57 protein-coding genes, 2 tRNA genes, 2 pseudogenes and 1 riboswitch (1 of these 62 running past the window's edge) are annotated in these 56,927 nt (G+C 51.5%); of the genes and pseudogenes, 20 read left to right on the top strand and 41 right to left on the bottom strand.

Features of this window, described 5'->3' with window-relative positions; translation table 11 throughout:
- Positions 1-15: 15 nt before the first annotated feature.
- The 7 genes from ABNV41_RS04455 to ABNV41_RS04425 all read right to left on the bottom strand — a co-directional run bounded on the left by ABNV41_RS04455 (position 16) and on the right by ABNV41_RS04425 (position 11,643).
- On the bottom strand, positions 16-1,098 hold the full coding sequence (locus ABNV41_RS04455) for an AI-2E family transporter (RefSeq protein ID WP_050819885.1): 1,083 nt from the start codon (positions 1,096-1,098) through the stop codon (positions 16-18).
- Positions 1,098-2,972 (bottom strand): AsmA-like C-terminal region-containing protein, encoded by a 1,875-nt coding sequence (locus tag ABNV41_RS04450; protein WP_349935037.1) that lies wholly within the window; start codon positions 2,970-2,972, stop codon positions 1,098-1,100. Before ABNV41_RS04450 ends, ABNV41_RS04455 begins: the two co-directional genes overlap by 1 nt.
- 99 nt (positions 2,973-3,071) lie before the next feature.
- Complete coding sequence (locus ABNV41_RS04445) at positions 3,072-4,274, bottom strand: acetate/propionate family kinase (protein WP_050819887.1); 1,203 nt, start codon at positions 4,272-4,274, stop codon at positions 3,072-3,074.
- 29 nt (positions 4,275-4,303) lie between these two features.
- Entirely contained in the window at positions 4,304-5,320 is a 1,017-nt protein-coding gene (locus tag ABNV41_RS04440; RefSeq protein WP_080986800.1) for a bifunctional enoyl-CoA hydratase/phosphate acetyltransferase, read from the bottom strand.
- Positions 5,321-5,328: 8 nt separating this feature from the next.
- Entirely contained in the window at positions 5,329-6,339 is a 1,011-nt protein-coding gene (locus tag ABNV41_RS04435) for a dihydroorotate dehydrogenase-like protein (RefSeq protein WP_050819888.1), read from the bottom strand.
- A gap of 17 nt (positions 6,340-6,356) precedes the next feature.
- Positions 6,357-9,944 carry a pyruvate:ferredoxin (flavodoxin) oxidoreductase gene (gene nifJ / locus ABNV41_RS04430; RefSeq protein WP_050819889.1) on the bottom strand — a complete coding sequence of 1,196 codons (3,588 nt, stop codon included), beginning with the start codon at positions 9,942-9,944 and terminating at the stop codon, positions 6,357-6,359.
- Between the two features lies 1 nt (position 9,945).
- Positions 9,946-11,643: an NAD(P)-binding protein gene (locus tag ABNV41_RS04425; RefSeq protein WP_050819890.1), complete on the bottom strand. Its 1,698-nt coding sequence runs from the start codon at positions 11,641-11,643 to the stop codon at positions 9,946-9,948.
- A gap of 352 nt (positions 11,644-11,995) precedes the next feature.
- Here ABNV41_RS04425 and ABNV41_RS04420 point away from each other — a divergent pair, with 352 nt between their 5' ends.
- Positions 11,996-12,421 (top strand): EF-hand domain-containing protein, encoded by a 426-nt coding sequence (locus ABNV41_RS04420; RefSeq protein WP_157668601.1) that lies wholly within the window; start codon positions 11,996-11,998, stop codon positions 12,419-12,421.
- 288 nt (positions 12,422-12,709) lie between these two features.
- Positions 12,710-13,294, top strand: coding sequence for a TetR/AcrR family transcriptional regulator (locus ABNV41_RS04415; RefSeq protein WP_230844513.1), 585 nt, complete (start codon positions 12,710-12,712; stop codon positions 13,292-13,294).
- Between the two features lie 9 nt (positions 13,295-13,303).
- On the opposite strand, the gene ABNV41_RS04410 is transcribed toward ABNV41_RS04415, so the two are convergent.
- Complete coding sequence (locus tag ABNV41_RS04410; protein WP_050819892.1) at positions 13,304-13,894, bottom strand: manganese efflux pump MntP family protein; 591 nt, start codon at positions 13,892-13,894, stop codon at positions 13,304-13,306.
- A 4-nt stretch (positions 13,895-13,898) separates the two neighbouring features.
- Positions 13,899-14,082: riboswitch (yybP-ykoY riboswitch) on the bottom strand.
- Between the two features lie 178 nt (positions 14,083-14,260).
- Here ABNV41_RS04410 and ABNV41_RS04405 point away from each other — a divergent pair.
- Positions 14,261-14,872, top strand: a complete 612-nt coding sequence (locus tag ABNV41_RS04405; RefSeq protein WP_050819893.1) for a glutathione S-transferase family protein — start codon at positions 14,261-14,263, stop codon at positions 14,870-14,872.
- Between the two features lie 39 nt (positions 14,873-14,911).
- Here the strand turns inward: ABNV41_RS04405 and fdhD are convergent, their stop codons facing one another.
- Genes fdhD through ABNV41_RS04390 form a run of 3 tightly spaced genes read right to left on the bottom strand, consistent with a single transcriptional unit; the run spans position 14,912 to position 17,399 of the window.
- Complete coding sequence (fdhD, locus tag ABNV41_RS04400) at positions 14,912-15,736, bottom strand: formate dehydrogenase accessory sulfurtransferase FdhD (protein WP_050820415.1); 825 nt, start codon at positions 15,734-15,736, stop codon at positions 14,912-14,914.
- Complete coding sequence (locus ABNV41_RS04395; RefSeq protein ID WP_050819894.1) at positions 15,736-16,365, bottom strand: molybdenum cofactor guanylyltransferase; 630 nt, start codon at positions 16,363-16,365, stop codon at positions 15,736-15,738. The genes fdhD and ABNV41_RS04395 overlap by 1 nt, the downstream gene beginning before the upstream one ends.
- Before the next feature lie 38 nt (positions 16,366-16,403).
- Positions 16,404-17,399, bottom strand: coding sequence for an IS481 family transposase (locus ABNV41_RS04390; RefSeq protein WP_050820407.1), 996 nt, complete (start codon positions 17,397-17,399; stop codon positions 16,404-16,406).
- Between the two features lie 142 nt (positions 17,400-17,541).
- Between ABNV41_RS04390 and ABNV41_RS04385 the strand changes: the two are divergent.
- Positions 17,542-18,123, top strand: a pseudogene (locus ABNV41_RS04385) (IS701-like element IS1452 family transposase); the annotation flags it as partial.
- A 177-nt stretch (positions 18,124-18,300) separates the two neighbouring features.
- On the opposite strand, the gene ABNV41_RS04380 reads toward ABNV41_RS04385, so the two are convergent.
- Entirely contained in the window at positions 18,301-19,686 is a 1,386-nt protein-coding gene (locus ABNV41_RS04380; RefSeq protein WP_012812390.1) for an IS1380-like element IS1380A family transposase, read from the bottom strand.
- A 91-nt stretch (positions 19,687-19,777) separates the two neighbouring features.
- Here ABNV41_RS04380 and ABNV41_RS04375 point away from each other — a divergent pair.
- Positions 19,778-20,461: pseudogene (locus tag ABNV41_RS04375) on the top strand (IS701-like element IS1452 family transposase); the annotation flags it as partial.
- 115 nt (positions 20,462-20,576) lie between these two features.
- Here ABNV41_RS04375 and ABNV41_RS04370 read toward each other — a convergent pair.
- Entirely contained in the window at positions 20,577-21,572 is a 996-nt protein-coding gene (locus ABNV41_RS04370; protein WP_349935084.1) for an IS481 family transposase, read from the bottom strand.
- Between the two features lie 106 nt (positions 21,573-21,678).
- A protein-coding gene (locus ABNV41_RS04365; protein ID WP_087651418.1) for an IS5 family transposase occupies positions 21,679-22,433 on the bottom strand; the annotation gives its coding sequence in 2 pieces (ribosomal slippage) (positions 21,679-22,094 and positions 22,094-22,433; 756 coding nt in all).
- Between the two features lie 164 nt (positions 22,434-22,597).
- Here ABNV41_RS04365 and mobB point away from each other — a divergent pair.
- Positions 22,598-23,122: a molybdopterin-guanine dinucleotide biosynthesis protein B gene (mobB, locus tag ABNV41_RS04360; RefSeq protein WP_087652060.1), complete on the top strand. Its 525-nt coding sequence runs from the start codon at positions 22,598-22,600 to the stop codon at positions 23,120-23,122.
- Position 23,123: 1 nt separating this feature from the next.
- Here mobB and ABNV41_RS04355 read toward each other — a convergent pair whose 3' ends face one another.
- The 6 genes from ABNV41_RS04355 to ABNV41_RS04330 form a co-directional block, all read right to left on the bottom strand.
- Positions 23,124-24,383, bottom strand: coding sequence for a molybdopterin molybdotransferase MoeA (locus ABNV41_RS04355; RefSeq protein ID WP_050819895.1), 1,260 nt, complete (start codon positions 24,381-24,383; stop codon positions 23,124-23,126).
- 7 nt (positions 24,384-24,390) lie between these two features.
- A complete protein-coding gene (fdhE, locus tag ABNV41_RS04350) occupies positions 24,391-25,311 on the bottom strand; it encodes a formate dehydrogenase accessory protein FdhE (protein ID WP_050819896.1) in 921 nt (306 codons plus the stop codon).
- Complete coding sequence (locus ABNV41_RS04345) at positions 25,311-25,964, bottom strand: formate dehydrogenase subunit gamma (RefSeq protein WP_050819897.1); 654 nt, start codon at positions 25,962-25,964, stop codon at positions 25,311-25,313. Before ABNV41_RS04345 ends, fdhE begins: the two co-directional genes overlap by 1 nt.
- Positions 25,964-26,899, bottom strand: a complete 936-nt coding sequence (gene fdxH / locus ABNV41_RS04340; RefSeq protein WP_050819898.1) for a formate dehydrogenase subunit beta — start codon at positions 26,897-26,899, stop codon at positions 25,964-25,966. The genes ABNV41_RS04345 and fdxH overlap by 1 nt, the downstream gene beginning before the upstream one ends.
- Positions 26,900-26,908: 9 nt before the next feature.
- On the bottom strand, positions 26,909-29,962 hold the full coding sequence (gene fdnG / locus ABNV41_RS04335; protein ID WP_349935036.1) for a formate dehydrogenase-N subunit alpha: 3,054 nt from the start codon (positions 29,960-29,962) through the stop codon (positions 26,909-26,911).
- Positions 29,963-30,343: 381 nt separating this feature from the next.
- Positions 30,344-30,417: transfer RNA gene (locus ABNV41_RS04330), tRNA-Gln, on the bottom strand.
- A gap of 73 nt (positions 30,418-30,490) precedes the next feature.
- Between ABNV41_RS04330 and ABNV41_RS04325 the strand changes: the two genes are divergently transcribed.
- Both ABNV41_RS04325 and ABNV41_RS04320 read left to right on the top strand, forming a co-directional pair.
- The gene (locus ABNV41_RS04325) at positions 30,491-31,735 is read left to right on the top strand and encodes a Ppx/GppA phosphatase family protein (protein ID WP_196332553.1); all 1,245 of its coding nucleotides are present in this window, start codon (positions 30,491-30,493) and stop codon (positions 31,733-31,735) included.
- On the top strand, positions 31,732-32,523 hold the full coding sequence (locus ABNV41_RS04320; protein WP_050819899.1) for an RlmE family RNA methyltransferase: 792 nt from the start codon (positions 31,732-31,734) through the stop codon (positions 32,521-32,523). The genes ABNV41_RS04325 and ABNV41_RS04320 overlap by 4 nt, the downstream gene beginning before the upstream one ends.
- A gap of 24 nt (positions 32,524-32,547) precedes the next feature.
- Here ABNV41_RS04320 and ABNV41_RS04315 read toward each other — a convergent pair whose 3' ends face one another.
- The gene (locus ABNV41_RS04315) at positions 32,548-33,441 is read right to left on the bottom strand and encodes an ROK family protein (RefSeq protein ID WP_050819900.1); all 894 of its coding nucleotides are present in this window, start codon (positions 33,439-33,441) and stop codon (positions 32,548-32,550) included.
- 116 nt (positions 33,442-33,557) lie between these two features.
- Here ABNV41_RS04315 and ABNV41_RS04310 point away from each other — a divergent pair, with 116 nt between their 5' ends.
- The 3 genes from ABNV41_RS04310 (at position 33,558) to ABNV41_RS04300 (ending at position 35,075) form a co-directional block, all read left to right on the top strand.
- Entirely contained in the window at positions 33,558-33,809 is a 252-nt protein-coding gene (locus ABNV41_RS04310; RefSeq protein WP_003625422.1) for a sulfurtransferase TusA family protein, read from the top strand.
- A gap of 71 nt (positions 33,810-33,880) precedes the next feature.
- Positions 33,881-34,135, top strand: coding sequence for an exodeoxyribonuclease VII small subunit (locus tag ABNV41_RS04305; RefSeq protein ID WP_003630879.1), 255 nt, complete (start codon positions 33,881-33,883; stop codon positions 34,133-34,135).
- Between the two features lies 1 nt (position 34,136).
- The gene (locus tag ABNV41_RS04300; RefSeq protein WP_020943963.1) at positions 34,137-35,075 is read left to right on the top strand and encodes a polyprenyl synthetase family protein; all 939 of its coding nucleotides are present in this window, start codon (positions 34,137-34,139) and stop codon (positions 35,073-35,075) included.
- A gap of 40 nt (positions 35,076-35,115) precedes the next feature.
- Here ABNV41_RS04300 and ABNV41_RS04295 read toward each other — a convergent pair whose 3' ends face one another.
- A complete protein-coding gene (locus ABNV41_RS04295; protein ID WP_087652154.1) occupies positions 35,116-36,111 on the bottom strand; it encodes an IS481 family transposase in 996 nt (331 codons plus the stop codon).
- Positions 36,112-36,222: 111 nt separating this feature from the next.
- Between ABNV41_RS04295 and dxs the strand changes: the two genes are divergently transcribed.
- The 8 genes from dxs to trpS all read left to right on the top strand — a co-directional run bounded on the left by dxs (position 36,223) and on the right by trpS (position 44,416).
- Positions 36,223-38,157, top strand: a complete 1,935-nt coding sequence (gene dxs / locus ABNV41_RS04290; protein WP_349935095.1) for a 1-deoxy-D-xylulose-5-phosphate synthase — start codon at positions 36,223-36,225, stop codon at positions 38,155-38,157.
- 6 nt (positions 38,158-38,163) lie between these two features.
- The gene (locus ABNV41_RS04285) at positions 38,164-38,901 is read left to right on the top strand and encodes a TlyA family RNA methyltransferase (protein ID WP_050819902.1); all 738 of its coding nucleotides are present in this window, start codon (positions 38,164-38,166) and stop codon (positions 38,899-38,901) included.
- Positions 38,902-39,038: 137 nt separating this feature from the next.
- Positions 39,039-39,620: a hypothetical protein gene (locus tag ABNV41_RS04280; protein WP_050819903.1), complete on the top strand. Its 582-nt coding sequence runs from the start codon at positions 39,039-39,041 to the stop codon at positions 39,618-39,620.
- Positions 39,621-39,741: 121 nt separating this feature from the next.
- Complete coding sequence (rlmN, locus tag ABNV41_RS04275; protein ID WP_349935035.1) at positions 39,742-40,968, top strand: 23S rRNA (adenine(2503)-C(2))-methyltransferase RlmN; 1,227 nt, start codon at positions 39,742-39,744, stop codon at positions 40,966-40,968.
- A gap of 110 nt (positions 40,969-41,078) precedes the next feature.
- Positions 41,079-42,320 (top strand): argininosuccinate synthase, encoded by a 1,242-nt coding sequence (locus tag ABNV41_RS04270; protein ID WP_003623870.1) that lies wholly within the window; start codon positions 41,079-41,081, stop codon positions 42,318-42,320.
- A gap of 44 nt (positions 42,321-42,364) precedes the next feature.
- Entirely contained in the window at positions 42,365-42,862 is a 498-nt protein-coding gene (locus ABNV41_RS04265) for an FKBP-type peptidyl-prolyl cis-trans isomerase (protein ID WP_012813070.1), read from the top strand.
- 60 nt (positions 42,863-42,922) lie between these two features.
- The gene (locus tag ABNV41_RS04260; protein WP_050819906.1) at positions 42,923-43,387 is read left to right on the top strand and encodes a cytochrome c; all 465 of its coding nucleotides are present in this window, start codon (positions 42,923-42,925) and stop codon (positions 43,385-43,387) included.
- 33 nt (positions 43,388-43,420) lie between these two features.
- Entirely contained in the window at positions 43,421-44,416 is a 996-nt protein-coding gene (trpS, locus tag ABNV41_RS04255) for a tryptophan--tRNA ligase (protein WP_050819907.1), read from the top strand.
- 12 nt (positions 44,417-44,428) lie between these two features.
- On the opposite strand, the gene ABNV41_RS04250 is transcribed toward trpS, so the two are convergent.
- Positions 44,429-45,160, bottom strand: coding sequence for a YoaK family protein (locus ABNV41_RS04250; RefSeq protein WP_087652168.1), 732 nt, complete (start codon positions 45,158-45,160; stop codon positions 44,429-44,431).
- A 122-nt stretch (positions 45,161-45,282) separates the two neighbouring features.
- Between ABNV41_RS04250 and ABNV41_RS04245 the strand changes: the two genes are divergently transcribed.
- Positions 45,283-45,357 (top strand) — tRNA-Val (locus ABNV41_RS04245).
- A gap of 846 nt (positions 45,358-46,203) precedes the next feature.
- Here ABNV41_RS04245 and ABNV41_RS04240 read toward each other — a convergent pair.
- The 18 genes from ABNV41_RS04240 to ABNV41_RS04155 form a co-directional block, all read right to left on the bottom strand.
- A complete protein-coding gene (locus tag ABNV41_RS04240) occupies positions 46,204-46,404 on the bottom strand; it encodes a hypothetical protein (protein WP_349935034.1) in 201 nt (66 codons plus the stop codon).
- A gap of 2 nt (positions 46,405-46,406) precedes the next feature.
- Complete coding sequence (locus ABNV41_RS04235; protein ID WP_349935033.1) at positions 46,407-46,718, bottom strand: Gp49 family protein; 312 nt, start codon at positions 46,716-46,718, stop codon at positions 46,407-46,409.
- 1 nt (position 46,719) lies between these two features.
- Positions 46,720-47,100: a hypothetical protein gene (locus ABNV41_RS04230; RefSeq protein ID WP_349935032.1), complete on the bottom strand. Its 381-nt coding sequence runs from the start codon at positions 47,098-47,100 to the stop codon at positions 46,720-46,722.
- Positions 47,097-47,465, bottom strand: coding sequence for a hypothetical protein (locus tag ABNV41_RS04225; RefSeq protein ID WP_349935031.1), 369 nt, complete (start codon positions 47,463-47,465; stop codon positions 47,097-47,099). The genes ABNV41_RS04230 and ABNV41_RS04225 overlap by 4 nt, the downstream gene beginning before the upstream one ends.
- Positions 47,458-47,589, bottom strand: coding sequence for a hypothetical protein (locus ABNV41_RS04220; RefSeq protein WP_349934551.1), 132 nt, complete (start codon positions 47,587-47,589; stop codon positions 47,458-47,460). Before ABNV41_RS04220 ends, ABNV41_RS04225 begins: the two co-directional genes overlap by 8 nt.
- Before the next feature lie 102 nt (positions 47,590-47,691).
- A complete protein-coding gene (locus ABNV41_RS04215) occupies positions 47,692-48,180 on the bottom strand; it encodes a hypothetical protein (protein WP_050819915.1) in 489 nt (162 codons plus the stop codon).
- Positions 48,177-48,713 (bottom strand): hypothetical protein, encoded by a 537-nt coding sequence (locus ABNV41_RS04210; RefSeq protein WP_230844517.1) that lies wholly within the window; start codon positions 48,711-48,713, stop codon positions 48,177-48,179. Before ABNV41_RS04210 ends, ABNV41_RS04215 begins: the two co-directional genes overlap by 4 nt.
- Before the next feature lie 82 nt (positions 48,714-48,795).
- Positions 48,796-50,175 (bottom strand): CotH kinase family protein, encoded by a 1,380-nt coding sequence (locus ABNV41_RS04205; RefSeq protein ID WP_349935094.1) that lies wholly within the window; start codon positions 50,173-50,175, stop codon positions 48,796-48,798.
- Between the two features lies 1 nt (position 50,176).
- Positions 50,177-50,590 carry a hypothetical protein gene (locus tag ABNV41_RS04200; protein ID WP_349935030.1) on the bottom strand — a complete coding sequence of 138 codons (414 nt, stop codon included), beginning with the start codon at positions 50,588-50,590 and terminating at the stop codon, positions 50,177-50,179.
- A complete protein-coding gene (locus tag ABNV41_RS04195; protein ID WP_349935029.1) occupies positions 50,587-51,669 on the bottom strand; it encodes a tail fiber domain-containing protein in 1,083 nt (360 codons plus the stop codon). Before ABNV41_RS04195 ends, ABNV41_RS04200 begins: the two co-directional genes overlap by 4 nt.
- 7 nt (positions 51,670-51,676) lie before the next feature.
- Positions 51,677-52,225, bottom strand: coding sequence for a hypothetical protein (locus ABNV41_RS04190; RefSeq protein ID WP_349935028.1), 549 nt, complete (start codon positions 52,223-52,225; stop codon positions 51,677-51,679).
- A gap of 96 nt (positions 52,226-52,321) precedes the next feature.
- Complete coding sequence (locus ABNV41_RS04185) at positions 52,322-52,642, bottom strand: hypothetical protein (protein WP_155467996.1); 321 nt, start codon at positions 52,640-52,642, stop codon at positions 52,322-52,324.
- 224 nt (positions 52,643-52,866) lie between these two features.
- Positions 52,867-54,147: a hypothetical protein gene (locus ABNV41_RS04180; RefSeq protein WP_050819920.1), complete on the bottom strand. Its 1,281-nt coding sequence runs from the start codon at positions 54,145-54,147 to the stop codon at positions 52,867-52,869.
- The gene (locus ABNV41_RS04175) at positions 54,147-54,758 is read right to left on the bottom strand and encodes a hypothetical protein (RefSeq protein WP_050819921.1); all 612 of its coding nucleotides are present in this window, start codon (positions 54,756-54,758) and stop codon (positions 54,147-54,149) included. The genes ABNV41_RS04180 and ABNV41_RS04175 overlap by 1 nt, the downstream gene beginning before the upstream one ends.
- A complete protein-coding gene (locus ABNV41_RS04170; protein WP_349935027.1) occupies positions 54,758-55,903 on the bottom strand; it encodes a baseplate J/gp47 family protein in 1,146 nt (381 codons plus the stop codon). Before ABNV41_RS04170 ends, ABNV41_RS04175 begins: the two co-directional genes overlap by 1 nt.
- A 10-nt stretch (positions 55,904-55,913) precedes the next feature.
- Positions 55,914-56,273 carry a hypothetical protein gene (locus ABNV41_RS04165; protein WP_050819923.1) on the bottom strand — a complete coding sequence of 120 codons (360 nt, stop codon included), beginning with the start codon at positions 56,271-56,273 and terminating at the stop codon, positions 55,914-55,916.
- Positions 56,270-56,920 (bottom strand): phage baseplate assembly protein V, encoded by a 651-nt coding sequence (locus ABNV41_RS04160; RefSeq protein ID WP_050819924.1) that lies wholly within the window; start codon positions 56,918-56,920, stop codon positions 56,270-56,272. Before ABNV41_RS04160 ends, ABNV41_RS04165 begins: the two co-directional genes overlap by 4 nt.
- Positions 56,913-56,927 carry the end of a hypothetical protein gene (locus tag ABNV41_RS04155; protein WP_050819925.1) on the bottom strand. 1,236 nt of this gene lie beyond the right edge of the window, so 15 of the gene's 1,251 nt are visible here — the last part of the coding sequence; the start codon falls outside the window, past its right edge — the gene reads right to left on this strand; the stop codon is at positions 56,913-56,915. The genes ABNV41_RS04160 and ABNV41_RS04155 overlap by 8 nt, the downstream gene beginning before the upstream one ends.

Below are 56,927 nucleotides of genomic sequence, written 5' to 3'. Positions count from 1 at the left end.
GGTATGATTTTGCAATCAGGATTCCTGATTACTTTCCATCCATTGCTTAATCAATGTATAGGTAATGGAAAGGATCATCGGTCCAACAAAAATACCAGCCAAACCCAAGGCAGCCAACCCGCCAATAACGCCCATCATGATAAGAACCAACGGAACATCTGCCTGTTTGCGGATCAAATAAGGCCGCAGCATATTGTCCAGAAAAATGGTCAAGAAAGTTATGGCAAGCAGAACAATTGCGGATACCATTCCCTTATCAAAGTAAACCCAGATAACGGCAGGAAAAAGTGTAACCCCTGGCCCTGCCTGCAACAGACATGCCATAAATGTAACCGCTGTAAGAATACTGGCCCATGGCACGCCTGTAAGATACATGCCGCCGCCGCCCACCAGACTTTCAACAATAGCGGTAAGAGTAACCCCCAGCGCCACCCCCCTGATGGTACGCACAGCCAGTTCCAGCATTTCCTGTCCGCGCTTGCCGGATAACGTTCCTACCAACCTTTCTGAGGTGGTAATGAGGTATTCAGCCTTTGCAAGAAATGCAGTAAGTATAATCAAAGTTAGCAAAAACTGCACTGCAAGCATTCCAATACTGCCTGCATAAGACATAAGGTAATGCATGATCTGGTCTGGCTGCGGCACTGCCTGTTGCACAATATCCATTGGCTTCATGTTTTGCAGATGCTGCCACCATTTACCCAAATACTCACCTACCATAGGCAGATGGAGCAGCTTTTCTGGCAAGTCAGGTAACTTTAAGGATTTGATGTAAGGAATAATCCGGCCAAATGCATCAGCGTGCTTGACCACCGTAGAAACGGCCATCCAAAATGGCAGCACAAACAAGGCTAGAGCAACCAAAAGTGTGCAGGAAATAGCCATTTTACGGCTACCGTGTAACCATGCCTGCAACCGCAACAGCAACGGCCACATGGTTACCGCAATAGTGCCAGCCCAAATAAGAGCGGGAATAAAAGGTTCTAAAATCCACACCGCACCCAACACAAGGGTGCAGGCAAACAGAGCCACCAGTACTGGGCGGGTTCCTGTAGCCAATTCTGGCTTTTGTCCGGGAACAGATGTCTCTGGTATCATTATTTTGCATTCGTCCCACGGCTACAGGCTGAACCAGCCGTAAAGCTTTTGAGTTCAGGGGGTAAAAGTGCCGCCATATCTGCTTCTTTCAAAAGTTCTCGTCCACAGCCAGACCATTTGGCTAACCCTACATGTGGGCTGCTAAAAGAGCCGCTTACCATAACGGGAATTTCCATAGCCAGCATACCTTTGGCACCATTACTGGCAAAAACCAGCTCAAACGCTTTTTTGTTCAAATCAAACTCGGCTTTTCCCACAATACTCCCTGCATCCGACTTTATGCGTAATGGCTGCACAACACCTTTGCCTTGGTGCATTTCCAACGCTCCCAACAAGCACGATACACTCGCCTTACCTTTACTCTGGCGAAAGAGTGCGCCAACATCTGTTGTGGCAATATCCATCACTTCGCGAGAAATAGTGCCTGTATTCATGCCCACGGCAGCCGTGACATTGGCTAAACGTGAAGCTTCATTCAAAGTCTGGATATTATCTGCATGCGTCAGCACGCGAATATTTAGCTTTCCTCCTACCGGAAAAGGTGAAAACCCTGCTTGCTTACGGAACTGGTCAATATCCCCGTTATCTACATTCACTGTAGCCTGCACACGCGTGCCTTTCTGACCTGCCAATAAATGCCCCGAAGCCTGAATACTGGCCCCAAGCCAATTCATCTTCATGGAACTTACATCAACACGCCCAGGCATTTGGCTGAGACTGATCTGAGCCTGTTTAAAAACAAGTGCATTATACAGCACTGTATCTGCCGCAAGTGTTACGTTGATAAGGGGATCAGGATGTAACGGCACCTGTAGCGGCACATCAATACCGCTGGAAGGTGTTTTGGGTTTTTCGGAAGAACTTCCCAAAAGAGCATTCAGGTTTAGGCGGGAAAAAGCCATGGAGCCAGAAACCTTATCTGGCTGCCCTGTGGCCCCTTCTGTAAATGTTACATCCGCATTGCTAATCGGGCTTTCCTTCAGCGAACCAGTTGTATGGTCCAGATGCCATACATCCCCTTTATGCATGAAGTGCCCAGATAGCTTCACGGGCTGCGTAATCTTACTATCAGCTTCCCCTGCAAAAGCCATGATCGGGCGAGATGTTGCTGTCTGCAAATCCAGCTTTGCATCAATACCATCAAAATCAAACAGATCGGTCATGGTGCCATTCAGGTGGAGCGATAAGTCACCTGATGCCGCATGGATATCGGTTCCATAAGGTTTACCCGCTTGGCGTAAAACATCTATTGGCTGCATATTGGCCTGTAACGTTACGGGTGTATCATTATAGGCGCCGTTTACATCCATCACCAACGGTGTGCTGTCGCTTGTTGAATGCAAGGTAACCGCTTTAAGGCCCGTTACGTAGGTCTGCCCATGTGCAGAGCGATAAATAACCTCACTATCGGTAATGGTTGCATCACGCAGCCCAGGAAACCATACTTTCCCACTAGGTTCTTTGGGCTTGGATGGCGTTGAAGAGGCCTTTTTACCGAACCTCCAGTTAGGTTCACGTTCAGGTGTACGCTCGAACAGGCCTGAAAACCCATCAATTTTCACATCTCGCGCCTGCATATCTCCACTCAGTAAAGAGCTAAGCAGAATTTGAGCGTGCAGATGCTTCAGGGTTATCATATCTGCGCGGCTGCCTTGGGGAATGTTGGCCAGATGCAGATTGTTCAGATCTACCGTAACCCACCGGCCAAAACGCACATGCAAAGCCTCAATCTGGGTTTTGCGACCAAGTGACGCACTGAGTTTATCTGATGCAATATGCGCCAGATTATAGTGTGGTAGGCCAGCAACCAGCGCGCCAGCGGCCACAGCGGAAACAGCCAGAACACTTCCGGCCAACCATACCCAACGGGGCATACAAATACCTTTCCCAATCCTTTATCAGGAAATAGAATGCAGAAATATTATCCAAACTTCTACGAAAATTATTTTCTCGACTCAGGAATATATTTAATTTTATTTTCCCGAATCAAGAAAAGGAAGAACACTGCGATATATTTGCAGTTCTTCATTTGTAGGTATGACACGGATTTTTATTTTACTACTGGCTTTGCTGATAACCGGCGCATGGGCCGCATTAGCGGTTTCATCAATCTGCACGCCCATCCATGCCAATGCCTGACAGACATCTGCACGAAGATTCTGATCATGCTCACCAATACCTGCTGTAAACACAATGCCGTCCAACCCACCCATAACAGCGGTTAATGCACCAATTTCCTGCACAATCCTGTAAACAAACAGCCCGAGCGCTTCTGTAATATTCTTACGCTGTAAAGCATCCTGACTTTGCGCCAATGTTGCGCGCAAAATACGCATATCGGACGATACACCCGAAACACCCAATAGCCCCGATTGATGATAGAGCGTGGTGACTAGCGTTTTCCAATCTGCTTTTTCAGACTGCACCATGTAAAGCAGAGCACCCGGATCTATCGCACCGCAGCGCGTGCCCATCATTAACCCATCAAGGGCGGAAAACCCCATAGTTGTTTCCGTGCTTTTACCATGGCGCAATGCACACAGGCTGGCGCCGCTTCCCAAATGCGCAACAATAGTACGCCCTTGCGCTAATGCAGGATCAACCTCTGCCAAGCGGCCTGCAATATAACTGTATGAAATACCATGAAACCCGTAACGGCGTATGCCATGCTCTGCATAACGACGAGGAAGTGGCAACAACCGCGCCATTTCCGGGATGGTTTGATGAAAGGTGGTATCAAAACAGGCGATCTGCAAAATATCAGGCCGCTTTTCAAAAATAGCTTTTGCAGGAGCCAACGTAGCCGCCTGATGCAACGGATCAAATGGTGTGAGTTTATCCAGTTGCTTGAGCGTATCCAGCGTAATTTTAACCGGCTGCAGAAACTCTGCACCGCCATGCACAATCCGGTGCCCTACTGCCAGTACACGCCCTTGGCCGGAATATTGTTCAAACCAATGGAAAAGGTGGCTGAAAATATGCAGCCCCGTTTCTGACCATTTTTCCTGCGCAAGAAGCTTTCCCGCCACATCTTTGGCCGTAAACTGAGAATGATCTGGGAACTCCTCAATTTCTCCATGCAGCAGAACCTGCGGATCTACTTTGCCCGAGAAAGCGTAAATCGTCAGCTTCAGGCTTGAAGATCCGCTATTAAAAACAACAACTACATCCTGCACGGATACTCTTCCTTGTTATAAGGCTATTTTCAGCCCTGCCCACCGGCAAGATGATGAGCATAAAGCGCCCCAATGGCTATAGATGCCAAACGCGCCTGCACACTGTTTGCACGGCTAGTAAGTAATACGGGAACCGCTGCGCCCAGAACAATTCCTGCGGAATCTGCACCAGACATAAAAATCATATTCTTGGCCAGCATATTGCCGGATTCCAGATCTGGAGCCACCAGAATTTGCGCGCGCCCTGCTACGGGTGAGACAATGTTCTTTATTTTTGCAGCTTCAATATTTACAGCATTATCCATAGCCAAGGGGCCATCCAGAACACCCCCTTGTATTTGCCCACGCTCTGCCATCTTGCATAAACATGCGGCATCAACTGTGCCGGGTATTTTGGAATTAACTGTTTCTACTGCAGAAAGAATAGCAACACGCGGGGCACCCAAACCCAGCCCGTTGTGCAGATCTATCGCGTTTTGAACAATATCCCGCTTTACATCCAGATCTGGGAAAATATTGATAGCGGCATCTGTTACAAACAATAAATCCTCATACCCGGGCACAGCCAACAAAAACACGTGGCTAATACGCCTGTTGGTACGTAATCCGCTATCTGCCTCAACAATGGCATGCATAAAAATATCTGTATGCAGGCTACCTTTCATCAACGCTTTTACGCGCCCCTGTCTTACCAAGGCCGTTGCTTTCTGGGCAGCCTCTGCCGGTGTTGCGGCATCAATAAAAACAGCCTTATCTAATGTAATACCACTTGCCTTCGCCACAGATGTGATTGTGTCCTTATCCCCTATCAGAACAGGCTCTATAATATTCTGCTGAGCGGCATCCATAGCGCCTTCAAGGGCATGCTGTTCACACGGCCAGACAATACCAACAGGCACCTGCCCCGGCAATTGAACAGCGCGTGAGACCAATTGCTCAAACGCCTGATGACTGGTTGGCGCTGAACTTACAGGCATTTCTGCAGTATCATGCGTATATTGCGAAATCTGTGTTTTGCTTGAAGGGATGTTGTTCATCTTATTCATCTTTGCAATTACTGTTTAATATCAGTGATATGGGCAGATAAAATATGCCTGTATTGTGTGCGCAAAAACTCTTCTGCCTGGGTTGCTGTGCCTCTGGCTGCCATTCGGCCCTTGAATGCCTTTACAGAGCCCAAATTCTGCTCAGACATCCATTCCCGCAGTTCTTGCAGAAGAATGGAGATATAGTTCGGCCCCTTCTGCAGCAGAACTGATGTTACCATAGCGACATCAGCACCAGCCAACAGACATTTGGCAACATCCATACCGGAATGAACCCCGCCAGAAATTGCCAGATCAGCCTGACAACGTTCTGAAAGCAGCGCTGCCCACATAAGCGGTAACCGTAATTCATATGCAGAACTTGGAACAAAATCCACTTCTGCACTCTCTGTTAATGACCGTAATCCGGGCTCGTAAAAACTATTGAACAGAACAATACCGCCTGCTCCATTTTCTGATAGGCGTTTCACCATATTCCCCGGTGAGCTGAAAAAGGGAGAAAGCTTAACGCTTACCGGCACTTTAACCTGTGCCTTTACATCACGCAGCACCTGTATACAGCGCTCTTCCACCTGCGTGCCCGTTTCATCCGGGTTGGTTGGCACATGCCAGAAGTTCAATTCTATGGCTGCCGCTCCTGCCTGCTCCATATCCTTGGCAAAGCGCAACCATCCTGCTGGTGTGCAGCCATTCAGGCTGGCGATAATAGGCACACCAGCTCTTTCTGCTGCACTTCGCAGCACAGCCAGCCTTCCATCCAACGGAGAGGCATGATGCATCGCGGGGAAATACCCTGCTGCTTCTGGCTGGGAATTTTCGCCCGTTTCCCACAATGCAGCTTCTGCCAGTTCCTGCGCCTGAATATCCTCTTCAAACACCGAGGCCATAACAATGGCGGAAGCCCCGGCATCTGCCAGACGCAAAATCCCTTCCAAATCTGCAGTAAGAGGCGATGCCGAAGCCACAACAGGGTGAGGCAATTCCAGCCCAAGATAGTTTGTACGAATATCCATTGCCATAATGCTCCCGTATCGCCTCAGTTCACATCTTCCCAATGGGGAAGGAAGCGGCTGCCATCACGGGCGGCCATATCTTCGTAAATCCGGTAGCGCTCGTTGGCGGCTGCCTGCGCCTGATGCAACAAATGCGCAGCACTTTCTGGATGCGTACGGGTAAGAGTTTTATAACGCAGTTCACGATACGCATAATCTTCCAACGGAATACGCGGGCGGGTGGAATCAAGCCGGAACGGGTTAAGGCCGCTTTTGCGCATGGTGGGATCAAACCGGAACAATGGCCAATACCCCGATGCCACAGCACGTGCCTGCTGCTTCATACCCGTACGCATATCTATGCCATGCGCAATACACTGCGAATACGCCAGAATAAGAGATGGTCCCTCATACGCCTCGGCTTCTCGCATTGCGATAATAGCCTGCTCCGGGTTAGCCCCCAGCGCAATCTGGGCCACATACACATTGCCGTAAGCAATGGTCTGCAAGGCCAGATCCTTACGCGGCACACGTTTGCCACCTGCCGCAAATTTGGCTGCTGCCCCCAATGGAGTGGCTTTGGAGGATTGCCCACCCGTGTTGGAATACACCTCTGTATCCAGCACAATCACGTTTACATTACGCCCTTGCGCCAACACATGGTCTAGGCCGCCGTAATCAATATCGTATGCCCAGCCATCGCCTCCAACAATCCAGATGGAACGCCGGATCAGAAAATCCGCCACAGAAAGCAACATGGCTGCATCAGGTGTATGAACAGCCTCCAGCTTGCTTCGTAGCGCACTTACACGCGCACGTTGGAGCGCAAATTCGCTTTCTGTAATCTGTGGCGCGTTCAGGATAGCCGTTGCCAGATCCTGCCCCACAATATCAGCCTGTTTTTGCAGCAATTGCCGTGCCAGAGATTCCTGTTTATCTGCCGCCAGACGGAAACCAAGGCCGAATTCTGCATTGTCTTCAAACAATGAGTTCGACCAAGCAACCCCACGCCCCTGCGCATTGGCCTTCCATGCATGTGCCGGTGTATTGCCCGCATAAATGGCCGAACAGCCTGTGGCGTTGGCGATTTGCAACCTATCTCCAAAAAGTTGGGAGATCAGCTTCAGGTATGGTGTCTCACCACATCCAGCACAGGCGCCGCTAAATTCAAACAGCGGTTCCAGAAACTGCACACCACGCACGTTGGCTTCGTTAATCGCAGCCCGATCCACTTCTGGCAAATGTTCAAAAAACGCGATATTCCCGCGTTCCTGTTCCAGAATAGGCAATTTTTCGCCCATGTTAATGGCGCGCGTTTCACCATCCGGGCTGATTGCTGGGCAGTTTTCAACACACACGCCACAACCTGTGCAGTCTTCTACATAAAACTGGAGCGTAAAGCGGGAATCTGGATACCCTCGTGCATTGACTAGGGCTGATTTAAAGCTTTCTGGAGCGCCTGCCAGATCTTTGTCTTCGTATGTCTTGGCTCGGATCACACTATGTGGGCATACAATACTGCACTGCCCGCACTGAATGCACGTATCCGGGTTCCAGATTGGCACTTCTACGGCAATATTTCGTTTTTCGTACTGGGTTGTGCCTCCGGGGAAAGTACCGTCTGCCGGAATACGACTTACAGGAATACTCTCGCCCCTGCCCGCCATAATTTCTGCCGTAACCTGCTGCACAAACACTGGAGCAGATGCAGGCACAACTGGCGGCATAGGTAATGTGCCATCAGCTTTGGGCGGCACAGCCACTTCATGCAAGGCCGCCACTGCGGCATCCACTGCACGGAAGTTAAGCTGCACAACGCTATCACCCTTTGCGCCATAGGTTTTCTGAATGGACTTTTTGATTTCAGAAATAGCTTCATCAGGTGGCAAAACATTGGAGAGATGGAAGAAGCATGTTTGCAAAATGGTATTAACACGTGGCCCCAAGCCAAGCTTTAGCGCAACGTCTGACGCATCAATAACAAAAAACCGCAGCTTTTTATCTACAATCTGATCTTGCACTTTGCGTGGTAGCTGTTCCCAAACCTTGTCTGACGCATAGGGGCTGTTCAGCAGAAACGTGGCCCCGTTATTGGCCGCACCCAGAATATCGCGCCGGAACAGAAAATCGAACTTATGACAGGCAACAAAATCTGCATGTCGGATAAGGTAAGGTGCCTGAATAGGAGATTTCCCAAACCGAAGGTGAGATGCAGTTTCCCCTCCAGATTTGTGGGAGTCATAATCAAAATAGGCCTGCGCATACCATCCCGGTTTTTCACTCAGGATTTTAACACTGTTTTTATTGGCTCCCACCGTGCCATCAGCACCCAAACCATAAAACAGACAGCGCACAGTGCCTTCTGGTTCTATATCGAAGGTTTCATCATACTCCAGATTTGTATGGGAAACATCATCAATAATACCCACTGTAAAGTGGTTCTTGGGTGTTGGTTTTTTGAGTTCATCAAAAACGGCCCGTGCCATGGCCGGGTTAAAATCACGCGAAGAAAGCCCATACCGCCCACCAATAACGCGCGGCATATGTGAGAACTGACCATTCCCCACTCCCTCTGCCAACACGCTTACAACATCTGCATGCAGTGGTTCCATAGGGGCCCCGGGTTCTTTGGTGCGATCTAGCACTGCAATAGATTTTACGCTTGGGGGTAAGGCTTTTAGAAAATGTTCTGCAGAAAACGGGCGGAACAAACGCACTTGCAATGCGCCTACTTTTTCACCCTGTGCGTTCAGCCATTTTGCAGTTTCCCGCACAACTTCGGAACCAGACCCCATGGAAATAACAACGCGTTCAGCATCTGGCGCACCAGTATAATGGAACAGGCTATATTGGCACCCCGTAAGAGACGCAAACTTGTCCATGGCATCCTGCACAATGGCAGGTACGCGCTCATAAAATGGATTAACGGCTTCTCTGGTCTGGAAATAGGTATCTGGGTTTTGCCAGGTACCACGAATGAATGGATGTTCCGGATTAAGCGCACGTTGCCGATGTGCATGCACCAGCCGATCATCTATCATTTGGCGAATGACATCATCCGACACCACAGCAAGGCTGTTGTATTCGTGCGATGTGCGAAAACCATCCGCAAAATGGATAAAGGGAATACGCGCAGCCAGAGTAGCTGCCTGAGCAACCAGCGCCAGATCATGGGATTCCTGCACAGAACCCGCCCCCAACATGGCAAACCCTGTTGTGCGAGTGGCCATAATATCCTGGTGATCACCAAAAATGGAGGAAGCACCAGCCGCCAGCGCGCGCGCAGCTACATAGAAAACTGTTGATGTCAGCTCACCTGCAATTTTGAACATATTTGGTAGCATGAGCATAAGGCCCTGAGAGGCCGTAAATGTTGTGGTAAGCGCCCCAGTTTGCAAAGCCCCATGCACACACCCGGCTGCCCCGCCTTCTGCCTGCATTTCCTGCACAACGGGCACTTCACCCCAGATATTCTGCACACCCTGATCAGACCACGTATCTGCCAGTTCCGCCATGGGGGATGAGGGCGTGATAGGGTAAATCGCACAGACTTCGTTCACACGGTAAGCAATATGCGCAACAGATGTATTGCCATCCATTGTCTGGAGTTGTTCGGTCATGACATTCTCCATTTTATGCACGCACCTTGAAGCGTGTTGGCATAACGGGCTCACCCAAACTTCCCTTGGGTGGCGTAGCCTCTACAGGTTCCGGGTCCATCTCAATGGCATGGCAGGGGCACTGTTCTGCGCAAACAGCGCAGCCTGTGCACATATCCATGGCAACGGCATATCCCTTCCCCGGTCCTAGCCGTGTAATGGCTTGCTCTGGGCAGGATGCATAGCAATTGTCACATTCAAAACAGTTGCCGCAGGAAAGGCATCTGCCGGCTTCATAACGTGCTGTTTTTTCATCCAAACCGGCGAATATTTCATCAAACCCGGCACGCTCTGTTAAGGGGCGCTCTGGCTGCTTGCTTCGGTCTGCCTGCGCGTAATCTGGCAGATGCAGCATATCAAATGAAACAAGAGGATGCGCTGCGGGATGCACATAACGCTGCCCGGCCAAATAAGCATTGATAGCACGCGCAGCAAGTTTGCCGTGGCCTGTTGCGGTTGTCATGGTGCGTGCACCACCTATGCAGTCTCCTCCTGCAAAAATACCTTCCTGCCCGGTCATGAGGGTTGAGGCATCTACCGCAACGGTATCATCTTTATTTATGCTGATAGCAGGCGCTGTTTTAAGCAATGCTAGATCACTATGTTGCCCAACAGCCATAACCATTGCATCTGCAGGCAAATGCGCGGTCTGCCCTGTAGGGGTTACGCTGCCATCTGGATTCATGGTCACTTTTTCAACCGTTACCCCGTCTGCACCAAAATGGTCAGCAACGCTCAGCCATTCAATTTTAACCCCTTCTGCAAAAGCAGCTTCAGCCTCACTCGGCAGGGCTTCCATGTGCTGGGGGTCATAACGGAAAATCAAAACCGTATCTTTGGCGCCCAAGCGTTCTGCTGTGCGGGCAGCATCCATTGCTACGTTGCCACCACCAACAATGGCAACGGTGCGGCCTAACTGGGGCTTTTCACCTTTACTCACTTCATCCAGCAAACTGACAGCATCCACCAGCTTCTTGCCATCCGTTGCCGGGATATTAAGATGATTAGCCAACTGGGCACCGACAGCCACAAATACGGCATCAAACCCACCTTGCTGACGCGCCTGCGCAACGTCATCAACCCGCATACCACAACGCAATGTAACGCCCGGCATGGATGTTATTCTGGCAATTTCATCTTTAAGAGGCTGGCGCGGTAGCCTGTAGGCGGGGATGCCATGCATCATCATTCCACCCGGCTCTGCTGCTGCCTCATATATCTCAACCTGATGCCCTAACCTGGCAAGGTGATAGGCGCAGGAAAGCCCTGCTGGTCCACTACCTATAACCAGTACTTTTTTACCCGTAGGTGCCGCAGACTGAAAATGCCAGCCATTCTGCACTGCCAAGTCACCCAAAAAACGCTCTACAGCATGAATGGAAACAGCATCATCCAAGCTGCCTCGGTTACATGCACTTTCGCATGGGTGATAGCAGGCCCTGCCATGCACGGCGGGCATCGGGTTATTTTCGGTAAGTGCGTACCATGCTTTTTCGTAATCTCCGGCCTGCGCATGTGCCAGCCACCCCTGAATATCTTCCCCTGCAGGGCAGGCATGATTACAAGGTGGCAGAAAGTGTTTGTAAACCGGCCTTTGCCATCGAGAACTCCCAACACCTTTCCGTGTTGTCTCCTGCATGACCTGTGTCATGTCGTGCAGCTTTATAGTCATGTAAGTTCTCTCCCGACCTCGTGGCCATTAGGGTGACCGTGCGCAAGCAACGCGCATTTACGGAACAGATTTCTGAAACATGTGCATGCACCGCAATGCGCTTTGTGCAGGAAGACAAAAATCGAATAAAACGTCAACTTTAAATTGATGAAATTACCGTCTTATTGGTATTATTTCTTTGCAAATAAGTTTCATTAAAAACAATTTTTGACGATAATTCCTATTCATAAAGAAAATAAGAACCAAAATAGTGCTGTATTCGAAAAAATACTAACTTGACATATTATTCATTTTTTAAGATTTGTCGCACAAGTCCCTTTCATTCTGCTAAAATAAGGAGCTTAGGCGCAACATGCAGGCAAATGTTTTTGTGAAAAGAAACTTTTCCTTTATAGCGATAAAACATCCTGATTTTCATAGATTTTTTGATCTATTCCGCTGGCATAATCTTCCTCAAAAAATTATTGCAATATCTGTCATTATTTTTAATTTCTACCCCGGAAAACTTTGTGCAGAAACCATCTCCAGCGCTTATTCTGAACAAGATCGGCAAAAAGATTTTAATGATGCCGATACCAACCATGATGGCCGCCTCTCCTTTGATGAGTTTGATACAGAAGTAAGAAAAATTCTGGCTTCCAGAAATGATTTTTCATCACGAGGCTTTGCCATGCTTCCAACATCAGCCCAAGACGCTGTTCTCAATGATGAATTTCGTAAAATGGATCATGGTCAAAAAGGTTATTTAAATGTTAATGATTGGAAAGAACCGCAATAATGCATGAATCTTACGTATTCTTTTGATTTTTAGGTATAATTTATTTTAGTTTTTTATTTTTGTTTACTTAAATATTCCATTTTATTCTATGATGTATTAAAAAATATCTCTTTTTTAAATCTTATTTTATTACCGCTTTCAGATAGGAGAATTTTACTGTAAACAAAGGACGAGAAGGACACTGGAGTTTGTAAAAAATTGACGGACCACCCGCAAAAGCCCGTTACCAAGGCTAAACCAACAACAACCAGACCCAAAAAGTCCTATCGCGCTTCTCAAAAACGCGAAATGACGCGCGCATTCAAGCAAGACGCCTTTGAAAGCGCTGCATGGAAAGTTTTTTCTAGTATCGGCTTGGATGCAGCAACGGTAAGAGACATCGTTGCCCTTAGCAATGTCTCACCGGGAAGTTTCTATAATTATTATAAAACCAAAGAAACCATCTTTGATATTATCCTCGTAAAAGTTGCACAGCGCGTAAGAGATGCTGCGCGCCTGGCACGTAGCGAGGAAAATAACCTGGATACTATGCTTCAGAAAAGTCAGTATGCGGCTTTTCGGGAGCTTCTAAGTATTCATGGTGCACCACATTTTTTAGAGCTCAATCAGCATCATATCAGAGCCAAGCTCTTTAATATGAGTGAAACACGGGAAATGCTGGATGACCTGAAGCAAAATCTGCTCAGGGTGGTCCCCATGAAAAACACATCTCCTGAACGTATGGATTTTATCGCAGCCGCTGTTTTAACAACAGCTTTAGAAGGGTTGCTGTATATTGCGCGCAACCCTTTAGTCGATATTGATCAAACATCCCGGCTGACAGCTGGCATGACTGCCGCAGGTATCCGCGCTGCCGCTGCGGCATGTGGTTAACTTTTTACCTTACCCCGCGGCAGAGGTAAGGTGCGTGTATAGGATCGAACAGCCAATAAGCATCAGAGCTATTCCGCCGCAGATTTCTGCATAACGGCCAATCCATACACTGGCGTGCCGGCCCAACATAACTCCTGCCGTTGCCATAACCGTGGTAACGGCACCAATCACCAAGCAAGCTGATAAAATATTCACCTGCATAACACCCAAGCTAACCCCTACTGCGGTTGCATCTATGCTGGTTGCCAAGGCTGTTCCAATCAGCCCCAACACACCACGGCTTGCAGTTTTGGGCTGTTCAGCTTGCGCCTCTTCTTCTGGTTCATCTTTCATGGCCAGGCGGATCATGTTGCCACCTATGCCACACAGCAGCGCAAAGACTATCCAATGGTCCACTGCGGCAATCCATGTGCTTAGGGCCAGCCCAAGCACCCAGCCCACAACAGGGGTAATGGCCTCAAAAAATCCAAACACGGCACCAATACGCAGGGCATCGTTCCAACGTGCATGTTTGGCACTGGCACCCTTACCAACCGCGGCTGCAAAAGCATCCACAGAAAGGGAAAGCCCCAGAACACCGAGTGTGAAAATACCAGTCATGAGCAAGTCCAAGGGCCGCAAAACGCAAAACAGCATGCATCGCCCCCCGGCCACAGCTGAAGCGATAATGCCGTTGGTCTTGCTGGGCGTTTTTTAAAAAACGCTGTCTCCGCCATGGTCGACTGACCAAGTGTGTTGACGAAGACCCCTCATGTAATAGAGGGTGGCTACTCCCCAATGAACGGAGCCTCTGTATCAATATCGCAGATGTTCCGCAAGAGCCTGAAAAACCAAAATCTTTCACGCGGCATATGAGGCATTCATAATAATTCAAAATAAGAAGATGAACGCTGGACAGAAATAGCCGTTAATATGCTGAAGTCGAATTATGCGTGACAGAAACCCAATAAAAAGGACAAAAACACTATGATAAAATTATATTACACTCCGGGCGCGTGCTCTTTAGCCTCTCATATTATTCTCAACGAAACACGCCTTCCATTTGGTCTGGAAAAAGTGGACTTGAAAACCAAGACATTGGAAGACGGTAAAGATTATCTCAAGATCAACCCACGCGGTGCTGTGCCTGCCATCGAAATTTCACCCGGTGTGGTGCTGACACAGAACGTAGCTATTTTACCCTACATTGGGAATCTTTCTGATATTGCGGCCTTTCGGCCTGCAGAAGGTTCATTAGATCGCTCACGCATGCTGGAAGCTCTGGGTTTTTGTGAAGACGTACACAGTGCTTTTGGCATGCTCTTTACCCCAGATCTATCTGATACCACACATGCACTTTGCCTGAAAACAGTCATCCGGCGGTTGGAGCAGCTTGAGCAATTGCTGGAAAGCAATGGCACAGACTATTTGCTTCCTGCTGGTTTTAGTCAGCCTGATGCTCTTATGGCCGTAATTTTAAGCTGGGCAACACCTTTGGAAATTGATTTGACAGCTTACCCCAAAGCACGTGCACTCAGAGACAAAGTGTTCAACCGCCCCGCCACGCAGGCAGCGCTTAAAGCAGAAGGCTTGGCGTAAGCAATTACTCTTCCCGCCCTAACAGATACTCTCTCAATTCTATGGGGCGGGAGAAACCACATACATGCCGGTTGACCGTGCTGGAGAAATGAGAACCAACCCTGCGGCACGTGCCGTGCGCACCGCAAGTGCTGTAGGCGCAGACAGCGACACCACGGCAGACATTCCTGCAGCAATGGCTTTTGCCGCCATCTCATAAGAACAGCGACTTGTTAAAAAACAGAATCCCTGCGTGAAATCTACTTGATTCCTTAGCCCGTAACCTATCAGTTTATCCAACGCATTATGGCGGCCAACATCTTCTCGCACATGCACAATATGGCCATTAGGTAGACACCATGCTGCTGCGTGCAGCATACCTATGCCTTTATTTAAAACCTGATGGCTCCGTAAATTTTCCAGCGCTTTATGGATTGCACCCGCATCAGGCTCCTGCCCGCTTACACCGCATATGTTGCGGTTTGTGATACTCTCCATATCGGCGCCACAAACTCCGCACCCTGTCCGGCCAGCTATCGGACGACGCGTACGAGCCAACACCTTGCGCAAGGCTTCGGCATTTACCCGCACATCAGCACGCAAACCATCAGGCTGTGCCGTTATTTTTATGTGTCGTAAATCCACAAAGGAAGAAATAACATTTTCTGTAAAAGAAAATCCTGCAACAAAATCATCTATATCATGCGGCGTTATCATCATAACCGCGTAATCAATGCCATTATATACCAGAGCTAGAGGCACTTCTTCTGCGGCCATAAGCGTACTGCACTCTCGCGCACTAATCGCAATGTCATCGCCTTGCTGCCAGCTTATCCGTTCTGCTTCGTACGACAAAACTACAGGAAAGGAGATATCTTCCGCCATCATCCATTGCCTTTTGCAGCATCAGCATTACGCACAGAAGCGCAATATTTTTGCGCAAGTATGAGATCTTGCGGCGTATTGATATTCATAAAAAGATCCATTCCCTCTACTAAAGGAAAATCTACAGCACGCGCCCCTAAGGTATTTGCTAATGTGCGCACACGTGTTTGATGCTTTTTGTTCTCCTGTGTCAGAAAAGATAACTGCGCTGCCAATACAGGCCTAGCGGAAACAGGCCATGCTGCCACTAATGGATGAGACTGCCCCCCACAACGTGCATACGAAGGTGCAGGCATAAGTGCATCCACAAGCCCCGCTGGAGTAAACGGCGTATCTACCGGTATTGTTATAAGCGTATTGTACCCATTGTTTTCTGCCCATTCCAAGCCGCTTAACACGCCTGCCAGTGGCCCTACATTGTATAGGCTATCTGGCAAAACAGGACATTCCCATGCACCAAACCGTGCGGGATCACCATTAGCGCTAATGGCTACAGCACTACACTCCTGCTGCAATCGTGCAAAAACACAATCTAAGGCAAGACCCTTTCCCGTATTCAAAAAGGCCTTATCCTGCCCATGCATCCGGCTAGCCTGTCCGCCAGCCAACACCAGTCCTGCTATTTTCATGCCTGTTCCACCATTTTTAAATATCTTTCTTGTTAATTCTACCTGTCAGGTTGTGAGACGTCATTGGCGTAATCAAGGATTTCGTCGACCTGTTTCATGATGTCACGACCAGCCGGTTTGATATAGTCTTGATTACGTGACGCGGGATGTTTTTCAAGCCATGAGATGATGCATTGGGCGGGAGCGATGCCGCCCAGAACACGCTGCGGGCGATGATTGTAGGCGAAACAGAAGCCTCTGAGCAGAATTTCCAGATCTTCATGGTTTGAGACACAGACCTGCAGTACTTCTGTAGCGACACGGCCATTGAAGCGTTCCACCATTCCATTGGTCTGAGGGGAGTAAGCCTTGGTCCGGCGTCGGTCGATTCCCATGTCATGACAGGCTTTTTCGAAGGCGTCCGCTGTAAAGCAGGAGCCACGATCGGTCAGGATATGGGTGATCCGGAAAGGAAAGGCCGATTTGACGGCATTGAGGAAATCAACGGAATTATCCGCATTTTCCGCGTCATAAACAGCCAGGTGCACTGAACGGGAACAGCGATCGATGGCGACATACAGAAAACGTTTCCGCCGGTCCCCATCTGCTGTCTGTAATTTTGGCAGATGTTTCACATCGATATGGACATAACCGGGATCGTAATCGCGGAACTTTCCCTGTCCCCGAACTGGTCCGGCCTTTGGAACAGGAGGCAGCCTGTTCAATCCGGCGTCTTTCAGTATCCGCCAGATATTGTCCCGGTTCAGATGCGGCAGGAAATGCCGTAAGACAAAGGTCAGATCATCCAGACCAAAACCGGTAGAACGCCGAAGCTGACAGACAATGGCGCGCTCCTCCTCCGAGGCTTTCCAGGCCAGCCTCCAGGGACGGCTGCTGCGGTCCTGACAGGCGTCCGAACCACGCCTGCGCCACTTGCGGACTGTTTCATCGCTGATCCCGTAGCGTCTGGCGAGCACGGATGTCGGTTCTGACGAACGAGCTATCTCAGCCCGGACAGCCGGTGTCGTGCGTGCCTGTGGGTGGATCTGAAGCATCATTCGGTCTCCCTGCAAACGGAAGAAAACAACGAAGCATAACGCGGTATCGCCCACGCTACATCATCCCAATGACGTCTCACAACCTGACATCTACCACTACAGTTGCATTTTGTGTTGAGTTCTGAATCTATGGGTAACCATGATTCAGGATATGATGAGTGGCGGTACGTCTGTTGAAGAGACGCTGGAATTATGGGCGCGCTCGCTTCGGTCCGCCAAGGATCGGATGGCGCCGCTGTTCACGCAAAAACGTGTCGTAGATTCGGCCTGTGCTTTTCTTGATGTTTTGATTGGCAATGAACCACGCAAGACGGGATGGATGCGAGCGGAAGCCGCAGGAGATCCTGGTCCATGGCGGCAGCAGGCGCTTCTGGGACGCGGGCACTGGGATGCCGATGCCCTTCGTGACGTCGTCAGGGATTATGTGATTGAGCATCTGGGCACTGAAGAGGGCGTGCTGGTCATTGATGAGACCGGTTTTCTGAAGAAGGGTCAGGCGTCCTGCGGTGTGGGGCGGCAGTATACGGGATCTGCCGGCAAGATCACGAACTGCCAGATTGGTGTGTTTGGCGCTTATGTTTCGGAACGGGGGCATGCCTTTATTGACCGCGCCCTGTATCTCCCGAAAGACTGGACATCAAAGCCTGAGCGTCTGAAGCGGGCCCACGTTCCCGATGACGTGGTGTTTGCAACCAAACCGGCGTTAGCCTCGACGCGGATTTCTCACACTTGAGGCAATTTCGGGTCATTTTGTAGAATTCAGTCATCCCACAGGAGCCCGATCTGGAATATTGACGATATTCTGCTTCTGGCGGCGGGTTCTGAACGCAGTGAGGGTGTCACGGCCTGAGAAGGCAGTGTTGGTGGAAGCTATGTGGTCTGTGCACTGTCTGTTTCTTCAGATGGCCTGCCGGAGCCTTCGCAATCGTGCATGAGCGAGGGCGAATTCATGCTGACAGGGGAACATGTCCGGCATGGACAGGACAATCCGACGGACGCTGAGCGTTACACGTGTCGCGATTTTGAGCAGCCGTGCGCGTATGGTGCCACAGGTCGCCGTCTCCAGGCTGGTCTGGCCAAGGGCCAGTCTTTGCAGAGCGGTCAGCAGGACATAGGCTGCGGCCGAGAACCACAGCCGGAGCTGGTTGGCCCGGATGGTGTGGGACGAGGTCCTGTCTGAGAACAGATCCATCTGGCATTCCTTGATGCGGTTTTCCATATCCCCGCGTGCGCAGTAAATCTGTTCGTAGAGATGGCGGGGGTCGGACATTCCCTGCGGTAGGGTGGTGACAATGAAGCGATGATAGCGGTTGCCGTGGCGCCATTCGGCCTTGGCCACGACCCGCCTGCGGCGCGTCCAGCTGTCCTTTGTGATCCAGTCAAAGGAGGCGAAACCGCGCGCAGCTCTGCCTGTCGTGGCGGCTTCGTCACGAACCTCAGCGGACAAAGAGGCAATCCGGTCATACAGGCGGGTGTTGCCTGCAAGCCCGAACAGGAAGTCAACGTGGTTGTCTTCGCACCATGTCATCAGACTGTCCCGGGCGAAACCGCTGTCCCCACGCACCAGGATACGCACCCGGGGCCAACGGCTCCTGATCTGCTCGACGATCCGGCGGATGTCTGCCAGTGCTTCCTTCCCCGGGTCCCTGTCTGCCGTGCGCAGGGTAGCGCTGAGGAGATGGTCCCCGCAGAAGACATACAGGGGAAGATAGCAGTTATGGCCGTAATATCCATGAAAGGCGCGGCCTTCCTGATGGCCATGGATACGGTCATCGGTGGCATCCACATCCAGAACGATCCGGGCGGGTGCGTGCTCATGCTGGTCAAGGAAGAGCGTGACGAACAGGGTAGCCAGGGCCTCATGATCAGCAATGATCCGACAGTAACGATCTGCCTTGTGCCCACTGCGCTCCAACCGGTTCAGTGTAGATTTGCCAGCCAATGCTGCGCAGTTTGCCCGGCCTCCTGACAGACGACCCGAGGCCAGACCAAAGATCAGGTCATGCCGCAGGGCATCGTGATCATTGAGATCTTCATAGCCCAGTGCCAGGCCCATGATCCGCTGACGGACAAGGTCTTCAACCCGGTATTCCACAAAGCCGGGATGCCGCTTATCGCGAAAACAGGCAGCAAAGCGGCGGCTGAGCCCCAGAATGTCATCAGCCTGCTTCACCAGAATGACGCCCCCATCCGAACTCATGCGACCCCCGTCAAAACGGGCCACAACACGCCGTCCACAGGAGGCTGGAAACTCATACGCGCCTGCGCTACACTCTGTCTGCATCGGGTTTTCTTGATGATTATGGAAATTTCTTTTCTACAAAACAGACTTTTTCATAATCTAACCCGATGTACAACCCTTCTGTGAGATTTCCGCGTCGATGATGATTGAGCGAAGTATTGAGGCCGGTGTGCCGTTCCGCTGGGTTGCAGCAGACAGCGTGTATGGCGTGGGCGACGTAGAACGCACGCTTCGCCGGGCAGGAATTGGATATGTGCTTGGGGTCAAGGGCAATCACTGGTTCGGATCATGGGCAACGGAACCGCTGATTGCCGGAGAGGCGAAAGATATTGCAGCAGGACTGCCAGACCAGGCCTGGCGTCGTCTGTCAGCGGGGCACGGCACAAAAGGTGAGCGACTTTATGACTGGGCGTATCTTCCGCTTGCTGATCTGGATGCTGAAGAATTTGACTGCCCTATAGCCGGACCATGGACACGTGGCCTGTTGATCCGCCGAAACATCGCTGACGGGGACCTTGCCTATTTTACGACCTGGAGCCCGAAAGGGACAACCACGCAGGAACTGGTGAACGTTGAAGGGACGCGCTGGAGGATCGAAGAAGGGTTCGAGACGGCCAAAAACGAATTTGGTCTTGATCATAACGAGACCCGCTCCTGGCATGGTTGGCATCGGCATGTCTCTCTGGTCATGCTGGCCTATGCCGTCATGGCCAGTGTCCGTTACCAGGCAAACTCACTGAAACCGAAAAAAACACAACTCAGAACACGACAGTCCTTGTCCGCTGGTCCATTCAGGAGATCAGGCGCCTCGTCGTAAAACTTGCACAACGCAGACTACCCGTCTCTCACATCCTCAGATGGTCCGTCTTTCGACGAACGCATCAGGCCAGTGCTATCCGCGCTCACTCACGACACAAAATGCAACTGTAGTGCTAGATGTCAGGTTGTGAGACGTCATTGGCGTAATCAAGGATTTCGTCGACCTGTTTCATGATGTCACGACCAGCCGGTTTGATATAGTCTTGATTACGTGACGCGGGATGTTTTTCAAGCCATGAGATGATGCATTGGGCGGGAGCGATGCCGCCCAGAACACGCTGCGGGCGATGATTGTAGGCGAAACAGAAGCCTCTGAGCAGAATTTCCAGATCTTCATGGTTTGAGACACAGACCTGCAGTACTTCTGTAGCGACACGGCCATTGAAGCGTTCCACCATTCCATTGGTCTGAGGGGAGTAAGCCTTGGTCCGGCGTCGGTCGATTCCCATGTCATGACAGGCTTTTTCGAAGGCGTCCGCTGTAAAGCAGGAGCCACGATCGGTCAGGATATGGGTGATCCGGAAAGGAAAGGCCGATTTGACGGCATTGAGGAAATCAACGGAATTATCCGCATTTTCCGCGTCATAAACAGCCAGGTGCACTGAACGGGAACAGCGATCGATGGCGACATACAGAAAACGTTTCCGCCGGTCCCCATCTGCTGTCTGTAATTTTGGCAGATGTTTCACATCGATATGGACATAACCGGGATCGTAATCGCGGAACTTTCCCTGTCCCCGAACTGGTCCGGCCTTTGGAACAGGAGGCAGCCTGTTCAATCCGGCGTCTTTCAGTATCCGCCAGATATTGTCCCGGTTCAGATGCGGCAGGAAATGCCGTAAGACAAAGGTCAGATCATCCAGACCAAAACCGGTAGAACGCCGAAGCTGACAGACAATGGCGCGCTCCTCCTCCGAGGCTTTCCAGGCCAGCCTCCAGGGACGGCTGCTGCGGTCCTGACAGGCGTCCGAACCACGCCTGCGCCACTTGCGGACTGTTTCATCGCTGATCCCGTAGCGTCTGGCGAGCACGGATGTCGGTTCTGACGAACGAGCTATCTCAGCCCGGACAGCCGGTGTCGTGCGTGCCTGTGGGTGGATCTGAAGCATCATTCGGTCTCCCTGCAAACGGAAGAAAACAACGAAGCATAACGCGGTATCGCCCACGCTACATCATCCCAATGACGTCTCACAACCTGACAGCTACGGCGTGTCGTCAGTTAAGCAGGATGATGATTGAGGCGAACTGCACGGCTGCGAGGAAGGTCGATTTCAGTTTATCGTAGCGGGTTGCGATAGCGCGAAACTGCTTGAGTTTATTGAAGAACCTCTCAACAAGGTTCCGTTCGCGATAGAGAGAAAAATCGGTTTTCCGTCGTGTCGTTCTGTTGCGTTTTGGCGGGATGACCGGGGTAATCCCGCGCTGTATCAGCCGATCGATCAACCTGTCCGCGTCATACGCCTTGTCAGCAAGGAAAGCATCCGGTTCGATGTTTTCCAGAAGTGGTTCTGCCTGGGTGATATCGGCATCCTGTCCCGGTGTGATGCCGAGTTCCACTGGATTGCCCAGAGCGTCGCAGATGGCATGGATCTTTGTAGTTAGCCCGCCTCGTGATCGTCCGATGGCCTGATCCGTGCCCCTTTTTTGAGAGCTCCGGCACTATGCTGATGCGCTCGGACAATTGTGCTGTCGATCATCATGTATTCGTTGTCGTAATCAGCGGCCAGATAACGAAATATCCGTTCGATGACGCCGCTTTCACACCAGCGGCGCAGACGCCGGTGCACGTTTTTCCAGTCACCGAAACGGGCAGGAAGGTCGCGCCATGGAATACCCGCGCGATAGCGATACAGCACCGCCTCCACGAACAGACGGTTGTTCACCGCAGTGCCGCCGACATAGCCTTCTCGACCAGGAAGAAGATCCTTTATCCGCTCCCACTGGTCATCGCGTAAACTATAGCGCCGCATCTGTCTGTCTCCCCAAAAAATGGGAAAACAGTCAGCACACGCAGACACAAAGTACAACCCTCACGTGCCACTCTCAGGGCTTAACTGACGACACGCCGTAGTTTTTACGTTTTGCACATTCTAAAATCTAAGGACCTTTTAGATCTCTCATTGGTTTTGCAAGCATGATGTCTCAACGTACGCAGCTTATTTTTGGCATTATCGGCCGTAGTGGGTCTGGCAAAACACATTTGATATCACGATTACTTCCTGCATTTTGTCATCTTGGTTTGCGTGTCTCAACCATCAAGCACACGCATCATGGTGTAGATATGGACAAACCAGGTAAAGATACGTTTGTGCACAGACAAAATGGTGCAACAGAAGTTATGCTCGCCACCCCGGAACGATGGGTGCTTCAGCATGAATGTAATAGCCTACCCACCATATCTGACCTACTACAGAGCATGCGGGCTGTTGATCTGGTGTTGGTAGAAGGCTTTCATGTAACCGTACCTATCTGCCTAGAGGTATGGAGGCCCACTATAGGAAAAGACCCTTTATACCCACAAACACCGGGCATTGTTGCTATCGCATCAGACAAGTCTAACATACCAGATGTTCCAGATAGTCTCACTCTTCTGGATCTGAATGATACAATGGCTATTGTAGCATATATCCGTAAACACGCTTATGCGTTGAAAGTATAAACTAAACTGTAAAAGGTATGACCTCGCAGACATCTCCATCCTGCAAGGATTGACCAGCCGAGACTTTGAGAAGACCGCTAGCCCGTGTGAGGCAAAGAATATCAGAAGCTCCAACAGACCGCACAAGGTTTATAAGGTTTTCTCCCCTATTTTCCGTAAAATGTACTGGCAAAAAGCAGGTTGTATCTGTTGCCGCAACATAAGAAAAACTGCTTTTTCCTTCTATAGGCTTACTTGCATTTTTTCCCTGCTTTGCGCCAGTCAGACCATGCAAAAATGGCACAACGAACAGTTGCGCACATATAGCTGCAGCCCCTGGGTTTCCCGGCAAACAGAACACCATTTTCTGGCCTAGTTGCATAACTGTCATGGGCTTGCCGGGGCGCATTTTAACGCGTCGAAAAAGACACGTGGCACCCATTTGGCTGAGGACAGGCAGAACATGATCGGTTTGCCCAACAGAAATACCACCTGTAGTGATAAGAATATCAGCTTCCTGCGCACACTGATGAAGCAGCTTGTGTAAATCCTCTTCACTGTCTGAGCTACACACACAACGCGTGACCAACACACCTTCATTTTGCAGCATTGTTGCCAATAGCTGTGTATTTAGTTCCGTGCGGCAATCCGTTGCTGTTGCACCAAACTCTGCTCCATTAGCCACAACACAAATTTTCGGACGTTTATAGACAGCTACTTGCTCCTTACCTTGGTGCGCCAATAGGGGCAGATGCCGCCAATCCAGCCTTTGGCCACGCCCAAGCAACATGTCACCTTTACAAAACTCTTCCCCACTCCGCCGAATATTCAAACCATTTCTGGCATTCTGCTCCAACAAATGCACATGTCCGTTCGTTATGGATGTGCGTTCCTGAGCCACAACACAATCTGCCCCAGCAGGAATGCGCGCACCTGTCAGAATGCTATATGCAACACCTTGTTCCAAAGGTGGTGGAGTGTCCCCTGCTACGATTTGCCCAGAAAGAGGCAAACCTATATCACCCGCCTTTTCCATATCTGCACAGCGGAATGCATACCCATCCATTGCTGAGATATCAGTTTCGGGGCGTGGCACCTCTGCCCTTATATCCTCGGCAAGAACACGACCGCATGCCTGCGAGATAGATATAAATTCTGGTGCAAGTAACGGTATATTTTGCGTACAGGCTGCAAGAAGAGCCTGTGCTTCATCATACACCACCATCTCTGGCACCGTACATTTTTGTTCTGAAACAGCTGAGGCTAATAAAGAACCAACCATACAGCCATTACCCCGGAAATGAGAACGGATTTAAACCTGCGCGTGCAAAGCCCTGCTGCTCTACGGCTGTATCCAAAGCAAAGCTACCCAGATCATCCGCAAGTGCATCTAGTTCTGGATCATAATCCAACCGCAAAACCTTCAGATATGTTTTGCAATCTCCGCAACTTTCTATCTGAACAGGAGCTTTCAAATCTTCAAATGCCCAGTGTTCAAGATGAGCAGATGCACCACATTCCACACAAATACCACGCACCCTGTGCCAACGTGTCTCACACAAACTGCATTGAAGGTAACGCAGCCCCTCACGGTCTCCCCCCAATACAAGGCTAGCTACCGGCTGAGCACCACAACAGGGGCATACTCTGGCTTCTCCAACAAGTTGTTCCTGCTGAATATGTTTTTGATCCTGTTCTACAGCCTGCGCCCAACAAACAGACAAAGCCGCCCAGAGTATAACGGCCAACCCGGCATCAACCTGTGCATACTCTCCACACAACAAGCTGGCAGCCTGCTTTGTTAAATCTGGAATATCCTGCCTACACTTTTCCAACATTGTGCGCGTTGTTTCTGGTACAACACAGCCCACCTGCTGCACCAAAAATAAAAACGCCTGTTGCCATGATGGTATTTCCAACAACAGCTTTTCAAGATGATCTTGATCGCACCCTTGTTTGGGCACCGCACGAATAGCAGAAACATCTGCTGCACCAAGTGGCATATGTTTCAAAATCTGCTGCGCTTCCACAAGATAAGAGAGGAACTTAAAATATCCCCCCTCCGCTTCACCCAGTTGCTCTGCCAACAAGCGGAGCCGTTTTTCCCTGCGTGTATATACAGCTTCCAGCATCGGAAAAATCAGTGGCTCAATAGCCTGCACGCCGGGTGTGCGTTTATCCAGCGGAACAATATCGGTTTCAGAACGCATTAGTGTGGCCGTTTTGCAGAAGATGTTTCAGCAGGTAATACTTCCTCTTCATACCACCGATCATGATGCTGCCGCGCCCATGCACGGGATACGTAGCCTGTAACCATGCCCCCAATAGAACCCCGCACCCATATGCCCATATAGATATGCCCAAGCACCAGCAGAATAAGCCCAAGCCCGGCAACAGAATGCGCCAGCAAAGCCAGCCGCACCACAGGGATGGGAAAATACATGGCAAAATAAGCACGCCAGATCATTAACCCACTTACAAGCAGCAGGCTGATAAGTGACATAATGCCCCAGAACAGTATCTTCTGCCCGGCATTGTATTTGCCAATCTGCAGTTTCTCGCCATGCTTGTTCATCAGCACATCAACAATATGGCGAAACCACGTAATATCCGTACGCACAAACAGGTTATGGTGCACAAAGCGCACGCACATGCACATCAGCAATACAAAAACTGTAATACCGAGAAACGGATGCAGCAGCCGCGCCATCTGTGGTGGCCCGAGCACATAACCAAGCCAGTTCAGGCTAGGGAAAAACCACGAGATTCCAGAAAGCGCGACCAGAAAAAAACAGGCAACCATTGTCCAATGGCAAAGCCGGTCCATAAACTTTGTGCGCAGAACAAGATTTTTAGTATCCATTACGCATCCCTCCCGTTTTGGTCCGGTTTTTCGCCAGCCTCTACCAGTTCCTTTTCAGGAACCTCCGGTGCCGTTTCATCTGTAGTATTGGGGCCAACAGCCATGTAATGCGCAAAAGCCCCAGCCAATGTGGCAATAAAGCCCAGCGCACCCACCGGTTTCAGCCATTCCTTCCAGCCACGCACAACCGGGCTGATATGAGGCTCGGCTGGTAGCCTGTGGTAAAGGGTTGGGTTATCGGCATGCGTCAGCACATACATAACGTGTGTGCCGCCTACACCCGATGGATCATATAATCCTGCGCCTTCATGCCCACGGTTTTTCAGGTCTTCCACGCGGGTTTGCGCCAGATCCTTCATTTCCGCTTTGGAACCAAAAGATATCGCGCCGGTTGGGCAGGTTTTTACGCAAGCGGGCTCCTGCCCTACGGCAACCCTATCTGCACACAAGGTGCATTTATACGCCTTGTTATCTTTTGGGTTGATACGCGGAATATCAAACGGGCAGCCCGCAATGCAGTACCCACAGCCAATGCACTGTTCAGACTGAAAATCCACAATGCCATTGGCAAACTGCAAAATAGCACCGGGGCTTGGGCACGCCTTCAGGCAGCCTGGGTCCTCGCAATGCATACAGCCTTCTTTGCGCAGCAACCATTCCAGCTTACCGCCTTCATCCTCCACCTCATCAAAGCGGATGACGGTCCATGTTTCTGCTGTCAGGTCTGCTGGGTTATCATACACCCCTACGTTGTGACCAACCTCATCTCGCAGATCATTCCATTCCGAACAGGCCACCTGACACCCCTTGCACCCCGTGCAGAGGGAAACGTCTATCAGCTTGGCAACTTCCTGCTCATGCCGCCGTGCCTGAGGTGATGGTGTAAGCCCATTGGTGGCGGAACGGCGAATGATGTCCTGTGACTGCATGCTCATCAGCGCACCTCAGACTTTTTCAACATTAACAAGAAAGGCCTTGAATTCTGGCGTTTGAGAATTTGCATCGCCCATGGCTGGTGTCAGCGTATTGGCCAAAAAGCCCTTACGCGTGGCGCCCTTAAAGCCCCAGTGGCAGGGCACCCCAACCTGATCGACCTCTTGCCCCATCACATTCAGGCGTTTGAGCCGTTTGGTAACTACGGCCTTGGCCTCAATATACCCTCGGCGGGAAGATACCCGCACCGTATCACCTGCGGAAACACCAAGCTTGCTAGCCAGACGTTCACCAATTTCAACAAACTGCTCTGGCTGCATAATGGCATTGAGGTGTGAATGTTTTGTCCAGTGCCGGAATAGCTCTGTAATAGAGTACGTTGTGGCCACATACGGAAACTCGGAAGGATTGCCCATACGCGGTATTTCATCGGCAAACTGCCTAGCCACCGGGTTGTGCCTTACTTTGCTGCCCAACGCAGGGGCCAATACCGGGCTTTCTGTGGGTTCGTAATGTTCGGGGAAAGGCCCATCCACCAACGATGCCCCTGCAAACAGACGGCCGACACCTTCACTCTGCATAATAAACGGCCCAACACCGCTGCCCGGTGGAGATGTAAGTGGGTAATCAGGCACATCCGCCCCACCCCAACGCTGGCCATTCCATTCAATAATCTTGCGGCGCGGATCCCACGGACGCCCTTGCGGGTCCAACGATGCACGATTGTAAAGCAAGCGCCTGTTTGCAGGCCAAGCCCACGCCCAACCCGGCGTATTGCCAAGGCCTGTATCCGTATTATCGCGCCGAGCCATCTGGTTACCGGCTTCTGTCCATGAACCCGCAAACACCCAGCAATAGCTGGCTGTTGTGCCATCATCCTTCAGCACGGAAAAATCAGGCAGCAACTCCCCTTTTCTGGCAACCACCTTGCCTGTGGCATCCTGAATATCCGCCAAGGCATAACCGTTGGCTTCCTTCGCCACTTCCTCCGGCGTGGGGTCTTCCGGATCCTGATAATTCCACTGCATGTTCAGAACAGGTTCCGGGCATACACCGCCTTCCTTCGCATACAGGGCCCGTAACTTGGTAAAGATGGTGCCCAGAATGCGCCCATCGTTCCAAGCCTCTCCCGGTGGCTGCGTGCCGGCGTAATGCCATTGTAACCAACGTGCGGAATTGACGACCGAACCGTTTTCTTCTGCAAAACAGGAAGAAGGCAGACGGAAAACTTCTGTCTGGATATCTTCGGGCCTTACATCATTGTAAATGCCCTCATCCTGCCAGAAATTGGACGTTTCTGTATCCAGCGGATCTATGGTGACGAGGAAAAGCAGCTTGGCCAAGCCATCACGCATACGGTTTTTATCCGGCATGGCCGCAAGTGGGTTAAAGCCCTGCGCAATGTAACCGTTTACCTTGCCTTGCTGCATACGCTCAAAATAGGCCAGCATATCGTAACTGCGGTCCCACTTTGGCAGCCAATCATACCCCCAATTATTGGAAGCTGTAGCGTTATCTCCCCATAGAGTTTTCATCAGGCTTACAAAAAACTTGGGCGCATTATGCCAGTAATTTACTTCCTTGGGCTCATCTGCCTTTGGAGTGACTGCCTGCAGATAGGCATCCAATGTTTGCTGGCTGTCTTTAGGCAGATTCATGTACCCGGGCAGGCGCGTTGAAAGCAGCCCGAGATCTGTATACCCCTGAATATTGGAATGACCGCGCAGAGCATTAAGGCCACCACCGGGCATCCCCACGTTACCCAACAACATTTGCACCATAGATGCTGCACGAATGATCTGAGATCCGTTGGTATGGTGCGTCCATCCAAGGGCAAACAGGAATGTCGATGTACGATCTGGCACGCTAGTGGAGGCCAGAGTTTCACACACATGCAGGAAATCTTTTTCCGGCGTGCCGGTAATCTGAGAAACAAGTTCAGGTGTGTAGCGGCTGGTATAATCACGCAAAAGATTCAGCACGCAACGTGGATGCTGGAATGTAGGATCCTGCTTTGCAAAACCCTGTTCATCACGCTCATAATCCCACGAGGTTGTAGCGTAGCTGCGCGTAGCGGCATCGTACCCCGAGAACAAACCTTCATGAAACTGAAAGTCTTCGCGCACGATTAACGCGGCGTTTGTGTAAGCTTTTACATATTCATGCTGAATTTTATCATGCGTCAGCAGATAATTAATAACGCCCAGCATAAAAGCAGCATCTGAACCTGCACGAATTGGCGCATAAAAATCTGCAACGGCGGCGCTTCGGTTAAACCGCGGATCAACCACCATAACCTGGGCACCATTGCGGGTTTTAGCTTCCATCACCCATTTGAAACCAACAGGATGTGCTTCTGCTGGGTTGCCCCCCATAATCAGAACAACATTGGCGTTTTTAATATCCACCCAGTTGTTGGTCATTGCACCGCGGCCGAAGCTGGCACCTAACGCAGCAACTGTGGGGGCATGACAAAGCCGTGCCTGGCAATCCAGCCCCAGAATACCCAACGCCCGTGCAAATTTGAAATCCAGCAGGCCAGTTTCATTACTGGCAGCAGAAGATGCCAGCATACCTGTGCTCAGCCAGCGATTAACCAGTTCACCTTTTTCATTGCGCTGGATAAAATTCTTATCCCGATCATCCTTCAAAAGGCGGGCAATGCGATCTGTTGCTTCTGTCCAACTTATGCGCTTCCATTCCCGACTGCCGGGCGCGCGATACGAAGGATATTGCAGGCGCGTTTCGCTGTGAATAAAATCCACCAACCCTGCGCCTTTCGGGCACAAAGAACCCCGGCTGACAGGATGGTCTGGATCACCTTCAATATGAAAAATGCTGGGCTTGGCGTTTTTAGCACCATCTCCCAACGAATACATAAGCAAACCGCATCCAACCGAACAGTAAGTACAGTTGTTACGGGTTTCTTTGGCACGCAGCAGTTTGTACTGACGGGTTTCCTGCGCCAGAGCTTTAACTGGCGGCACAAAACCAAGCGCTACAGCACTGGCACCTGCCACACATGCACCAGTGTTCCGTAAAAACTCTCTGCGCCCCAAGGCCATGTAAACCATCCTGAATGTTTTATTAAAAAACAGAATGAAGGTTATCTACATTTTTCCTGATGGAGCGTCTTTGATACGGATCACATTATTTTATGTTTTAACTGTATTTATAAATATACAGACATTCCACAACTTGAGTGAAAATTTTATTTTTAAATGAATACTTAAAATACACCCAAAAATTAAATACAACAGGCAATAGATAACACACACCTGAACGCAATATCATTCTCAGAAATATGCAGAATTATTTTAATTTTTTAAGTGATATTTACATCTATTCCAAAACATTACCGTAAAAAATAGATAATGCCGAAACAACATAAAACATTGGCAGAGCAAGCCAATACTTACATAGGTATAAATTTTATAGGAAAGAATTGGCTGGGGGACCTGGATTCGAACCAGGGCTGACCGGGTCAGAGCCGGTAGTTCTACCGCTAAACTATCCCCCAGCAAACTGGGCCTTACAGAAGCTCTTACAGAGCGTTTCCGTTCGGTGAGGCTCATCTAGCATTCTACTTTGGGGTGCGCAACCCCCTTTTCCAAAAGAATTTTCATTTTGTCACATATTTGTCTTGCTCCCTGCGCGTGAGAGCCCAAAATAAGAGACAATATGGTTTAACCTCTTGTTTAAGGACCGGACAGATGGATCGTCCCCCTTCCTGGACCGGCCGGTCTGGTAGATTTGTGTCGTCCTCTCCGCCCCTTGGTGGAGAGGAAGATCTTTTTGCCGCGCTTGATCTGGGAACAAATAACTGCCGCTTAATGGTTGCAACCCAAACAGCGGGTGGGTTTAGGGTTGTAGATAGTTATAGCCGTATGGTGCGGCTTGGAGAAGGCCTGCATCATAGCGGAAAACTGCATAAAGCAGCCATGGATCGCACCCTGGAGGCGCTACAAACATGCGCAGAACGTTTAAGCAGATGGCCCGTGCGGGAAATTCGTGCCGTGGCAACAGAAGCTTGCCGTCGCGCAGAAAATGGGCAGGCCTTTCTGCAGCACGTTCATCAGCAGACGGGATTTGATATCAAAATCATTTCCGGGCGAGAAGAAGCCTGCCTTGCTGTCGAAAGCTGCGCAAATCTTCTGCACAACCCACGCTTTGGCCCCCCGCGCAATCGCGCTTTATTGTTTGATATTGGCGGCGGCTCAACTGAGATTGCATGGGTACGCACAGATTCAACACGTCAGACAGAAGAGCTGATTGGGTATCTCAGCTTACCGGTCGGTGTCATCACACTTTCCGAGCAGTTTGGTCATGCATACAGCACGGATGACCGGGCTTACAGAAAAATGGTTGAACATACGCGCCATCATCTACGTGAGTTTGAAAACGTCTATCGGATCAGGCCGGAAATCAGACGCAAACAAACACGCCTGATCGGCACCAGCGGTACAGTCACAACACTGGCAAGCCTTATCTTAAATCTGCCACGCTATGCGCGTGCTGCCGTAGATGGCTCCTTACTTCCTGCATCCAGTGCCAGATTGGCTGTGCGCACTTTGCAAAAAATGGGAGCAGATGGCATAGCCCGACACCCTTGTATCGGCCCCGATCGCGCACCTTTTGTGTTACCCGGCTGCGCCATTTTTGAGGCCATTCATGATGTCTGGCCTGTAGAAGATATTATTGTTGCAGACAGAGGGCTGCGCGATGGCATGGTTTTGCGTATGATCCGAGGCAAATCGGGCATGGCTTCTCGTCGCAATCGTGCGTCTTTGTCCATCCCTCCTCACCTTCGCCACTCTATGCAGGCAACAGGCTTATGACTGAAAACAAAAACCGTTCCACCGGCAACTCCACGTTGCGCGTACCTGGCCGTGCCCGCAAAAGCAGCGCAACACCCGGCAGCCGCTTGGTACAAAACGATTCCGATGCCCCGCAAAAAATGCGGGCACAGTCGGTCTCATTGCGCACGGCACGAGGGCGCACGACCGCACAGCAACGCTGGCTCTCCCGGCAATTGAATGATCCTTATGTGCAGGCCGCACACAAACAAGGCTGGCGTTCACGCGCGGCGTTCAAACTGATTGAACTTGATGATCGTTTCCACCTCATCCGGCCCGGTATGCGTGTTGTAGACCTTGGCGCTGCCCCTGGTGGGTGGACACAGGTTCTAGTCAAACGCGGCGCTTCACAAGTGGTCGGGGTAGATCTTCTGCCCGTAGAACCTGTAGCTGGCGCAGAAATTATTGAAGGCGATTTTACGGACCCAGAAATGGACGCACGCCTTATTTCCATGTTGGGCGGCAAAGCTGATCTGGTTGTGTCTGACATGGCCCCCAACACAACGGGCCATGCCCCCACAGACCACGTGCGGATTATTGGGTTAGCTGAAGAAGCCTTGCATTTTGCCTTTGATATTTTGGCAGAAGGTGGCGGATTTGTTGCCAAGGTGTTTCAGGGCGGTTCTGAAAAAGCCATGCTCAACATCATGAAACAGGCGTTTACGCAGGTTCGGCACGCCAAACCGCCTGCTAGCCGCAAAGATTCCAGTGAGCTTTACGTTGTGGCAACCGGCTTTCGCCCAGACCGCATCAATACGCAGACCGCATAGTTTTATACGGTCTGCGGCTTCACTTTATCCCCACAGCCAAGCTGCCCCTCTTACGCCTGAGCTATCACCATGCTTGTTTTTCAACAATTTGGTCTTGCACTCAGGCGTAATCACATATCGCTTCATAACATCCGGCACACGTTCATAAAGGCAATTCAGGTTTGATACCCCGCCACCCAGAACAATGGCATCCGGATCAAGAATATTCACAATAAGCGCGCAAGCGCGACCCAACCTATCTACATACAAATCCAAAGCATGCTGAGCCGCTTGGTCACCAGATGCCGCAGCGTCTTCAATACCCTGCACACTGCGGTTTCCTGCACCCTTCCATGCCTCAGCCAAGGCAGGGCCACACAAAAACCGCTCCAGACAACCAGAATTGCCACAAAAACATTTTGGCATAGGAAATTCATCTTCCCGCACCCACGGCAAGGGGGTGTGGCCCCACTCTCCGGCAATGTCATGCAACCCTTTCAAGGGTTTACCATCAACAATAATGCCGCCGCCCATGCCTGAACCAAGAATCACACCAAACACCACATGGCACCCAGCCGCAGCTCCATCGGTTGCTTCCGACAAAGCAAAACAGTTGGCATCATTCTCAACACGAACGGGAAAACCCAAAACATCCTGCAAGTCATCAGCAAAAGGCTGACCGTTCAGCCAGGTCGCATTCGCATTTTTTACAAGGCGGGTATGCGCATCCACAGCACCGGGAATACCCACCCCAACAGTGGCATATGGGTTTGTGCGGGCATGCGCATCATCAACCAGTTTTTTCACTTCACTCAGCAGCCCCTGATAAGTACCTGGGTTGCTAACGCGATGCCGCAAAACCACCTGCCCTTCGGCATCAAGAGCGACGATTTCGATCTTGGTGCCCCCAATATCGATTCCCAGACGGTAGTCCGACATACTTTATAACCTGCTGTTTTTATTAAACTTTTAACAGAATGTTTCCTACTACAAAAGAAAGTGGCACACTTTGCAAACACTGCGCCACCAACCTTCTACAGCAGGAATCAGCCAAGATGAATGAAACTGTTCTTGACGCACGCGGGCTGAATTGTCCACTTCCTGTGCTCAAGGCCAATCGCGTTCTCCGCACCATGCAACCAGGGGAACGGCTTCGAATATTAGCAACGGATCGCGCTTCTATAACCGATTTTCAGGTATTCTGCCGTGAAACCGGCCATGCTCTTATCGCCTTTACAGATGAAAACAGTGTGTTCTGTTTTACCGTAAAATGTCGCGCCAGCGCGCCGGCAAACAAGCCAAACTAAAAAAATCCTGCCTGCCACACACCACCCAAGACTTGGCAGACCCCTGCATATCGGGCTATTGCCTGCCCCTCATGACGGATAGGAACCCCCGCGCCATGTCGGACAACATCAAATCACTGTCTTTCGAAGATGCGCTTTCCGAGCTGGAAAAAATTGTGCGTGGCTTGGAAGGTGGGCAGCTAAAGTTGGAAGATGCAATAACGGCCTACGAACGCGGGGCTGCCCTACGGCAACATTGTGAGGCCAAGCTTAGCGAGGCTGAGGCCCGCGTGCAGGCGATCGTGCAGCGGTCTGATGGAACGCTGAACATGAAACCTATGGACTGAGATGTCGATGACAAACCCGACACACCCCTCTATCAATCGTGCATCAGATAATGGCGCCCTGCTCAAGCAGGATATGGGCGCGCGCGCCCGCGTTATTGAACACACGATTGATACCTTGCTCCCCCTCACAACCGGAGGCGATGCGCGGCTGATTGAAGCCATGCGCTACGCAACACTTGGCGGGGGTAAGCGGTTACGTGGTTATCTTGCCATTGTAACGGCCAGCCTTTTTGGCGTTCCAGAAAGTCAGTCCGCACGCGTTGCTGCGTCTGTTGAAATGCTGCACGCTTACTCACTGGTGCATGATGATCTTCCAGCCATGGACGATGATGATATGCGCCGTGGTCAGCCTTCCACGCACCGCAAGTTTGATGAGGCCACAGCCATTCTGGCCGGAGATGCCCTTCAAACCAAAGCATTCGAAATTCTAGCCGCCAGTCAGACCCATACGGATGCAAACGTGCGTATTGATCTGATTTCCGCCTTTGCCGAAGCTTCTGGCGCTGCTGGCATGGTTGGTGGCCAGATGATTGATATGGAAGGCGAAGGCCGCGCACTTCCGCTTGAAGAAGTCCGCCATCTTCACGCACTGAAAACCGGCTGCCTGATCCGTTATTCCGCAGAATCTGGTGCCATTCTGGGTCAGGCATCCCCTGATCTACGCCGTCGCCTGCGCTCCTATGGTGCAAATATTGGTGCAGCCTTCCAGATTGCAGATGACGTGTTGGACGCAACAGCCACGGCTGAAGAACTTGGCAAAACTGCCGGTAAGGATGAAGCCTCAGGCAAGTCCACCTTCGTGGCCCTGCTGGGCATTGAAGGCGCCAAAGCAGAAGCTCTGCGCGTAACAGAAGAAGCCATTGCCGATCTGGAACCCTTTGGTGCACAGGCAGATCGTCTGCGTGATCTGGCCTATTATGTGATCGAACGGAAAAACTGAACTCATGACCAATCAGCCCCACACTTCACCGATTCCGACGTTAGGTGTCAGGTTGTGAGACGTCATTGGCGTAATCAAGGATTTCGTCGACCTGTTTCATGATGTCACGACCAGCCGGTTTGATATAGTCTTGATTACGTGACGCGGGATGTTTTTCAAGCCATGAGATGATGCATTGGGCGGGAGCGATGCCGCCCAGAACACGCTGCGGGCGATGATTGTAGGCGAAACAGAAGCCTCTGAGCAGAATTTCCAGATCTTCATGGTTTGAGACACAGACCTGCAGTACTTCTGTAGCGACACGGCCATTGAAGCGTTCCACCATTCCATTGGTCTGAGGGGAGTAAGCCTTGGTCCGGCGTCGGTCGATTCCCATGTCATGACAGGCTTTTTCGAAGGCGTCCGCTGTAAAGCAGGAGCCACGATCGGTCAGGATATGGGTGATCCGGAAAGGAAAGGCCGATTTGACGGCATTGAGGAAATCAACGGAATTATCCGCATTTTCCGCGTCATAAACAGCCAGGTGCACTGAACGGGAACAGCGATCGATGGCGACATACAGAAAACGTTTCCGCCGGTCCCCATCTGCTGTCTGTAATTTTGGCAGATGTTTCACATCGATATGGACATAACCGGGATCGTAATCGCGGAACTTTCCCTGTCCCCGAACTGGTCCGGCCTTTGGAACAGGAGGCAGCCTGTTCAATCCGGCGTCTTTCAGTATCCGCCAGATATTGTCCCGGTTCAGATGCGGCAGGAAATGCCGTAAGACAAAGGTCAGATCATCCAGACCAAAACCGGTAGAACGCCGAAGCTGACAGACAATGGCGCGCTCCTCCTCCGAGGCTTTCCAGGCCAGCCTCCAGGGACGGCTGCTGCGGTCCTGACAGGCGTCCGAACCACGCCTGCGCCACTTGCGGACTGTTTCATCGCTGATCCCGTAGCGTCTGGCGAGCACGGATGTCGGTTCTGACGAACGAGCTATCTCAGCCCGGACAGCCGGTGTCGTGCGTGCCTGTGGGTGGATCTGAAGCATCATTCGGTCTCCCTGCAAACGGAAGAAAACAACGAAGCATAACGCGGTATCGCCCACGCTACATCATCCCAATGACGTCTCACAACCTGACAGTTAGGGCGTTTTCCTGCGCTGGACCGGGTTGAGTATCCGGCGGACCTGCGCAATCTCTCGGTTGAGCAGCTCAAGCAGGTTGCGGATGAACTGCGGGCCGAGACGGTGGACGCGGTTTCCACCACAGGGGGGCACCTTGGGGCTTCCTTGGGTGTTGTGGAGCTGACGGTTGCCCTGCATGCGGTGTTTGATACCCCAGATGACAAGGTGATCTGGGATGTGGGCCATCAGGCCTACCCCCACAAGATTCTGACCGGCCGGCGTGACCGTATCCGCACCCTGCGCCAGCCGGGCGGCCTGTCCGGCTTTACCCGCCGCGCAGAAAGCCAATACGATCCGTTTGGCGCGGCCCATTCCTCCACCTCCATTTCCGCCGGACTCGGCATGGCCGTGGCCCACCACCTGCGGGCGGAGGAAGACCCCAGCTACCGCGAACGCAATGTGATTGCCGTGATTGGCGATGGCTCCATTTCCGCCGGCATGGCGTATGAGGCCATGAACAACGCCGCCGTGGCTGGCCCCGGTGCGGAACGGCTGATTGTCATCCTGAACGACAACGAGATGTCCATTGCCCCGCCTGTGGGGGCCATGTCGAACTACCTGTCGCGCCTGATGTCTTCCCGCAAGTTCATGGGGCTGCGCGAACTGGCCGGCAAGTTTGTGAAAAAACTGCCCGCCCCTGTGGAACGCACGGCCCGCAAGGCCGATGAATATGCCCGCGGCATGATTACCGGCGGCACGCTGTTTGAAGAGCTGGGCTTTTACTACGTTGGCCCCGTGGATGGGCATGATCTGCCGCAGCTGGTCTCTATCCTGCGCAACCTGCGCGATACAGATAACGGCCCCATCATGCTGCATGTCATCACGGAAAAAGGCCACGGCTATCAGCCGGCCGAAAAAGCCGGAGACAAGTATCACGCCGTTGCCAAGTTCAACGTGGTCACCGGTGAGCAGAAAAAAGGCCCCGCAGGCCCGCCGAGCTACACATCCGTGTTTTCCCGCGAGCTCACACGCCGTGCGGCCACCGATAACAAGATTGCCGCCATTACCGCCGCCATGCCTTCTGGCACGGGGCTGGATGCCTTTGCCAAGGCCTACCCGGACCGGTTTTTTGATGTGGGCATTGCCGAGCAGCATGCCGTAACCTTTGCCGCCGGCATGGCCACCGAAGGGCTGCGCCCGTTCTGCGCCATTTATTCCACCTTCCTCCAGCGCGCCTATGACCAGGTGATGCACGATGTGGTGCTGCAAAAGCTGCCCGTGCGCTTTGCCATTGACCGCGCCGGACTGGTGGGCGCCGATGGCGCCACCCATGCAGGCTCCTTCGACATTGCCTATCTGGGCTGCCTGCCGGGCATGACCATCATGGCCCCATCGGATGAGCTGGAACTGCTGCACATGACGGCCACCGCCGCCCTGTTTGATGAAGGCCCGATTGCCCTGCGCTACCCGCGTGGCAGTGGCCTTGGGCTGGACCTGCCCGCAGAAGGCACACCGCTGGAAATTGGCAAAGGCCGCATCATCCGTGAAATGGGTGGGCAGTCCGGGCCGGAAAAAGGTGGCGTGGCCATTCTCTCGCTTGGCCCGCGTCTGGCCGAGTGCCTGAAAGCCGCAGACATGCTGGCCGCCCGTGGCCTGCCGCCCACCGTGGCGGATGCCCGCTTTGCCAAGCCGTTTGATACGGAACTGGTGGAAAATCTGGCCCGCAACCATGCCGTGCTGATTACCATTGAGGAAGGTTCGGAAGGTGGCTTTGGCTCCCTTGTCGGGCACCATCTGGCCCGCACCGGCCTGCTCGATAACGTGCGTTTCCGCCCCCTCACCCTGCCAGACCGCTTCATCGACCATAACACCCAGGCCGCCCAATACGCCGAGGCCGGCCTCTCCGCACCACACATCGTCGGAACCGCTCTAAGCGCGTTGGGCGTTGATTTTACGGAACAGATGGCCTGACTGGATATGGCTCGACGTCGTGTTGACCAGCTTCTTGTAGACAGGGGGCTGGTTGAAAGCCGCACAAAAGCACAAGCTCTCATTATGGCTGGGCTTGTGTTTTCTGGTGAAAAACGTGTTGCTAAAGCCGGAGATCAGGTTCCTGAAGATGCGCCGTTGCAAGTGCGTGGGCAGGAGCATCCTTGGGTGTCCCGCGGCGGCTGCAAGCTGGCTCATGCCATTGAGCACTTTGGCCTTTCCCCAGAAGGACGGGTCTGCTTGGATGTTGGCGCTTCAACCGGTGGGTTTACAGATGTGCTCCTTACCCATGGAGCCAAGCATGTTTACGCTGTTGATGTCGGGCACGGGCAACTGGCATGGAAACTGCGGTCTGACCCACGCGTAACTGTGCTAGAAAAGTGCAACGCCCGATATCTAGATAACACAACCATACCAGAAGCCCCTTCTGTGGTTGTATGTGATGCCAGCTTTATCGGCCTGCGCACGGTGCTTCCTGCTGCACTGGCTCTTACCTCAGAAAATGCTTGGGCTGTCGCGTTGATCAAACCCCAATTTGAAGCTGGGCGCGATCAGATCGGAGCCAAAGGCGTTGTGCGGGACCCTGCGGTGCATGACGCTGTTTGCGAAACCATTTTTTCTTGGTGGAGCGCCCTCCCGGGCTGGAAAGTGCTGGGCATTGAACCTAGCCCTATTACTGGGCCAGAAGGGAATAGAGAGTTCCTTATTGCAGCTCAACGCACCTAACCAGTACGGCCAATTGTAACACTAAATTAAATTTTCAGGTTTCCCTGCCTTTTTTGCATGGCAGCACATCAATTTTTTTGCCACATTTCTTTGTGATCATTCCATCAGTTATCACTAAGAATAAGGGCAAGCATCTCATGCGCAAAATTGCAGGTCTGTTTGGCGTCGCCTGCCTTGCATTTACCAGCAGCCAGGCTCTGGCAGCTCCAATTTTTCATTCTGCATCCCACAGTTCTGATTCTGTTCAAAATATGCAGGCAACGGAAGTTGGGAATACGCTATTACGTGGATATGAACAGGACGGCTTGATCCTGCATGATGATGTCCGCGCAGGCACGCTTTCAATTCAGGCAGATCCAGCAACACTCCAAGCGCATGATTCCAATACGAACAATCGCTATCGACTGGCCATGAAAGATGTTCTTTCTGCCGCAGCAACATATGCGTATCTATATTTTGGCCAGAACCCTGATGCGCGAGAAGTTACTGTATCTGCCAATATTCAGACGGATGGCTTCACTCCTGCTAGCGCCAACTCCGCAGATACAGCAGAACCTGCCATGACTTTAGAAATTGCACGGCCAGCCTTCCCTATCTCTGCTGATACCAAGCCTGATTCATATTCCGCACAAACTATTGGCATGATTCTGGATGGTATGGATGCTTCCAAAATCACCATAGCTCCTTGGCTACGCTCGGCACTTAAAGAGAGCAATTAATGCGTAAGAGTTGCTGCCCATAACGTATACTGGTGCGCATATATAAAAGAGGCTGGTATCTATCAGCCTCTTTTTTTGTTATACCCGCTTTCCTTTTCCTTTATGTAGCAGCATGTCCGCAATGTCTTCCCGCACTTATACTTCCACATCAGCTGACGCTAACAGTTCAGCCCTTACCGATCTGAACGCGGAAGAACGTTCACGCATTTTGGCCAAGGCTGCGCTTTTTAGCCCCCCCTCCGCCACTCTATCCGATGGACGGAGAGATCTGGTTGGGCTTTCACGCGATGAACTTACGGATATTCTGACGGAAATTGGTGAAAAACCCTTCCGCACCAAACAGCTCTGGCACTGGATTTATCATCAAGGTGTGACCGACTTTTCTCGGATGAGCACTATCGCCAAGCCGCTTCAGCAAAAATTGGCTGAACGGTTTATTATCGGGCGCCCAGAAGCCGCGACTGTGCAAACATCATCGGATGATACACGTAAATTTCTATTTCGTTTTCGTGATGGGCAGGAAGCTGAAACTGTTTACATTCCTGATAGGCGGGAAGACCGGGGAGCTGTCTGCATCTCATCGCAAGTTGGGTGCACACTTTCCTGCACCTTTTGCCATACAGGCACGCAAAAGCTGGTGCGTAACCTTGGGGCGGCAGAAATTGTCAGTCAGTTCATGGCTGCGCGAGATTTCTACGGAGAATGGCCCAGCCCCAAAGGCGAAACGCCTCGCCTTCTCTCCACCATCGTACTGATGGGTATGGGGGAGCCACTTTACAATTATGAAAATGTTGCCAAAGCCATGAAAATCATCATGGATGGCGAAGGCATTGGGCTTTCTCGTCGGCGCATCACACTTTCCACCTCTGGCGTTGTGCCTCTCATGGATCGGTGCGGAGATGAACTCGGGATCAATCTGGCGGTTTCCCTGCACGCCGTTCGAAATGATCTGCGCGATGAAATTGTGCCGCTCAACAGAAAGTACCCAATTGAGGAAGTGCTGGCGGCCTGCCGGCGCTACCCCGCTGCCAGCAATGCCCGCCGCATTACGTTTGAATACATTATGCTGCGCGGCATCAACGATAGTGAAGCCGATGCGCGCGAGCTTGTGCGCCTGATTTCTGGCATTCCAGCAAAAGTAAACCTTATTCCATTCAATCCGTGGCCGGGGAGCGATTACAAGCCCTCCACGCGGGAGCAGCAAAACCGGTTTGCAGAAATTGTTATGAATGCAGGATTTGCTTCTCCTATTCGCACCCCTCGTGGACGAGATATTCTGGCTGCCTGCGGGCAATTAAAAACGGCAAGTGAACGCGCCCACGCAAGTTCTGTACCTGTTTCGGAATAATTTTTCCGCATAAACAGCCCTTGGTGGGCGAATGCACTCTGGTTACGCGCCTCCTGCAGTGATAGGAGGAAAGCCATAGTTACAGATTTATATATCAGGAGATCTGCCTCATGGGCCCGACTTCCGCCCGGAAAGACGTTAAAAAGGTTGTTCTGGCTTACTCTGGTGGCCTGGATACGTCTGTTATCCTTCGCTGGCTCCAGAACACCTATGGTTGCGAGGTTGTTACCTTTACGGCTGACCTGGGCCAAGGGGAAGAACTGGAACCAGCCCGCAAAAAAGCGGAAATGTTTGGCGTAAAAGAAATCTTTGTTGAAGATCTACGCGAAACATTTGTGAAGGACTTTGTCTTTCCCATGTTCCGGGCCAATACCCTGTACGAAGGCCAGTATCTTCTGGGCACATCCATTGCACGCCCATTGATTGCACAGCGCCAGATTGAAATTGCAGAAGCAGTTGGCGCAGATGCCGTGGCACATGGCGCAACCGGCAAAGGCAACGATCAGGTTCGTTTTGAGCTGGCATATTATGCCCTTAAGCCAGACATCACGGTTATTGCCCCTTGGCGGGAATGGGATCTGACATCCCGCACGCGTCTGCTGGCTTTTGCTGAAGAAAATCAGATTCCGATTGCCAAAGACAAGCGCGGTGAAGCCCCCTTCTCTGTAGATGCCAACCTGCTGCATTCTTCTTCCGAAGGGAAAGTTCTGGAAGACCCTGCCGTTGCTCCAGAAGAAATTGTGTTTCAGCGCACAATCTCTCCAGAAGCAGCACCAGATAAGCCCACAGAAATCACCATTGATTTTGTAAGCGGTGACCCCGTTGCCATTAACGGCGTGGCTATGTCTCCCGCTACGTTGCTGACACGCCTGAACGAGTTGGGCAAAGAAAACGGTATCGGCCGTTTGGACATGGTGGAAAACCGCTTTGTTGGCATGAAATCCCGCGGGATTTATGAAACACCCGGTGGCACCATCCTGCTGACAGCCCATCGCAGCATGGAATCAATCACGCTGGATCGCGAAGCCATGCATCTTAAAGATAGCCTGATGCCGCGCTACGCTTCCATTCTGTATAATGGCCTCTGGTTCTCCCCGGAACGGCGGATGCTGCAGGCTCTTATTGATGCCTCCCAGCATTCCGTTACTGGGCGTGTTCGCCTCAAACTGTACAAGGGCAATGTTATCTGTGTTGGGCGCGAAAGCCCGAACAGCCTGTATGATGCCCGTGTTGTAACGTTTGAAGACGATGAAGGCGCATACAACCAGCAGGATGCTCAAGGCTTTATCAAGCTGAACGCACTCCGCCTGCGTCTGGGCGCGCAGATCGGGCGTAAAGGTGGTGCCCTATAGGGCACCACTTTTCCACCATCCATCAGAAGGTGTTGAAGAAGATCATGATCCGTCGCTTTTCTCTTATCCCCTGCATGCTTGCGGCCAGCTTGGCCGTATCACTTACGGCCTGTGGTTCTCACAAGGAAGAACAGGAACTTACGCCTGCTCAGCAGATGGAAAAGCTGCGCTCAGCACCTGGCGTAACTGTTCTGAAAGATGGCTTGGCCTATAAAGTTCTGGAATCCGGCCCCAAGGATGGTGAGCAGCCTCGCCCGGGTGACGGCATGATGCTTATTTATGAAGGCCGACTGCCAGATGGTTCTATCTTTGATAGTTCTGATCAGCACGGCAGCGGTGCCTATATGCAGATGCCTCTTGCTGGTCTGATTCAGGGCTGGATGGAAGCTCTGCCCTTGATGCATGTTGGTGATACGTGGATGCTGTATGTGCCGCCAGAACTTGGTTATGGGCATAAATCCATGGGTATTATCCCTTCTGACAGCCCGCTCATTTTCCGCATCCAGCTTTTGGGTGTGGAACATGCACATAATTCGCCCTGATATAAACTCTCCTGATAATGCGGGTTCCTGAACTTCAGGAACCCGCTTGGGTTTTTGCCCATGCTTGCTTCACGCTTTGCGTATCGCCTTTTATGTAGTGGCATGTTGCTTTTTGTAGCCGCATGTTCTCCTAAAAGCGGCTCCAGCCTTTACGGCACCAATTGCGGCATTTGCCATCATGGTGGTGATGGCATGCCGGGCTCTGTTCCCCCACTTGTCAACCGCATTGACCAGATTGCCAGCACCCCAGAAGGGCGCAAATATCTGGCTGATGTGCTTATGAATGGCGTAAGTGGGCCTATAAAAGCCAATGGTGCGCCTTATAGCGCAGAAATGCCTCCCTTCCGCTACCTTAAAGATGAAGAAGTAGCGGCTATTCTGACTTGGCTTTCACAACGTGGAAACCTAAAACCTGCCCCAACAATAAGCGCGGCAGAGATTGCAACGGCGCGGGCTGACAGAAAATCAGCTGGCAAAGTAGCAGGCGAACGGGAAGAACTGGATCGCACACATCCAATCCCATAATCTGTTCCCATAACATGTGGTGATACTTTTCTTATGCAGCGTATTTTTTCTGGTATTCAGCCATCTGGTGTTCCCCAACTTGGCAATTATCTTGGGGCAATTCGAAACTGGGTTAATTTGCAGGCAAACTATGAATGCATTTTTTGCCTTGTAGACATGCACGCCATTACCGTGTGGCAGGACCCGGAAAAACTACGCGAACATACCTTAACACAGGCTGCTATCCTGCTTGCTGCGGGCATTGATGCTGACAAGCACATTCTCTTCAACCAGTCTGCAGTTTCTGCCCATGCGCGGCTGGCGTGGATTTTTAATTGCGTTGCTCGGATAGGTTGGCTGAACCGTATGACGCAATTTAAGGATAAAGCAGGGAAAGACCGCGAAAATCATTCGGCTGGCCTATACGTGTACCCTAACCTTATGGCCGCGGATATTTTGGCGTATAAAGCGACACATGTTCCGGTGGGCGAAGACCAGAAACAACATCTGGAGCTTACCAATGATATCGCCCAAAAATTCAACCACGATTACAAGGTAGAGTTTTTTCCGCAGGTAGAACCTCTTATTCCACCCACAGCCGCGCGTATCATGAGCTTACGTGATGGCACCAAAAAGATGTCCAAATCGGACCCCTCAGCACAAAGCCGGATTGAATTAACAGACGATGCTGATGCAATTGCTTTAAAAATCCGTCGTGCAAAAACTGACTCTGAACCTCTACCTGAAGATATCACCGGCCTTGCGGATCGTCCGGAAGCAAAAAATCTTGTTTCCATTTACGCAGCCTTGGCCGATATTTCTGCTGAGCAGGTACTACAAGAGCATGCGGGGCAAGGCTTTGGCCCATTTAAAGCTGCGCTGACAGAAATTGTTGTCAACGCCATTGCCCCCATAGGGCAAGAAACGACACGGCTTTTGCAGGATGAAAGCTATTTGCTGAATACGTTGCGTTCAGGCGCACAACGCGCACGGAGCATTGCGGAACCTATTGTTTCCGAAGCTGAAAAACTTGTTGGCTTTCTAAAATAAACGAAATCAATATTACTTTTTCTCAGCAGATATCCGGGCATTTTCAATAATGCCCGGCACTGCCAAAGCAATTAGAACAATTGCAACTATAAATAGAATATATTTTTGGCAATAGGCATATCCTAAGGCGCCTAATACACCACCCACAATAAAACAAACCACTATTTGTGCATGTAACCATAAGCGTTTTTTAATAATATCCAAATATTCACTATCAACTTGATGATAAAAAGATTCAAGCCAATCCGATATTTCTATTCCAAGATCCGTCAACATTCCAGTAACGTGAGTTGTACGAACAACAGATCCTGAAATACGGGTAACTGTAGCGTTTTGTAAGCCCATAACAAAACTTAGAACTAACGCAGCCCCACCATCAGGCACGCCAACCTGTGTAAACCAAATGGATTTCACGCCTAAGGCTACCAAAATAGCTGCCTCTAAAACCAAGCTAAAAGCATATACCGCGCCCCACCCTTTGCGACGTCCCATGTTAACAAGAATGGTGCAAACAATCGCACCTAAAACAAAGCTGACAATTAAAGCCAAACTTAAAAAAGCTGCTCTCATATCTAAAGCATTTATCTTAAGAGCCAAGCTAGATGCATTGCCTGTCATATTGGCGCAGTAATATCCAAATTGCAGAAAACCCAGCACGTTTACAGTCCCCGCCACAACAGCAAGAGAACTACCGAGTTGTCGGTTCATCTGAAAACTGCGCTGACTTTTTTCTCGCAATAGCATAATCAAGAATTTCTCCGCTTTAATGATGCAAAGCAATGCCATTACCCTGTTTTTTTTACACTTTTTACGTAAGAAGCCCCTTGCCAAATGCCTGGGAGACAGATATTAAGCTCGCACAAACCGGGTGCGTAGCTCAGCGGTAGAGCATCGCCTTCACACGGCGGGGGTCACAGGTTCAATCCCTGTCGCACCCACCACGGTTTTTCCTAGATTTCTGCGGGTTTTAGACAATTCTTTGCTGGTGTGAGTGTGTCACTCTGAACCACGGAATGTCATTTTGCACCACGTTTTTTCATCAAAATCCGTGCCAAATCCGTGCCACTATTTTCCGATTCCTTTTCCCTTGTACCCATCCCCGACCCGTACTAGAATCACGGGGCTGCGGCGGCGTGGAAGGACACGCTAAACACGACAATAAAAGAAGCTGACCCGGCTTCTCTTGAACCACCAAGGGTATCGGCGTTAAGTCGTGGTGGATAATCGGACGCATAGCAGGTATCAAGCCCTGCCCGCAGCATGACACGAGGTGGGAAAGCTACCCCACGCACCTGATTGCAGTCAGGTAATTAAGCGCATAGGTTCCTGCGCCCAAGAGATCGGAGATTGCGTCCCGCGTGTCACCTCATGTTAATTTGTCGATCAGTTTTTAACGACAAGAAGCTTTGATGTTAACAGAACGGTGTTTCGTTAACATGAAGTCCCATGAAGTCAGAAGACGATAGAGCCATGATGCGTATATTCGCACAACTGTAGGCCTTCCACAGTCACACTCCTGAGTGCTTAATGCTGGTCCATTATAAATGGCGCAATCTGACCAATGCTTTTTTATCATCTAACCTTGTCTCTCAGGATTTTGCTTTAAGGCGCGAGAGGTTATAACGCCTGCAAGCCAAGAGCCTGTCCGCTACCTATGGCGGCTCTTGGTCAATTTCCGCGCCCAAACCCGGACCGCACTACCAGCAACCGCCAGCCTACAGCCAAGATGATGGTGGCGAGAAAAACTCCCCCGCCACCCAAAACCATCCCGCACTCAAAATCCGGCGTCATGCAGACTGGATGGCTGCGTTGTCAGCCTTGCACTTGGCAAAGATGGCTTCAATATCCGCCACCGTTGGGCCAGCCTTGCTCTTGGACTGTTCGATGGCCTGCTTCACCGTTTCGTAAACTTCCGGCCCGTATTTCTCGGCCAGACCTGCAACGGTGGTCACTACACCAAGGATAGCGCTGATTTCTGCTGCGTTCATGGTTAGTTTTTCCCTTCATATAGGCGCTGCTTCAGAAGGTAGCCTTCCAAGGCCCAGATCTTCTGGCGAGCATTCTCAAACGCGATATTGCGGCCGATTTCTTCATTGAAATTTTCAGGGGATGCGCAGGCGCTTTCTCCTGTTACGGTAAATCCGTTCGCCAGCGTCAAAACGCAAATCGTCAAAACCCCGCATTTAGGGCGCAGATACTCAATATCTTGGATTGTGTTGTTGATATGATCTGGAGTAATGCGCGGCGCATTGAGTCCCTTGGCTTGGATTTCCTGCTCAATTTTTGCGTCAGTTGCGTTCATATTATTTGCTCCCGCCAATAGCTGCACAGGCGTCCGGCGTGGTGCCAGTCTTCAGTCCTGCCCAGCAGGTTTCGAATGATGCGAAGTCTGTCTGCAATGCGGACACGGCTGTTTGTGTGATGCTATCGCCGCCCTCAATGGAGGTTTCCAGCGACTGAATTTCGTTGAACACCGACTGGCTTGCTGCTTTAGCAATGGCCTTCTGCGTATCAGTCAGCGCCACGCCGGGCACCTTGCCCGCCATCACATCCGGCATCGGGTTGGCCAGCACATGGAAGGCGCTGTCCACATCGAAAACAGCCTGATTTAGCTTGGCCTGCTTTGTCGTGCCGCAAGCAGCAAGGAGAGGCAGCAGCCCCAGAGCGAGAAGTGCTTTCTTCATTTCGTATCGTCTTTCGGAATGGTCACAACGGAACCGGGCCCAGCTTTGGGAGGTTCAACTTTGGAAGATGCCGCGCCCCGCAGCATGACGGCTGCGTTGGCTGCGTACTTCCAGTTGAGAGCAAGGAAGTTGATGATCCGGTAAACCAGCCAGAGCTTGCCAGACTGATTGGCCGGAAGCGGGATCAGGGTTGCCGCAAATCCTGCCGAGGCGAATACAGCGCAGGCATACAGCACCCACATTGCTTCCGGCTGTGGCAGGGCCGCAATAAGCGTGGGCATAGACAAGCCCGCGGCAACGGCCTTTGCTGTCTGTGCCAGAACTGCAGAGCGTTTTGGCGCTACGGGGACGGGTGCGTCAGTCATGTGCCATGCCGCCGCGCAAGCTGGGTGGGAGTGTGTTTACATCCACAACCTCAATCATGAGATTTCCGTTCGGGCTGCGATGCACGTCTTTCCGCAGATCTTCGCGCATTTCTTCCGCCATCATGCGCGCAATCCTGCGCAGTTCGTTTTCGGTGTAAAACCCCATAGGTTTCCTTTCTGAGTAATCGCCATGCCAACTGGCGCATAAGAGGCAGGAGAACCCGCCTCATGCATTGATGGCCTGCTGGAATAGAGATGTGTTTGCGCTGGCATTGGCCTGCCCCAACACCGTGTTGTAGTACTGCTTATGATAGGCACTGAGGGCTGCGGCATCTGTGGCCGAGGGCAATGGTTCAGGTGTGCGCAGGTATTGCACTCTGCACATGCAGGCTGAATAAGCCCTGTTCTGTACAAGGTTTTCTGCTCCAGGCAGACCAGTCAAACTGCTTGCCGCCAGAACGCGGTTAGCAAGATCGGGTCGGTAACGCAGAAAGTTCCGCCAGATATCATCGTGTGTTCTGGGTTCCATCTGGAACCAGCCCAGCGCAGGTCCGTTGATTTGCCGGTCATGGATAAACCCACTTTCGACAAGCCCTGTTCCTGTCACCAGATTAACTGCTGCTTCACCACTAAGGTTGATAGCTTCCAATGCTGGAAGAATAGTCAGGTGCTTGATGACAGAAAGGTTTGCTCCCCACACATATTTAGCAGTCATGCCGCCTCCATTTTGCGCGGGGGAAGAATGAACTGTGTCGCCTGCGACTGGGGTGCCGGTTGTGCAGGTGCATGTTTCCGATGCAGGAATTGTACGTTCCCGAACGCATAATCATCCCATGTCTGACTGGACAAAAGCGTTGCGCCAACAGCAGCAAGCACACCTACCAGGAAGCCAGCAATGGCAGTCCAGTATTTAATCTTCGCTGCAGCAGCGTTCGCATCAGCCTCGGATTTCTGCGCACGCGCCGCATCGGTCTGGGCCTGCAAAAGCTTTTGCTGTTCAATACGGTTACGCTCCTGCTGCGCTCCGTTCTGGGCTGCTAGTTGTTGCGAAAATACAGTGAGAGCTGCACGGTTTTGCGCTGATTCCTGCGCCCAATTTCTTTCTCGTTCCTGCCCTTGCGCTTCAATAGAAATCAAGCGTTCCAACATGGAACTTTGCCCAGACTTGAGAGATCCCAGATCATCTTCAACCTCATCCAGGCGCCGACCATGGCTGTACACAATTTCGCGCAGGTCACCATCAGTCACGCAGGGGGTTCCCGCGCTCTGTTCATCTGTCATTATTTTGTCCGAGAAAAACGGGCTGCCCGCTTATAGGCAGCCCATGCGGTTATGCGCCGCTATATCCCCATTGTGCATCAATCCATGCAATACGGGTTTCCGCATAGTTCATGATATACGGGATAGACCATTTCCCCCCGGCTGCCATATTGGCCGGGGCACCTGTTGCACCCGTCAATGACCAGTTTGCAATATCCTGCACCATCATGGTCGGATCAATCAGATCTGACTGCTCCTTGATGAGACGGTTGATATTGGCTGCGGAAATAATGCCCGCATCTCGCAACTGCCGCCAACGCGCGCGCAGTTCCGGCTTGAACACTGTATGCGCCAATTTGAAAAAGCCGGGGTTCTGGCTGGTAATCAATGTAGCTTCATCCATAACCCAGCCAATTTGGTCAGCATCCGATTGGGTGCCGGTTAGCCCCCATACAAGCCCCCATGTTTCATCTTCATCATAGGGCCAGAAATACCAGATACCGGATGTAGAGGTGGCACCCCATGCCCCCAGCATGAAGTTGTTCTGCATACTGTCAAACGAACCCGCCACTTCACACAGCAGAACGTAATCAAGAAACGAATTGAGATCGAGATATTGGCGATAGGTTGCGCGTGCATCCACCGCTCCACTCACGCAATCCCCCATCCATTTTACGATACGTTGGCACGCGGCATTCACATCCGGCGCTGTGGTGGTGATATCGTCCTGATTTTTATACCCGGAAATGGATGGGGACTGGACGACCCATTCTGTGGATACAAAATTGCCGTTCCAGATATTCCCCGCGTGTTGCGGCTGAATGAGAATGTGTTGGTTGTTGGCATCATCCATTAGGTAGTCAGGATTATCAGCGGGCGACCGCAACACATACAGACCCAGAAATGCACCATTCTGCCACAACTCAACCGGAAAACCGCGCGTGGTAAACAGGGCACCCGTATGTTCACCAAAATCCGTATCAACCCAATAAGCATAAGCAGATTTCGGTGCCAGCAGCCCTGATGGATATTTGTGCATTGCGCTCCAAAGCGCGGTTGTCATGCTATCCCGCACAAGCGTCCGGTCTGTGCCATACCCTTTCAGGGTAATGCTGGTCATGGGGAACCAACTGCCGATACGCACACCCAGCTTATTGCCAGTATCGGCGTTTTTCAGTTTCAGTTTCCAGTTGTGCTTGTTGGCATTGTCACTGGTCTGCCCCTGTGTCTGCCATGTCCCGGAAGCTGAAAACAGCGGGATTTTGCCTTCGAAAAACGTAACCGACATATTGGGGGTGGTGCTGGTTGTGGGCAGATCGCCTTCAACCAGAATACGCCACGGCGCGGAAGGAGCCGCAAGGGTAATATAATCCCATTGTTCAGAAGCATTGTCCGCACCAAGCTGAACAAGGCCACCGTTATCAATAAACCCTGTTGTGGGTTGTGCCACCTTAGCCAAAGATCAACCTCCCGTAATAACGGGATGCACCATCCCACATGATTTCCACACAGCAGACAGCGCCAATACGGCTGTCCACAAAGGCAGCACCTTCAGGCCAGATTACGTTATCAGGCCATGTAATTTCGCAATTACCGCCATAAGGCTGCTGGATAAGAACACGCATGATCTGCAATTCGCTAACGTTACCGCCTGATACAGATAGGGCGCAATTTTCGTTAGGCAGGATGCGATAGCCAATGTTGCCGCAGTTTGCGAAAGGCAGCTTACAGGACGCGCCGGGGTTTGCTTTGGTCAGCAACGGTGTGCCGCTTGTCACGGCATCCACAATCTGACCGCCGGAGAGGGTGTCGCCACCCGCTCCAGTTGCAACCCCTGCCGAAAAATCAAGCAGGGTTGACATCATGCACCTGCCTTGGCTTCAAGAGCCGCAACACGCGCTGTCAGAGCAGACAGGGCACTTTCCTGTGCCGTGATCTTAGCTTTTGCGGCCTCGAACAGCACGCACAGTATCTGTTCGTAACGCAGCATCTGCGTATAGACCTGATTGCCTTGGGCGTCTTTTTTAAGCGCTACAGTGCGTGTGGTGATAGGGTTACCGGAACTGTCCTTTTTACCAGTATCCACCTCGGTGGTTTCATACACAGGCGAATTTGTCCACAAGGCGTATTTTGCTGGGTCAAGACCTGCGTTCGTGATCGCTGCCTGCACCGTCTGGGCAATAAAGCCCGCATGCAAACGGGCGTTTGCAGCCCCTTTTTCAGCAATAGATGCATTAAGCTGGAACATCGTGGTATCCAGACCAAACAGGGCATCTGCCAGTTTCTGGCCGTCTGCGTAGGATGTATCGCCTAGAGAGCCAATAACTGTTTTCTGGTTAATATCAGATGTAACCTGTACAGCCGTTTTAGAGTAAATATTGCCCCAAGCATGATCTGCCATACCAAGGTTAGAAGCACCATCTACACCTGAATGGAATGCTGTACCACTAAACGATTTATAAATAATAGCAGAACCAACACCCGTTCCCCAAACAACTTCATTAAGAATAGTACCCGAGGTACGCCCGCTAATACTATACTGCATAATAATTTCTCCACAGTTTGGGTCTTGTGAAGTAGTACCATCAGAATTAAGAATATAACCAAAATTAATCCATTGATTAGCTGACCAAGCAGGAGGAAATGTAAACTGTGCATTTTGGTCTAGTTTAACTGTCCCGCCCGGCTTCATGTATGCAGTCTGTGGGATATATGTATTGCCCAGATCATTTATTGCATTCGTAGCTGCCTGTGCAGCAGTAACAGCGGATGAGGCAGTATCTGCGGCGGATGTTGCTGCACTTTGGGCAGATGCAACCGCAGTGGCATTATCTTCAACAGCCTTGCCCATATCTGCAAGGGTCTGGCTGGTTGTCCCGCCTGTAGCCGTTACAGAACAGGCAGAAAGATCAAGGTTCGTAGGTGCGCCGTAAGTTGTAGCCATTGTAAAATTACTCCGAAGCGGCGCACAGAACGCCGATGTTATTGATTGTGTTAGGGAAGAAAACGCTGCCGTCTGTCAGAACAATTCCGGTACCGGCATCAACAGACAGACCAGCAGGCAGAGATGAAGGATTGCTGACGTAAGACGCAGGCGCGACATACACATTCCCGTTCACGGTGAAATCTGATGGAACAGTGCCCGTAACGCTAGGCCGCGCCACCACTGCACCACCCAGAACAGTCAGGTAATCACCATCCTGCATGGTCGTAGCCATATCAGAAAGCGCAACATCACCTGATGCAGTCCGTACCTTTGCGCTTTCATCAAGTGTTAAAAGAGGCTTAAGCGTGGCTGCCTGCGTCTGCGTGGCTGGCTCAACAGACAGTGCAGGCTGTAAAATTTCACCGTCAGGCAGTACTAGATTTCCGTTGGCATCCAGAGTGGCAACCCCATTGGGTTTTCCAATATTTGATACCAATTTAGAAACATCGCCAAGCGAGACAGCGCCGTTTCCTGCTCCAATATTGCTTTGTGGGTCAATATTATCGGCTTTCACGGACGAAAAGTACGGACTCCCGTACGGCGTTGACGGAGTTGCGTCAGCCATTTGCGTTCGAGCTTTATGCTCGCCTCTATATGAAAATTTAGAGTTTTACGATTGAGCGGGCATAAGGACGCCACCATTACTGACGTATTCGCCAGTAATTGGGCGCGTCCACTGCATAATTACGCCACCGTTGCTCAGGTAATAAAATGGGATGCCAGATGATCCCACCATCAGCACTCCGCCGTTGTTTACGACATCGGCAGGAAGAACACCGTTCAGTGCCGCGGCTATTTCTGCCAGCGTCATTCCGCCCGCTATTGCCTGGCTAATATCAAGCCCAGCAAACTGACCAGAAGCAATTAATGGCGCAACGAGAGCCGCGAGTTGCCGAATAGAAACCGGCGTAAAAGTATCTGCGTCAGCCATAAGCCCTCGCATAAAAAAAAGCCGCAAAATGCGGCCTCAGAGTCGTGAAAATCATTAAGAAGTAGGCGTGTAAATGTCGCCAATATTCAGAGAGCTATTCTGAACAATTCCCATTCCAGAAGGCGGTGTCCATGTGGACTTTCCATCCCATAGAACTGCATTCACTACATATCCAGCAGGCTGTGTACTGGTCGCCTCTGTGCGGTAAACAATATACCGTTCCATCAGGCATATTCCTCAATAATCACGATACCTGCAGAACCAAGGCCACCTGCATATCCCGTCGTTGTATTGGAGCCGCCACCTGCGCCGCCTGCACCAAATCCTGACGCTGCAGTCCCCGGGCCGTTATCGGTCGTGTAAGTGCCAGCTCCCCAGCTAGATGGTGTTCCAATACCCGGATATACAGTTCCGTTAATGGCCCAACCGCCAGCGCCGCCCTGCCCCTGTTTCTGATAGACAACAGATAGAACATTTGTGCTGTCATGAACGTATGCGGGACCACCGCCTGCCTGCACACCGATACTAAAAGAAGTATTGGCCGTAGTTACGCCATAACCACCCTCATTCCCGCCTTGGCACTCTACTGCCGTGCCAAACCAAGAAGAGCCACTTGTCGATTGAATATTCGTATTCGTGGATTCAGCCGACGCACCGACAGTGATTGACTGAGGAGAACCGTCCGATACATCAAACCAGAATTCGATTTCACCGCCAGCACCACCTGAGCCGCCAGCCGAAACATGAGACGTGTCACTATTTGCCTGCGCATAACCGCCAGGGCCACCCGCACCGCACATCCGAACACGCGCCATACGCGCGCGATTTCTTGGGATATACGTGCCGCTGCTCGTGAATTTCTGCGTCCCCAGATAACGGCCACGCTCTAGTTGCGGTACGGTCGGATAAAACGCTGTAAGGGCTTTAATCGTGGCTCCAGCGCTGGTTGTTGCGGCAGCGGGAACTGTTACTGTGTAAAGCGGAACGACTGCGCCGCCAGATGGTGGTGCAGGCGCTTCGGCAGCCAGAACTAATTCCGCTTGTGCTAAACGGGTAACCGGCAAAGACGTACCAGCATTTCCGGGCCCTGCCTGCGTCTGACTTGGATTATCCGCATTATAGAATGGCAGCACAGTTTCATCTGTATCTACCTCAGAACACACAGCATATAATGTTGCTGTCTGCCCTACTGTGAGCGTAATGCTTCCTCCAGCGCATCCGTAAACAACAAACTGCGCAGATGTATCAGCAGGAATACCACCCCCATTCCCGCCGAAGGCTGTTTCATCAATGGCGCCAGAAGATGCTACAATGCCAGAGCCTACAGCAATGGTTAGCGCAGAAGCGGATGGCGTAACAGCAAAACCGAAAGCCGCAGAAACCGTAGAAAAATCTCCATAAAGAAGATTTAACGCCTGCCCCAATGCAGTTTTCAGATTGCGTTCACCCCACAACAAATCTGCATCAAGCGGAATCTGCCCTTGATAAACAACCCTGCGCTGCATCAATTTTCAACCTTCACCCACGCCGTAACACCTTCGGCGCGCACATTATTGATTGCGGCGTAAATTGCCGCCACGGACGCTGCATTGCCCTGCTTTGTCGTCACGAAAAACTGGCCTCCATTCAGGCCACCGTAATACAGTCCGGCCACACCATATCCGTAGCCACCGCCAGCGGCTGGGGCCGCAGTTGAACCAAGTCCCTTGCAATCACTGGCACTTGTGGGCTCAACCACGATAGGCGTTTGCCCTGTCAGATCCTGCAATGCTTCCGTAATGGCTGTGCGAGTATTTTTCTGGGCGACAAGAGTCTCTTGGATGCGCTTTCTATAAGACGCATCTGTCTCTCCAGAAGCTCTCGGCAGCGCATCACCAAAGAAATCGTAGGCAATTAGATCCAGAAAAGAGCCTGTGGCCGTGGCCAGACGCATCTGAAGATTAACCTGCCCGAACAGGTCATAAACCCATGACAGAATATTCCCGATGCCCTGCAAAATACCATTCAGAACAGGCGCTTTTTCACTCTGGTTTGCTGCTGGAGGATCTGGGAACCAGCCGAATGGAAGGAGTTGCCGAACACGGCGGGCAAAATCGTTCTGATCTCCCGTAGCCATTAGCTGCCTGCCTCAACAACCGTCACCGCAACGGAACCTGCCCGGATCACCTGTTTGGTAGCGGCTGCTAGATCCGATTGCGAGCCGTTCAACAGCACATTCGTGATGGAAACAATATCCACCCCGGCATTGTTGTAAGCCACCACAGGAAGTCGGCTGTATGCGTAACCAGCCCCCACTTTCTGGGCATCAATGTCTGCCGTAATCGCGTTCTGGATATTGGTTTGAACAGTAGCTGTATCTGTTCCTGCAGACACGGTTACCGTCATGCTGACAGTTGCCAGAAGCTCTATCGGCCCAATAACAGCAAACCCAACACCTTCCGCTTTCACTGCATCAATTGCCGCGTACACAGAGGCCAGAAGATCGGCAGATGGAGTGCCTGTGCCATCATCGACAACAACCGTAAAATATCCCGGCCGGAATGTGCCGTCTGGCGCTTCGCAGTTGATGATTTCGTAAGTGAGATTGGTCTGCACGCCAGCAATAGCATTTTCGATAGCGGCATTACTGGCCGTAGCTTTTGCCGCCAGCCAATCAGGGAAGCGAGCCTTTAACTGTGCGTCTGTCTCTTCATCGGAGCCATTCACAAGCGCTACTGCATTCGTCACGGTATCAATACCGGCAATGCTGGTTCCAAGAAGGCAGATGGCGCCAGCGGCAACATTGCCAGTTGAGCCAGAAACCTGACATTCAACGGGCACAGTAATAGATCCCGTTCCCGCTGGCCGCACATAAGCGCCAGTTGCGGCAGACCATGCAGAATTACTCGTATCTTCCGTCACGGCATAATTCACACCAACTACAGTGCGAACAAGAACGCCAACCGCCACAGATGCAGACTGCTGATCTGGCTGGAATGAGGTGAGTGTCACCTCACCCGTAGCGGCAGTCCCCGGCATGCGGGACATACCAAAATCAGCCACCCAGCTATCCGCATCAGTGCCATTTGATGTGGCCAACCTAGAGCGCGAAAGGATAAGCAGCGCAATATATTGCAGCCATAGACCTGTGCCCGACACAGATTCCATAATTGCCCGCAGCGGCGTACCCACAGCCATATCCAGCAATGAGGCACACGCACCCTGCGCTGCCGCCACTGACTGAGCAACAAGCGCGGCATACGTTCTTAAAGGAAGCGACATGAATGTTCCGTCAGGTCAGCGTCAGGGCCTGCACGCTGTTTGTTTGGGCATCAGTGTAAGAAATTAGGCAGGAGAAGCCGCCATTTCCGTTATCGGTCAGCTTCACAGTTACGGGCTGCGTTTGATCAATTCCGGCCTCTAAAGCGCATTGAGAGCGGATAAGCGCGTAAAGCTCTGCTTCCGTGATGATCTGGCCGATCTTCTGAGGCAATCCGGCACCATAGTCAGGCTGCCAGATATACCCAGTCTGTGGTGTCATAAGCCGCCTGAGCAAGCGTTGCCGGACACCATCATGGTTGCTGGCAATCAGAAGCGACCCAGACGCATCAACCTGCAGATCGCTGCCCCATTCGTGGGAAAGGCAGCTCATCCAACGGGCGCTCCCGTATCCTCGCCCTTATTGCCGTTGCTGTGAACATGGCCTGTGAGACTAATGCTTCCCGCCTTCACGTCCTGGTCAGTGGTAATATTCCCGCCAGTGACCTCAAATCCGGAAGCTGAAAGCGTAGCTGTAACCCCGCCAACTTTCCACTGATGCTGGCCATCCTTTATGGTGGCTGTAGTATCAACCCCCACGCCAGAATAAAGCGCATCCCGCGTAACGTGCATCCATGGGGCCACTTGTGCAGCTTCGCCTCTTTCGCGGCTTGTTTCGTCCACAGGAGGCGCACCACACCCAGCCATCAGGAGATATTCCCCCGACTGGGCCACCTTTCCTGTCGCTGGCGATACTGGAGGCGGCATCACGGTGCAAAACACAGGTGCGGCCACAACAGAATGTTCAGGGTCGCCGCAAACCGGCAGCAAATGCACCTGCGTGCCTACATTCGGCGGGCAGGAAATGCACAAGTCCCCAACCTGCACCGCGGCAAACGGCAGCCAGCCCGTTTCAACCCCGCCTGGCATCACCTTGACCTTTACGTCATGTGTAACCGGATCAACCGCTGAAATCAGACCGTTTTCTTGCTGCCCATAAGTGCCACCAGCGGCGAACGCCATTGGTCTGCTATCAATCATATTCCTG

The organism is Acetobacter sp. A11-2, from assembly GCF_040208445.1.
Classification (GTDB): Bacteria; Pseudomonadota; Alphaproteobacteria; order Acetobacterales; family Acetobacteraceae; genus Acetobacter; species Acetobacter oryzoeni.
Note: the sequence above shows the minus strand (reverse complement) of the source record. Positions and strands in the feature narration are given on the sequence as shown.

Excerpts from the sequence above, each read along its gene's own strand:
- ABNV41_RS04455 (WP_050819885.1), bottom strand. The coding sequence starts at position 1,098 with ATGATACCAGAGACATCTGTTCCCGGACAAAAGCCAGAATTGGCTACA.
- ABNV41_RS04450 (WP_349935037.1), bottom strand. The coding sequence starts at position 2,972 with ATGCCCCGTTGGGTATGGTTGGCCGGAAGTGTTCTGGCTGTTTCCGCT.
- ABNV41_RS04440 (WP_080986800.1), bottom strand. The coding sequence starts at position 5,320 with ATGAATAAGATGAACAACATCCCTTCAAGCAAAACACAGATTTCGCAA.
- ABNV41_RS04435 (WP_050819888.1), bottom strand. The coding sequence starts at position 6,339 with ATGGCAATGGATATTCGTACAAACTATCTTGGGCTGGAATTGCCTCAC.
- nifJ (WP_050819889.1), bottom strand. The coding sequence starts at position 9,944 with ATGGAGAATGTCATGACCGAACAACTCCAGACAATGGATGGCAATACA.
- ABNV41_RS04425 (WP_050819890.1), bottom strand. The coding sequence starts at position 11,643 with ATGACTATAAAGCTGCACGACATGACACAGGTCATGCAGGAGACAACA.
- ABNV41_RS04420 (WP_157668601.1), top strand. The coding sequence starts at position 11,996 with ATGCAGGCAAATGTTTTTGTGAAAAGAAACTTTTCCTTTATAGCGATA.
- ABNV41_RS04415 (WP_230844513.1), top strand. The coding sequence starts at position 12,710 with ATGACGCGCGCATTCAAGCAAGACGCCTTTGAAAGCGCTGCATGGAAA.
- ABNV41_RS04410 (WP_050819892.1), bottom strand. The coding sequence starts at position 13,894 with ATGACTGGTATTTTCACACTCGGTGTTCTGGGGCTTTCCCTTTCTGTG.
- ABNV41_RS04405 (WP_050819893.1), top strand. The coding sequence starts at position 14,261 with ATGATAAAATTATATTACACTCCGGGCGCGTGCTCTTTAGCCTCTCAT.
- fdhD (WP_050820415.1), bottom strand. The coding sequence starts at position 15,736 with ATGGCGGAAGATATCTCCTTTCCTGTAGTTTTGTCGTACGAAGCAGAA.
- ABNV41_RS04395 (WP_050819894.1), bottom strand. The coding sequence starts at position 16,365 with ATGAAAATAGCAGGACTGGTGTTGGCTGGCGGACAGGCTAGCCGGATG.
- ABNV41_RS04390 (WP_050820407.1), bottom strand. The coding sequence starts at position 17,399 with ATGCTTCAGATCCACCCACAGGCACGCACGACACCGGCTGTCCGGGCT.
- ABNV41_RS04380 (WP_012812390.1), bottom strand. The coding sequence starts at position 19,686 with ATGCAGACAGAGTGTAGCGCAGGCGCGTATGAGTTTCCAGCCTCCTGT.
- ABNV41_RS04370 (WP_349935084.1), bottom strand. The coding sequence starts at position 21,572 with ATGCTTCAGATCCACCCACAGGCACGCACGACACCGGCTGTCCGGGCT.
- mobB (WP_087652060.1), top strand. The coding sequence starts at position 22,598 with ATGATGTCTCAACGTACGCAGCTTATTTTTGGCATTATCGGCCGTAGT.
- ABNV41_RS04355 (WP_050819895.1), bottom strand. The coding sequence starts at position 24,383 with ATGGTTGGTTCTTTATTAGCCTCAGCTGTTTCAGAACAAAAATGTACG.
- fdhE (WP_050819896.1), bottom strand. The coding sequence starts at position 25,311 with ATGCGTTCTGAAACCGATATTGTTCCGCTGGATAAACGCACACCCGGC.
- ABNV41_RS04345 (WP_050819897.1), bottom strand. The coding sequence starts at position 25,964 with ATGGATACTAAAAATCTTGTTCTGCGCACAAAGTTTATGGACCGGCTT.
- fdxH (WP_050819898.1), bottom strand. The coding sequence starts at position 26,899 with ATGAGCATGCAGTCACAGGACATCATTCGCCGTTCCGCCACCAATGGG.
- fdnG (WP_349935036.1), bottom strand. The coding sequence starts at position 29,962 with ATGGCCTTGGGGCGCAGAGAGTTTTTACGGAACACTGGTGCATGTGTG.
- ABNV41_RS04320 (WP_050819899.1), top strand. The coding sequence starts at position 31,732 with ATGACTGAAAACAAAAACCGTTCCACCGGCAACTCCACGTTGCGCGTA.
- ABNV41_RS04315 (WP_050819900.1), bottom strand. The coding sequence starts at position 33,441 with ATGTCGGACTACCGTCTGGGAATCGATATTGGGGGCACCAAGATCGAA.
- ABNV41_RS04310 (WP_003625422.1), top strand. The coding sequence starts at position 33,558 with ATGAATGAAACTGTTCTTGACGCACGCGGGCTGAATTGTCCACTTCCT.
- ABNV41_RS04305 (WP_003630879.1), top strand. The coding sequence starts at position 33,881 with ATGACGGATAGGAACCCCCGCGCCATGTCGGACAACATCAAATCACTG.
- ABNV41_RS04300 (WP_020943963.1), top strand. The coding sequence starts at position 34,137 with ATGTCGATGACAAACCCGACACACCCCTCTATCAATCGTGCATCAGAT.
- ABNV41_RS04295 (WP_087652154.1), bottom strand. The coding sequence starts at position 36,111 with ATGCTTCAGATCCACCCACAGGCACGCACGACACCGGCTGTCCGGGCT.
- ABNV41_RS04285 (WP_050819902.1), top strand. The coding sequence starts at position 38,164 with ATGGCTCGACGTCGTGTTGACCAGCTTCTTGTAGACAGGGGGCTGGTT.
- ABNV41_RS04280 (WP_050819903.1), top strand. The coding sequence starts at position 39,039 with ATGCGCAAAATTGCAGGTCTGTTTGGCGTCGCCTGCCTTGCATTTACC.
- rlmN (WP_349935035.1), top strand. The coding sequence starts at position 39,742 with ATGTCTTCCCGCACTTATACTTCCACATCAGCTGACGCTAACAGTTCA.
- ABNV41_RS04270 (WP_003623870.1), top strand. The coding sequence starts at position 41,079 with ATGGGCCCGACTTCCGCCCGGAAAGACGTTAAAAAGGTTGTTCTGGCT.
- ABNV41_RS04265 (WP_012813070.1), top strand. The coding sequence starts at position 42,365 with ATGATCCGTCGCTTTTCTCTTATCCCCTGCATGCTTGCGGCCAGCTTG.
- ABNV41_RS04260 (WP_050819906.1), top strand. The coding sequence starts at position 42,923 with ATGCTTGCTTCACGCTTTGCGTATCGCCTTTTATGTAGTGGCATGTTG.
- trpS (WP_050819907.1), top strand. The coding sequence starts at position 43,421 with ATGCAGCGTATTTTTTCTGGTATTCAGCCATCTGGTGTTCCCCAACTT.
- ABNV41_RS04250 (WP_087652168.1), bottom strand. The coding sequence starts at position 45,160 with ATGCTATTGCGAGAAAAAAGTCAGCGCAGTTTTCAGATGAACCGACAA.
- ABNV41_RS04240 (WP_349935034.1), bottom strand. The coding sequence starts at position 46,404 with ATGAACGCAGCAGAAATCAGCGCTATCCTTGGTGTAGTGACCACCGTT.
- ABNV41_RS04235 (WP_349935033.1), bottom strand. The coding sequence starts at position 46,718 with ATGAACGCAACTGACGCAAAAATTGAGCAGGAAATCCAAGCCAAGGGA.
- ABNV41_RS04230 (WP_349935032.1), bottom strand. The coding sequence starts at position 47,100 with ATGAAGAAAGCACTTCTCGCTCTGGGGCTGCTGCCTCTCCTTGCTGCT.
- ABNV41_RS04225 (WP_349935031.1), bottom strand. The coding sequence starts at position 47,465 with ATGACTGACGCACCCGTCCCCGTAGCGCCAAAACGCTCTGCAGTTCTG.
- ABNV41_RS04220 (WP_349934551.1), bottom strand. The coding sequence starts at position 47,589 with ATGATGGCGGAAGAAATGCGCGAAGATCTGCGGAAAGACGTGCATCGC.
- ABNV41_RS04215 (WP_050819915.1), bottom strand. The coding sequence starts at position 48,180 with ATGACTGCTAAATATGTGTGGGGAGCAAACCTTTCTGTCATCAAGCAC.
- ABNV41_RS04200 (WP_349935030.1), bottom strand. The coding sequence starts at position 50,590 with ATGATGTCAACCCTGCTTGATTTTTCGGCAGGGGTTGCAACTGGAGCG.
- ABNV41_RS04195 (WP_349935029.1), bottom strand. The coding sequence starts at position 51,669 with ATGGCTACAACTTACGGCGCACCTACGAACCTTGATCTTTCTGCCTGT.
- ABNV41_RS04185 (WP_155467996.1), bottom strand. The coding sequence starts at position 52,642 with ATGGCTGACGCAGATACTTTTACGCCGGTTTCTATTCGGCAACTCGCG.
- ABNV41_RS04180 (WP_050819920.1), bottom strand. The coding sequence starts at position 54,147 with ATGCAGCGCAGGGTTGTTTATCAAGGGCAGATTCCGCTTGATGCAGAT.
- ABNV41_RS04175 (WP_050819921.1), bottom strand. The coding sequence starts at position 54,758 with ATGGCTACGGGAGATCAGAACGATTTTGCCCGCCGTGTTCGGCAACTC.
- ABNV41_RS04170 (WP_349935027.1), bottom strand. The coding sequence starts at position 55,903 with ATGTCGCTTCCTTTAAGAACGTATGCCGCGCTTGTTGCTCAGTCAGTG.
- ABNV41_RS04165 (WP_050819923.1), bottom strand. The coding sequence starts at position 56,273 with ATGAGCTGCCTTTCCCACGAATGGGGCAGCGATCTGCAGGTTGATGCG.
- ABNV41_RS04160 (WP_050819924.1), bottom strand. The coding sequence starts at position 56,920 with ATGATTGATAGCAGACCAATGGCGTTCGCCGCTGGTGGCACTTATGGG.